We start from the raw sequence: 57,671 nt of genomic DNA on the forward strand, positions 1-57,671 counted from the left end.
GACGAATATTAAGCCTTATTACCTAATTACTGAAAAAATAGTCGCATAGACAAAAAAGAGGAACGACTATTTTATATTAAAAAAAGAAGGGGATGTGCCTTAGTTTTGACACAGCCCCTTTTTGTAGTTCAAGAATAGCATTTAAAGCTTGTTCTGCTTTCTCTTCAGGCACAAAAATATGGTCATGATAATACGCTGTCACAACATTTGTACTAATGTTTTTCTCAGCTAGTTTAGCTGAAAAGGCGGCTGTCAGACCAACTGCATCCAGACTGGAATGTACATTAAGTGTGATAAGCCTATAAACAGACTGGTAATGAATCTTCTTATTTACGGCATCTTGCTGTTCAAGAATGAAAGTTACCCCTTCTTTCTCGTGGAAAATCCCGATAGGGTTTAGTTCATACATTATCTTCCAATCAATTGTTGGAAAAGAACAAAAAACAAAATTACGTTCATCCAATACAGGTTCTATATTGGATAATAATATATCTAAATCTTTTATACCTGACATAAATTCAACCGATGATAATTACACAAATATATGTAATAAGTGAGGAATAATCACTATTTTTGTTTCGTTATATATATTCTGATTAACGAATCCTTTCCTATGTATACAATACTAATTATAGAAGATGAACCCAGAGTTGCAAGTTTACTGATGAACGGACTGGAAGAAAATGGTTATCAGACAATGGTAGCTTATGACGGATTAATGGGATTACGGCTTTTTCAGGCACATACATTCAATCTGGTTATATCTGATATTGTTTTGCCTAAGATGGATGGATTTGAACTGGCAAAAGAAATTCGTAAGTCCAATCCCAATATTCCTATATTAATGTTGACGGCATTAGGGTCAACGAACGATAAACTGGACGGTTTCGATGCCGGTGCAGATGACTATATGGTAAAACCGTTTGATTTCAGAGAGCTGAATGCCAGAATTAAAGTTTTATTGAAACGTGTTACAGGAAATGTACCGGAGTTACCACAGGAACTTGTTTATGCGGATCTGCGTATTGACCTTCAGCGGAAAGACGTAGAACGGAATGGCATATTCATTAAACTTTCTCCCAAAGAATATAACTTGCTGCTATATATGGTCGAAAATGCTGAAAGGGTATTGAGCCGCGTTGAAATAGCAGAGAAAGTATGGAATACCCATTTTGATACGGGAACAAACTTCATAGATGTATATATCAACTATCTCCGTAAAAAAATAGATCGGGATTTCGAACCAAAACTTATTCATACCAAAGCCGGAATGGGCTTCATACTGACTGACAAATTATGAAAATCAAGACAACACTGACTCTACAATATGCAGGACTGACAGCCGCGGTATTCTTCGTATTTGTTATAGCTGTCTATTACGTAAGTGAGCATTCACGCAGTAATGCTTTCTTTCGTAACTTACAAAGTGAAGCTATAACCAAAGCTCATTTATTCCTTAACAATCAAGTAGATGCAAAGACTATGCAGTCTATTTACCTGAACAATCAGAAGTTTATAAATGAGGTAGAGGTAGCTGTCTATACAACAGATTTTAAAATACTATATCACGATGCTCTTCAAAACGATATAATCAAGGAAACACCGGAAATGGTGGAACGTATTCTGAAACGAAAAAACATCAGTTTTTATGTTGACGAATATCAGGCAATAGGACTTGTGTATCCGTTTGAAGGAAAAGATTACATTGTCACTGCCGCAGCTTATGATGGCTATGGATACGCCAACCGGGATGCACTGAGAAATATGCTCATTCTATTATTTATCGGCGGATTGACAGTGTTGGCAATTGTCGGTTATATTCTTTCCCGAAGTACTTTGAAGCCAATACGAAATATAGTAAAAGAAGCGGAGAAGATTACCGCATCCCATATTGACAAAAGGTTACCTGTAAAAAATGAACAGGATGAGCTGGGAGAGTTAAGCATTACATTCAATGATTTGCTGGAACGTTTGGAGAAGTCTTTCAACTCACAAAAGATGTTTGTCAGCAATGTATCCCACGAATTACGTACTCCTATGGCTGCTCTCACAGCCGAACTGGATTTAGCCTTGTTGAAAGAGCGAACCTCCGAACAATATCAGGCAGCCATTGGCAATGCATTACAAGATTCACGACGAATTATAAACCTGATAGACGGATTGCTGAATCTTGCAAAAGCCGATTATCAGTCGGAACAGATAACAATGGAGGAGGTCCGTCTGGACGAATTATTGCTGGATGCCAGAGAGCTAGTATTAAAAGCTCATCCGGATTATCATATTGAACTAGTATTTGAGCAGGAAGCTGAAGAAGATAATGTGCTGACTGTAATCGGAAACAGTTATCTGTTGACTACTGCTTTTGTAAATCTGGTTGAGAACAACTGCAAGTATTCTTCCAATCGGACTTCATCAGTCCTGATAGCTTATTGGGAGCAATGGGCGATCATCCGCTTATCCGATAATGGTGTAGGAATGTCCGATGTAGATAAAGAAAACCTATTCAAACTATTTTATCGTGGAGAAAACAAGAATATAGCTCCCGGAAATGGAATAGGTATGGCTTTGACGCAGAAAATCATTCACCTTCACAAAGGAGAATTGACCGTATCCTCTCATAAGGATGAAGGCACTACCTTTGTGGTAAAACTCCCGCATATTTAAGAAATTCTAATTGTTTTCTAATACCACTCTAATCATTCTCTAACAGCTTCCTTGTGAAGTCCTCCTTACTTTTGCGTTGAATTAATAAATGCAGTTAGTAACTTAAAAAAAAAGAGAATATGGTATGGAAGAAAAGACTGCGCTCATCACAGTACACATTCAATTCAGAGAAAGTATTTTTGGTTGCCACACAACCCAGTAAGTCAATCTATTCCTACTTGCAGACCACAAAGCTTGGACTAACACAGGGAGAAGTTCAGGAGCGACAGTCCATTTATGGAAGAAACGAAGTTATTCATGAACAGAAAAAGAATCCGTTTATCCTGTTTATCAGAACGTTCATCAATCCCTTTATAGGCGTTCTGACCGGACTTGCCATCATATCCCTGTTATTGGATGTACTGATGGCTGAACCGGGAGAACAAGAATGGACAGGAGTAATCATTATATCATCAATGGTTTTATTTAGTGCTGTCCTGCGTTTCTGGCAGGAATGGAAAGCAAATGAAGCTACGGATTCTTTAATGAAGATGGTAAAAAACACTTGTCTTGCGAAACGCGCGGGAGAACGGGAAGAAGAAATTGATATTACAGAACTTGTTCCGGGAGATATTGTGTATCTGGCAGCCGGTGATATGATCCCCGCCGATATACGGATTATTGATTCAAAAGACTTGTTTATTAGTCAGGCTTCACTGACAGGAGAGTCCGAACCGATAGAAAAGTTTCCGGAAGTACAGGGACAGCAATTCAGGAAAGGAAGTGTCATTGAGTTGGATAATATCTGTTATATGGGGTCTAATGTGATTAGTGGGGCAGCAAAAGGAATTGTTTTTGAAACGGGAAACAAAACCTATTTGGGTACGATTGCTAAAAGTCTGGTCGGGCATCGTGCTACTACAGCTTTTGATAAAGGCATTAGTAAGGTTAGCTTTCTATTGATTCGTTTTATGTTGGTTATGGTCCCATTTGTGTTTTTTGTAAATGGTTTTACGAAAGGAGACTGGTTCGAAGCTTTCATTTTTGCTATATCTGTTGCGGTCGGTCTTACTCCCGAAATGTTGCCTATGATAGTAACTGCCAACCTTTCTAAGGGAGCGATTACTATGTCAAAGAAGAAAACAATTGTAAAGAACCTCAATGCTATCCAGAATTTTGGAGCGATGGATATACTCTGCACCGATAAGACCGGTACGCTGACCTGTGACAAAATTGTGTTGGAGAAGTATATCAACGCAGATGGGAGCGATGATAACAGTAAACGTATTCTTCGTCATGCGTACTTTAACAGCTATTTTCAGACTGGTCTGAGAAACCTGATGGATAAAGCAATCCTTTCCCATGTGAGAGAACTGAATCTGGAACATTTGAAGGACGACTATACCAAAGTGGATGAAATACCTTTCGACTTTACACGCAGAAGAATGTCTGTTGTAATAGAAGACAGGCAAGGGAAACGGCAGATCATTACTAAAGGAGCGGTAGAAGAAATTCTCGATGTCTGTTCGTATGCTGAGTTCAACGGGCAGATACATCCTCTGACTGATGCCTTGAAAACTAAAGCGCAAAAGATAAGTGAAGAAATGAACCGGCAAGGAATGAGAGTATTGGCGGTTTCCCAGAAAAGTTTCATCGAAAAGGATTGCAATTTTGCTATCGAGGATGAAAAAGAAATGGTGTTGATCGGCTATCTCGCTTTTCTTGATCCCCCGAAACCTTCTGTCGCTGAAGCTATCGAGCAATTATATGCACATGGAGTGGTAGTTAAGATTTTGTCGGGGGACAATGATATCGTGGTGAAGGCCATTGCCCGTCAAGTAGGGATTGACACTAGTCACTCCCTTAGCGGGTTAGAAGTGGAGGAAATGGATGATACTGCATTGAAAGAAGCAGTAAAGAACACCACTTTATTTTCCAAACTCACTCCATTTCAGAAGACATATATTATCTCTCTGTTGCAGGAGCAAGGTAACACGGTAGGCTTTCTGGGAGATGGAATCAACGATGCAGGTGCTCTACGCCAATCGGATATTGGCATATCGGTCGATTCGGCAGTAGATATAGCCAAAGAAAGTGCGGATATCATCCTGCTGGAAAAAGACCTGATGGTATTGGAAGATGGCGTACTAGAAGGGAGGAAGACGTTTGGCAATATCAATAAATACATAAAAATGACTGCCAGTTCCAATTTTGGTAATATGTTCAGTGTGATGTTCGCCAGTGCGTTTCTGCCATTCCTGCCTATGATGCCTATACACTTATTGATTCAGAATCTACTTTATGACATATCGCAGACAACCATTCCATTCGACCGGATGGACCCGGAGTTTCTGAAGAAACCGCGTAAATGGGATGCGTCCGACCTGAGCCGTTTTATGATTTATATAGGGCCTATCAGTTCCATTTTCGATATAATTACTTATTTGGTTATGTGGTATGTGTTCAGCTGTAACACTCCCGAGCATCAAACGCTATTTCAGACCGGATGGTTTGTAGAAGGTTTATTATCACAGACATTGATTGTCCATATGATACGAACAAGAAAGATCCCGTTTATACAAAGCCGGGCAACTTGGCCCGTTATGGGATTAACACTATTAGTTATGGCGATAGGAATTATAATACCTTTCACTTCTTTCGGGAGGTCTATCGGACTGACGGCTCTCCCTTTGGGCTATTTCCTTTGGCTGCCAGGCATTTTGCTTTCCTATTGTATCTTGACACAACTGGTAAAAAGCTGGTATATCAGGAAGTTTGCACGCTGGCTATAGTGTTCGGGTTGTTTATCCCACAAATTAATTATATATAATGTGAAATATCTAAAATTGAGATAGATAACCAATCAAAAGTTCTTGCCTCTAAAAATAATTCCATACATTTAGAGGCAAGAACTTTTGATTTATTAGATTGACGAACATTTTAATATTCAAACACAATGAAACCCAGCTTATCCTTTCTGATAATAATTACCTTGGTTCTTGTCGGATGCCGACAAAAAGCCCGGAGTAATTTCCAGTCCGAATCTTCTGCACAAACAGAAGCCATCGATCCCTCATTGAAAAAATATGCTGAAGAAGCAGTCATCACAGGAAAAGTACTGAATCGGGATTTCTATCCCCAAGAGAAGGAACTGACCCTCATTATCCCATTTTTCAGAGATATGGAAAATCAGTATCGTTCGCCCATACAAGAAGATGGTTCATTCTCTTTTCGTTTTCCGGTTTATGCAAAATTAAGGGAAGTTTCTATTCGCAATTATGCAGAACATCTTTATATCCATCCGGGAGATAGCATATATGTAGAAATTGACTTCAAAGACCTTTTTCATCCTAGAGTGACAGGTGATGCCGAAAAACTTAATCAGGAGATAGTAGCGTTCACAGAAAGTGCATATTACTATATGCAGAATTATAATATGAAACCAGAAGCAGACGTTAAGGAGTTTGAGGCTGAATTAAAGAAGGATTATAATTTTCGTTTGGAACGTAGGAATGAGTATTTAGTGAAGTACAAGCCCATGAAAGATGTTGTACTGTTTACCGAAGAATTGTTGAAACAGGATTATTATTATGCACTGTTATTCAATGGTATGTCATACCTGTTTGAAACGAGAGAAGAGATGGACCGTTATCATACACTTTTACCTGAAATCAATAAACTATATACTAAAGGCATACTTTCGGCACGCTTATACGATATTGCTGATGAAGCTGAAAGGTATATTGCTTATGGGATCGCTTTCAGAGATAAAAAAAGCCCTTCCATCGAAGAGATTATGAATGTAATGGGGGAGAGGGAGATGAATCAGTATTTATATACTAAGTTGGTAGCCGGTTCTTTGTGTACTAATGATACACTTGCTTTTCATGAAAAGCGTACACAGTTTGACTCAATCGTTAAGATGTCGCATCTACGTGCGCAGGTGATGCAGATATATAATCAGACTAAATCGTATCTAAAAAATCCACAGCCTGTTTCCGACAATTTATTATATGGTGAATTCCATGAAAACTCAAAGCATACAACACGTATGCCATATATGGAACCTGTCTATGATGTGCTCGAAAAGAATCATGGAAAAGTGATTTATTTCGATTTTTGGGCCAGATGGTGTCCTCCCTGTCTGACAGAAATGGAACCTTTAAAACAATTGCGTAGCAAATTCTCTACAAATGATTTGATTATATATTCCATTTGTGTGAGTGAGCCCAAAGAACAATGGGAGGAATGTCTGAATGAGTATTCATTGAAAAATCGTGGAATTGAATGTGTTCATGTGACTGATTATTTGGGAATAGATAACTACCAAAAAATTCGTAAGCAATGGAAGATAGACCGAATACCTTATTATATATTGATTAATAGAAAAGGGCAGATTATTGATTTCGGAGCTACAGCACGCCCTAGCAATCCACAATTAGTATCTCGGATAGAAGATGCAGTGAATAGTAAGTAACAGACCAACTCATTTTAGGAAGATGACAAAAGAACAAGGATAGTGAGTACAAAACAGTCCCTTTTTCGTCTTATTTATACGTAAAAATATAGATTAGAATGAAAAGCCGACTGAAACAACAAATATTTGCATTCTTTTTATTGGCATGTACTGCTATATCTCCTGCCAATGCTTTGCAAACACATTCACTTCGTGAACTATTTCAGAATCCATCGGATGAAGCAAAGCCTTGGACTTTTTGGTACTGGATGTTTGGTGCTGTATCCAAAGAAGGTATTACTGCTGATCTGGAAGCAATGAAGCACGCCGGATTGGGAGGAACTTATCTGATGCCAATCAAAGGCGTCAAAGAAGGACCGCAATACAAAGGTAAAGCGCAACAGTTAACTCCCGAATGGTGGGAAATGGTGCGTTTTAGCATGGAAGAAGCCGATCGTTTAGGGTTAAAGTTGGGGATGCATATTTGTGATGGTTTTGCATTGGCAGGCGGTCCCTGGATGACTCCGAAAGAATCGATGCAGAAAGTAGTCTGGAGTGATACAATCGTCGACGGTGGCAAAATCAAAGAATTGTATTTGCCACAACCGGAAGCTTATGAAGGATTTTATGAAGATATCTCTTTATTTGCCCTACCTGTAAAAGAGGAAGTGGCAGATGTCATGCCGGCTAAAATTACTTGTACCAATATCGCTAAAGGAAATCATATCGACGCCAAGAAAACCGTAAACATGGATGATGCCGGAGTAATCCGTTCATCTTATCCTTGCTATATTCAATATGAATACGAACAGCCTTTTACTTGCCGCAATATTGAAATTATTCTAAGTGGTAATAATTATCAGGCACACCGTCTGAAAGTAATGGCAAGTGATGATGGAACGAACTATCGTCTGGTGAAGCAACTCGTTCCTGCACGTCAGGGATGGCAGAATACAGATGAAAATTCCACCCATACAATACCTGCCACAACCGCCCGCTATTTCCGCTTTTACTGGACACCTGAAGGTAGCGAATCGGGAAGCGAGGATATGGATGCAGCCAAATGGAAGCCAAACTTGAAAATCAAGGAACTGCGCCTTCATCAGGAAGCCCGGTTGGACCAATGGGAAGGTAAAGCCGGACTGGTATGGCGTGTCGCTTCTTCGACAAAGGAAGAAGAAGTAGGAGGGAAGGACTGCTATACCCTTTCACAGATTCTTAATCTGACGGACCAATTTAAAAACAATTCGAAGAGCTATTTTAAAGAAAGAACATTAACCGCAACTCTTCCTAAAGGTAAGTGGAAAATACTCCGCATGGGACATACCGCCACCGGACATACCAACGCCACCGGCGGAGGGGGAAAGGGGCTGGAATGCGACAAGTTTAATCCTGTGACAGTCCGTAAGCAGTTCGACAACTGGTTTGCACAAGCTTTCGTAAAGACAAATCCGGAGGTTGCACGCCGTGTATTAAAATACATGCATGTGGATAGCTGGGAATGCGGGAGCCAGAACTGGAGTGAGACTTTTGCAGCCGAGTTCAAAAAACGCCGTGGATATGATTTAATGCCTTACTTGCCACTACTGGCAGGCATCCCGATGGAAAGTGCCGAACGAAGTGAGAAGATTCTACATGATGTCCGCACAACGATAGCGGAACTTGTTGTGGATGTTTTCTATCAGGTATTGGCCGATTGCGCCAAAGAATATGATTGCCAGTTTTCTGCCGAATGTGTAGCACCTACCATGGTCAGTGACGGCTTGCTGCATTACCAGAAAGTAGACCTTCCTATGGGAGAATTTTGGCTGAACAGTCCTACTCATGATAAGCCGAACGATATGCTGGATGCCATTAGCGGAGCGCATATCTATGGCAAGAATATTATTCAGGCGGAAGGTTTCACGGAAGTACGCGGAACTTGGGACGAACATCCAGCAATGTTGAAAGCATTACTGGACCGTAACTATGCTTTAGGCATCAACCGCCTTTTCTTCCATGTATATGTTCATAATCCTTGGTTAGACCGCAAACCGGGTATGACTCTGGATGGCATCGGCCTTTTCTTCCAACGTGACCAGACATGGTGGAACAAGGGAGCAAAAGCATTCTGTGACTACATAACCCGTTGCCAATCATTATTGCAATACGGACATCCAGTAATCGACATAGCTGTCTTTACGGGTGAAGAAATTCCAAGACGTTCAGTATTGCCGGAACGTTTAGTTCCGTCTCTTCCGGGAATTTATGGTGCCGAACGGGTGGAAAGCGAACGTATTCGTTTGGCGAACGAAGGACAACCCTTACGTGTGCGCCCGGTAGGCGTAACACACTCTGCAAATATGGCCGACCCTGAAAAGTGGGTAAATCCACTTTGTGGATATGCTTATGATAGCTTTAATAAAGATGCGTTACTCCGTTTGGCAAAAGCAGAAAACGGTAGAATGACGCTGCCCGGTGGAGCCAGTTATAAAGTTTTGGTATTACCTCTTCCCCGCCCAATGAATCCGGAACCTGTATTATCTCCGGAAGTACAGAAAAAGATCAATGAATCTAAAGAGGCAGGTGTGTTGATCCCTTCTCTTCCTTATATGGAGGATGATTTCTCTGCATATGGATTAGAACGTGATATGATTGTACCGAAAGATATTGCATGGACACATCGACGCGGTGAACTCGGCGACATTTATTTCATTGCCAATCAGCAGGAAGAAACACGTACATTTACTGCAAGCATGCGCATCGACAGAAAACCGGAATGTTGGAATCCGGTAACGGGTGAAATGAATATCCACCCTGTTTATCAGATAAAAGGTAATCGGACGGAAGTTACCCTTACATTGGCCCCTAATGAATCTGTATTCATAGTATATCCCATAGAGAAAGCTAATGAAAGCAAAGGAAAGGAAGATATTCTGCAAAAAGTACAAAAGAGTAAAAATAGCCCGGCAAAAGAGTTGCTGGATATAAGTTTGGATGCAGAAGAATACACCGTAACATTTGTCGCTAACGGTCAAACAGTTACCCGAAAAGCCCTTTTCGATTGGAGTAAAGAAGATAACGAGCGGATTCGTTATTATTCCGGAACCGCTATCTATAAAACCACTTTCCCTTGGAAGTACAAAGAGCAGAAAGACCGACAGGTGTATTTGCATTTGGGAACAGTTTACAATCTGGCTACAGTTCGTGTGAATGGAATAGACTGCGGTACGGTCTGGACAGCTCCCTACCGGGCTGACATTACAGCAGCCTTGAAAAAGGGAACAAATGAGCTTGAAATCGAAGTAACAAACACATGGGCAAATGCACTGAAAGGGACAGATGAAGGGAAAGCACCCTTTGAAGGCATCTGGACAAATGCGAAATACCGGAAACAGGAGAATACATTACTTCCGGGCGGATTGCTTGGTCCACTATATTTGGAACAGAGTAATTAATATAACAACATAATAATGAGAAGTTCAAGATTCAAAATAAGCATTCTATTGACCGGTTTTCTGCTGGCTATATGCTTATCAACACGTGCAGAAGTAAAGTTGCCTGCTATTTTCTCTGACGGTATGGTAATGCAACAAAAGACAAACGCTAACCTTTGGGGAACAGCCACTCCCAACAAGAATGTAACAATAACTACCAGCTGGGACGGAAAGCAATATGTAGCAACAGCAGACAAGAACGGAGCATGGAAGCTGGCAGTCCCCACTCCCGAGGCAGGGGGCCCTTATACTGTAACCTTTGACGATGGAAGTCTCAAAACACTAAATAATATTCTGATAGGCGAATTATGGCTATGCTCCGGTCAGAGCAATATGGAAATGCCGATGAAAGGTTTTAAAAACCAACCTGTAGAGAATGCCAACATGGATATTCTTCACAGCAAAAATAGTAATATCCGCCTGTTTACAGTAAAACGTACTTCCACCATGATTCCTCAAAATGATGTAGTCGGTTCATGGAAAGAAGCAACTCCTGTCAGTGTCCGTGATTTTAGTGCGACAGCCTATTATTTCGGAAGATTAATCAATGAAATTTTAGAAGTCCCGGTAGGGCTGGTAGTAGCAGCTTGGGGTGGTTCTGCCTGCGAAGCATGGATGACTGCCGATTGGTTGAAAGCGTTCCCGGATGCAAAGATACCTCAATCGGAAGCAGATATAAAATCCAAAAACCGTACTCCGACTGTGTTATATAATGGCATGTTGCATCCACTGATCGGTATGACAATGAAAGGAGTGGTCTGGTATCAGGGAGAAGATAACTGGAATCGTGCCCATACCTATTCGGATATGTTTACTACATTGATTAACGGTTGGCGTGCCGAATGGAAACAAGGCGATTTTCCTTTCTACTACTGTCAGATAGCTCCATATGACTATAGTATCATCACGGAAAAAGGCAAAGAAGTGATAAATTCAGCCTATCTGCGTGAAGCGCAGGCGCAAGTGGAACATCGTGTATCTAACAGCGGCATGGCTGTACTGCTGGATGCAGGAATGGAGAAAGGGATTCATCCCGCAAAGAAACAGATTGCCGGAGAACGTCTGGCACTTCTTGCACTGACAAAGACATATGGTGTGGAAGGGGTGAACGGAGAAAGTCCTTATTATAAAAGTATTGAAATCAAAAACGATACCATAGTCGTTAGTTTCGAACGTGCAAATATGTGGATCAGTGGCAAGAACTGCTTTGAATCGAAAAACTTCCGGATAGCAGGCGAAGATAAAATATTCTATCCGGCTAAAGCATGGATTGAACGCAGCAAGATACTTGTAAAAAGTGATAAAGTCCCGCATCCGGTAGCTGTCCGTTATGGATTCGAGAATTATGTGGAAGGAGATGTATATTGTGACGGTCTGCCGTTAGGGTCTTTTCGTTCAGACGATTGGTACATTCCCGAATATAAAAAAGATTAGCTATGAGCTGAATTTGACGAATAGAATATGAATCGATTTTATCTGATTATAATAATGGTATTTGTTGGCGTGTCGGCTTTTTGTAGCCAGCATGCCAATGTCGTTTGGAACACTCCTAGTCGAAATTCCTCCGAATCTATGCCTTGCGGTGGCGGTGATATCGGCATGAATATATGGGTGGAAGAAGGTGATCTGCTGTTTTATGTAAGCCGTAGCGGTACATTCGACGAAAACAACTGCCAACTGAAACAAGGACGTTTTCGGATTCGTCTATCTCCCAATCCTTTGAAAGATGCAAAAGATTTCCGTCAGGAGCTAAAACTAAAAGATGGGTACGTAGAAGTATCAGCAGGAGGTACACGGATACAGTTGTGGGCAGATATTTTTCATCCGGTAGTTCATGTGGAAATAACCAATGCACAACCTTTGCAAACAAAACTCTCTTATGAGAACTGGCGATATAAGGAACGAATGATCAGAAAAGGAGAGGGGCAACAATGCTCTTACAAATGGGCACCTCCGAAAGGAACTGTTACCAACGCCGACTTTGTTTCTTTATCTTCCAAAAAGGAATTACCCGGAATGACGGAAGAGAGAAACTTGCTTCTATTCTATCACCGGAATCCCGAACAAACCGTTTTTGACATTGCTGTGGCCCAACAAGGAATGGAAAATGTGGAATCTCAAATGATGAATCCTTTAAAGGACCTAACTTTCGGTGGTTATCTTTTTGGAAATAATTTGGAATTTACGGATACAACAGACAGTATCTATGCCGGTACAGATTACCGTGCTTGGAACTTCCACTCTTCAAAGGCTTCTCGGAAAGAACAATTTTGCATCGTTCTGCACACAGACCAGACGGAAACGGTCGATCAATGGGAACAAGGCTTAAAAACTACTTTGCAAAGGATTGCCCCACAGGGAAAGATATCATCAAAAATTGTATCACAAGACAAAAAGCAGACCCGCGCATGGTGGAACTCCTTCTGGCAACGCAGCTTTATTGAAGCAATCGGAGAAGCAGAAAATAAGGATGGCAACGATGTAGAAGGAATCACCCGAAACTACACTCTTTTCCGCTATATGCTGGGCTGCAATGCCTACGGCAGTGTCCCTACCAAGTTCAACGGTGGATTATTCACCTTCGATCCTTGCCATATAGACGATAAACAGGCATTCACCCCTGATTACCGGAAATGGGGAGGAGGTACGATGACAGCACAGAATCAGCGACTTGTATACTGGCCGATGTTAAAAAGCGGAGACTTCGATATGATGCCCTCCCAATTCAATTTTTACAACCGGATACTAAAAAATGCAGAACTTCGTAGCCAAGTGTATTGGCAGCATGACGGAGCATGTTTCTGCGAACAAATAGAAAACTTTGGCTTGCCCAATCCTGCGGAGTATGGCTTCAAACGTCCGGAATGGTTTGACAAGGGATTGGAATATAATGCTTGGTTAGAGTATGAGTGGGATACCATACTTGAATTTTGCCAAATGATACTGGAAACCAAAAATTATGCAAATGCAGACATTACCCCGTATTTACCCTTAATTGAAAGTTCGCTGACATTTTTCGATGAACATTATCGGCAGCTTGCTTCCCGTCGAGGACGGAAAGCGTTGGACGGCAACGGACATCTGATCCTGTTTCCGGGTTCTGCCTGCGAAACGTATAAGATGACCAACAATGCCAGCAGTACAATCGCCGCTTTGCGGACCGTACTGGAAAACTATGGAAAGAAAAATGAAATGCTGAAAACAATTCCTCCAATTCCATTGCGATACATAGAGGTCAAGGATTCCTTGAATCCCACAGCACCTCCCGAACTGAAACAAACGATTTCTCCTGCTGTAAGCTGGGAACGAATCAACAACATAGAGACTCCGCAACTGTATCCCGTATTTCCCTGGCGCATTTATGGAGTAGGAAAAGAGAATCTGGAATTAGCCCGCAATACTTATTTCTATGATCCGGAGGCTATTAACTTTCGCTCTCATATCGGATGGAAACAAGATAATATTTGGGCAGCCTGTCTGGGATTGACCGAAGAAGCCAAAAGGCTATCTCTCGCCAAACTCTCAAACGGGCCACATCGCTTTCCTGCCTTTTGGGGACCGGGATATGACTGGACACCCGATCACAACTGGGGAGGTAGCGGTATGATAGGACTTCAAGAAATGCTATTACAGACTAACGGTAATCAAATACTCCTTTTCCCCGCATGGCCCAAAGAATGGGATATACATTTCAAACTTTATGCACCGGGTGAAACGACAGTAGAAGCAACCTTAAAGGATGGAAAAGTGACAGAACTGAAAGTATCACCGGAAAGTAGAAAGAAAGATATCATTATAATGATTGAGAAATAGAAAAAACAGGGCTGCGATTTCCAGAATATGATTACGCGAAGTAAAACCGTGAAATCTGTGCCTTTAAACATAGATAAACAATTAAATTATGAATAAAAAACTGTTTCCAATTTTATCAGCTTTTCTGTTGCTATTCTCACTGATAGAGAAAGGACAGGCAACAGAAACCTACCGTCCCGAAACATCGGTTGCCGGATTCATCCAGCTTCCCGGTAGCGGGCGACAAGTGTATAATTTCAATCCGGGATGGAGATTTTTCAAAGGAGACATTCATGGCGCGGAATCCGTCGACTTTGACGACCGTTCGTGGACGATTGTTTCCACTCCTCATACGGTAGAGTTGATGCCTGCCGAAGCTAGCGGATGCCGCAATTATCAAGGCCCCGCCTGGTATCGCAAACATTTCGTACTCCCTGCAGAAACCAAAGGTAAACGGGTACTGATCCATTTTGAGGCAGCTATGGGAAAACAAGTTCTTTACCTGAATGGAAAGCGTATTCAAGAGCATGTTGGTGGTTATCTCCCTTTTACTTTGGATCTGACAACCAATGGTATACAAGCAGGAGATTCTTGTCTGCTTGCCATTTTCGTCGACAATAGCAATGACAAATCCTTTCCTCCCGGTAAACCCCAATACACCTTGGATTTCGCCTATCATGGCGGCATCTACCGTGATGTGTGGATGATAGCCAAATCGCCAGTATCCATTACCGATCCACTTGACTCCCAAACCGTTGCAGGAGGCGGAGTATTTGTTCATTTCGACAAGATCAGCGAAAAGAGTGCACAAGTCTACGTAAATACAGAATTGCAAAATGATAATCAACATACCGAAACCGTTACTGTAGAAACAACCCTGACAGATGCTGATGGAAAGGTAATTAAACGAACTTCCGGCAAACTTTCTCTGAAATCGGGAGAAAAGAAAATAATCCGGCAACAGATAGAGGTAAAAAGCCCTAAGCTTTGGTCACCGGATGCACCTTATTTATATAAAGTCCAGTCGCGCATTAAAAAGGGCAATCAGTCTATTGATGGAGGCATTACACGTATCGGTATCCGTTTGGCGGAATTTCGTGGCAAAGATGGTTTTTGGCTGAACGGAAAACCTTTCGTTCAGCTGGTAGGAGCCAACCGCCATCAGGACTTCGCTTATGTAGGCAATGCTCTGCCTAATTCTCAGCAATGGCGGGATGCTAAACGTCTGCGAGATGCCGGTTGCACTATTATTCGGGTGGCACACTACCCCCAAGATCCTTCCTTTATGGATGCCTGCGATGAGCTCGGAATGTTCGTTATCGTAGCTACTCCGGGATGGCAATACTGGAACAAGGATGTGAAATTCGGAGAATTGGTTCATCAAAATACCCGCGAAATGATCCGTCGTGACCGTAATCACCCGTCTGTCTTGATGTGGGAACCTATTCTGAATGAAACCCGCTATCCACTCGATTTTGCCTTGAAAGCGCTCGAAATAACCAAAGAAGAATTTCCTTATCCGGGACGTCCCGTGGCTGCTGCCGATGTACATTCAGCTGGTGTGAAGGAGCATTACGATGTCGTTTACGGTTGGACGGGAGACGATGAAAAGGCAGATAAACCGGAACAATGTATCTTTACCCGTGAATTTGGAGAAAATGTGGACGATTGGTACGCCCATAACAACAATAACCGTGCAAGCCGTAGTTGGGGCGAACGTCCGCTGCTGATACAGGCACTTTCCCTAGCTAAAAGTTATGATGAGATGTACCGTACTACCGGCCAGTTTATCGGTGGTACACAATGGCATCCGTTCGATCATCAGCGTGGCTATCATCCTGATCCTTATTGGGGAGGGATATACGATGCCTTCCGCCAAAAGAAATATGCTTACGAAATGTTCCGTAGCCAATCACCCGCCAGCCTTCGGCATCCGTTGGCAGAATGTGGTCCAATGGTATTCATCGCTCACGAAATGTCACAGTTTTCTGACAAAGATGTAGTGATATTCAGCAACTGCGACTCGATCCGTCTTTCTATTTATGACGGAACAAAATCATGGACCCAACCTGTAGTACATGCCAAAGGGCATATGCCGAATGCTCCTGTTGTCTTTGAAAATGTATGGGATTTCTGGGAAGCACGCGGATATAGCTATACACAAAAGAACTGGCAGAAAGTTAATATGGTTGCCGAAGGTATCATTAACGGTAAAGTAGTATGCACACAAAAGAAAATGCCTTCCCGCCGGTCTACCAAACTTCGCCTCTATGCGGATACTCAAAAAGTTAATCTAGTAGCAGACGGTTCGGATTTCATTGTGATAGTTGCCGAAGTAACGGATGATAGTGGCAACGTACGTCGTCTGGCAAAAGAAAATATCGTATTCACGGTAGAAGGTGAAGGGCAAATCATTGGCGACGCTACGATTGGTGCCAATCCCCGTGCCATAGAATTTGGTTCAGCTCCTCTGTTGGTTCGCTCTACACGAAAAGCCGGGAAGATTAAAGTAAAAGCTCATGTACAATTTGAAGGAACACAGGCTCCGACTGCTGCTGAACTGGAATTTGAAAGCGTTCCTGCAGAACTTCCTTTTTGCTACGATGAAAAATACTGTACCAGTCAGGAAACATCTTCATCAACTCCGAAAACCGGTTTATCCAAAGATACAACCAAAGGTAAGGTACAACTGACAGAGGAAGAACGGCAGAGAGTGCTGGATGAAGTGGAGCGGCAACAGACTGAATTTGGAATAGAAAAATAAGTCTGTTCAAGAACCTCCGGTCGTCTTGAATGACAGAGATTAGCTATTAACCAAGTTAGATTAGTTAATAGCTAATCTAGTTTATTACCTGCTTATTTGAATTTTATTCGAAAAATAGTATCTTTGATGCAAGATCCATTTCCACTAATACGATATACAATGAAGAGACACTTCTTTTTGATATTTCTTTTTCTCTTGATTACGAGAATCTGTGCTTCTGCCTACCCTAACATGATTGTAGAACATTATACAGCCGAACGAGGCTTACCCAATAATATCGTCAATTGTACATTAAAAGGGCAAGATGGATTTGTATGGTTCGGCACTTGGTACGGATTATGCAGTTTCGATGGTACCAAATTCCGTTCCTATGATAATCATGACGGATTCTATTCCGCAGATATTCCTCCCCGTAAAATTCAACGTATTGTAGAAGACAGGAATGGATTCTTGTGGATCAAGACTATTGACCGCAAACTCTATTTGTTTGATAAGAAACATGAGAGTTTTCATGCAGTGTATGATGACGTAAAAGAATATTCTGAAAACATCCAGATTATCAAAATTCAGACAACAGAAGACGGAGACGTGTTGCTGCTGACCAAAGATAAGAGCCTGTTGCGTGCAAATACAGATTCAAACGGTAAAATCACCATGAAGCAACTGCACGATTCGCGTCCCAATGTCAACGTCTACGATTTACGTCTAAAGCATAATGTATTTTGCGAAACAGCCGAGTTTATCAATTGGATCGGTATGGATTATCAGATTCTTTCACTGCGGAAAGGCGAAGCTCTGAAAGATAAACCTGTCGACTTTATTCAAAAAAAAGTATCTGCCAACCCGGATCAGTTCACTTGTGCTTCGTACAATTCCAAATTTCTGTGGCTGGGAGATAAGAACGGGCATATTTATAGTGTCGATCCACAAAATGGAGTCGTCAACCGCTACGAAATACCGGATATCAAACAGTCGATTTCCAATATATTGGTCACAGAATCGGGATTAATGTATATTACTACTGTAGACGGTGCATACGAGTACAACATCGGTTACAAACAGTTGACGAAACTTCCATTCTCCATTGCAGGAAAAAAAGTAGGGATGATATTCAATGACAAGTATGATAAAATATGGTTTCAGGAAGGCAATCAGGCTTTGACATATTATGATCCTTTGAACAAAAGTAATCACCGTTTTGCTTTCCCTAACCAGAATGCTATCGGTAACTTTGAAAAACAGGATGCCGGTGAACAAGGTATGTTCTTCCTCACTCCCGGAGGAGAAATCCTGCTCTTTGACAGAGAGAAACTAGAAATGATCCGCATTAATCAATTGAAACCTTTTTCCGACGATCTTCCCGATCAGCTTTTCTTCCATCTATTGTTGGATAAGGATGGGATTCTTTGGTTAGCTTCTACAAGTAGCGGAGTGTATAAAGTCAATTTTCCCAAAAAGCAATTCCAGTTACTGACAGAAGTTTCTCCTGTTCCCGTTGGCACAGAAAAAGCGACTTCATGGAATCAGGGAATACGTGCGCTTTATCAGGCTAAGAATGGGGATATCTGGGTGGGTACTCGTTGGCAGGCACTGTACCGCTTGGATAGCAATGGACAGATAAAACAGGTTTTTACTGATAAGAACTATCTGGTAGGTGCCGTGTATCATATTATGGAGGATAAAGGAGGGAACCTGTGGTTTTCTACCAAAGGAAACGGGCTTGTCAAAGCCGAACCGGATATGAACTCGCCGCACGGTCTGCGCTTTACCCGCTATAAAAATGATCCTAAGAATCCGAATTCTATCAGTAACAATGATGTGTATTTCACTTATCAGGATAGTCAGGAACGTATCTGGGTCGGTTTGTTGGGCGGAGGTCTGAATCTGATTTCCAAAGAAAACGGAGCGATTGTTTTCAAGCATAAATACAATGGACTGAAACAATATCCCGCTTATGGTCTGTACATGGAAGTCCGCACGATGACGGAAGGTGAAGACGGGCGTATTTGGGTAGGAACGATGGATGGTCTGATGTCCTTTGACGGACACTTTACAACTCCCGAAGAAATTCAGTTTGAAACCTTTCGGCAAGTTAGCGACCGTTCCAATGTAGCTGACAATGATATTTATGTATTATACAAAGACTCTGACTCACAAATTTGGGTGAGCGTGTTCGGAGGCGGTTTGAATAAGCTGGTCCGTTATGATAAAGAGAAACATGAGCCGATCTTCAAATCTTATGGCATGCGTGAAGGGATGAATAATGACGTAGTCAAATCCATCGTTGAAGATAAAAACGGGAATTTATGGTTTACTACCGAGATCGGTTTGTCTTGCTTTAATAAAGCAACAGAGCAGTTCCGTAACTACGACAAATACGACGGTTTCCTGAATGTTGAGTTAGAAGAAGGCAGTGCGTTGCGTGCATTGAATGGAGATTTGTGGCTTGGTTCACGACAGGGAATTTTGACATTCTCTCCTGATAAACTGGAAACACAACATACCAACTATGATACGCGTATTGTAGACTTTAAAGTATCCAACCGCGATCTGCGTAGTTTGAATGACTGCCCGATTCAAGAATCTATCACATACACCGATGCGCTTCAATTGAAGTACAATCAGTCTATGTTCACGATAGAATTTGCCGCATTAAATTTCTATAACCAAAATCGGGTATCTTATCGCTACATACTCGAAGGATACGAGAAAGAATGGCATTATAACGGCAAAAACCGCATTGCCTCTTATACAAATGTACCTCCCGGAGATTATGTGTTCCGTGTTGAAACGATGGATGAAGCAAATCCTGAACTCGTTTCTACGTGCACGCTGGCAATCACCATTCTCCCACCATGGTGGCTGAGTTGGTGGGCAACTCTTATCTATGTCATTTTGGGTATTGCCGCACTCTATTTCGGTTTGCGACTGGCTTTCTTCATGATTAAGATGAAGAATGACATTTATATTGAGCAGAGAGTCTCGGAAGTGAAAATTAAGTTCTTTACTAATATCTCTCACGAGCTTCGTACTCCTTTGACACTGATAAAAGGCCCGATACAAGAATTGAAGGAGCGGGAAGAATTGTCTCCGAAAGGTCTGCAATATGTGGAACTGATGGAAAAGAATACGAATCAGATGCTACAACTAGTCAATCAGATTCTTGATTTCCGTAAGATTCAGAATGGCAAGATGCGCTTGCATGTATCATTGATCGACTTCAATGAAATGATAGCTTCTTTCCAGAAAGAATTCCGAGTACTTTCGGAGGAAAATGAAATCAGCTTCACTTTCCAGTTACCGGACGAACCGATCATGGTATGGGCGGATAAAGACAAACTGAGCATTGTTATCCGTAATGTCATATCGAACGCGTTCAAATTTACTCCTTCCGGTGGAAGTATTTATGTAACTACCGGATTGACAGATGACGGGAAATCATGTTATGTAAGGGTAGAAGATAATGGCATCGGCATTCCACAAAGTAAACTGACTGAGATTTTCGAACGCTTTTCGCAAGGAGAAAATGCAAAGAATCCTTATTATCAGGGTACAGGCATTGGGTTGGCACTTTCCAAGGAAATAGTAAACCTGCATCACGGCTTAATCCATGCCGAAAGTCCGGAAGGGCAGGGGGCTGTGTTTACAGTAGAATTATTGTTGGACAAGGATCATTATCGTCCATCTGAAGTAGACTTTTACGTCGGTGATACACAAAGTACTCCTGCTGCCACAGGCAAGGATATGGAAATTGTCCAGGAAAAGGAACCGGAAGAAGAATTGGAAATTGATACTTCACTACCGACTCTTCTGCTGGTAGAAGATAATAAAGACCTTTGCCAACTGATAAAACTGCAATTAGAAGATAAATTCAATATCTACATAGCCAATAATGGAGTGGAAGGCTTGAAGAAAGTACATCTGTATCATCCGGACATCGTTGTGACTGATCAGATGATGCCGGAAATGGACGGACTGGAAATGTTACAATCCATCCGGAAAGATTTCCAGATCAGTCATATTCCTGTTATTATTCTGACTGCCAAAAACGATGAAGGAGCCAAGACCAAAGCTATTACTTTGGGGGCGAATGCCTATATAACCAAACCATTCAGCAAAGAATATCTGCTGGCACGGATCGAACAGTTGCTCGGCGAACGGAAACTGTTCCGCGAACGTATCCGTCAGCAGATGGAAAACCAGACGACAACGGAAGAAGACAGCTACGAACAATATTTGGTAAAAAAAGATGTGCAGTTCCTTGAAAAGATACATCAGGTAATTGAAGAAAACATGGACGACAGTGATTTCAATATTGATACGATTGCTTCCGGCATTGGTTTGAGCCGTTCGGCATTCTTTAAAAAACTGAAAAGCCTTACCGGACTGGCACCTGTCGACCTGGTAAAGGAGATTCGGTTAAATAAGTCTGTCGAACTGATTAAAAATACGGATTTGAGTGTTTCGGAAGTGGCGTTTGCTGTCGGGTTCAAAGATTCGGGCTACTATAGCAAGTGTTTCCGTAAGAAATATAATCAGACTCCCCGTGAATATATGAACGAATGGCGGAAAGGATAGAAATACCGATTACAAAATTCTTTCTTAATCGTCTTTTTTAAAAACCTATTAAGATTCGAAAGAATGAACAAGATTAAGAAAGTATTATCAGCATGGATGTTGGTTGCCTGCGTACTACCTGTGGCAGCTCAATATCCAGTAATCCCCGACTCGGCAAAAGAAAGAGGAGCAAAACAAGAAGCGGAGTTCGAACAAAAATCAAACGCGGCATGGGAAAAAGCCTTGCCGACAGTTTTAGAAGAAGCACAAAAAGGACGTCCTTACAAACCTTGGGCTTCCAAACCGGAAGATTTGATAAAAAGTAATATTCCGGCTTTCCCCGGTGCCGAAGGTGGTGGGATGTATACTCCCGGCGGTCGTGGAGGCAAGGTAATTGTGGTTACTTCTTTGGAAGATTCCGGTCCCGGTACCTTCCGCGAAGCCTGTGAAACCGGCGGTGCCCGGACCATTGTCTTTAATGTATCAGGCATCATTCACTTGAAGAGTCCGATCAGTGTACGTGCTCCTTATGTAACGATTGCCGGTCAAACTGCCCCGGGAGATGGTATTTGTATTACCGGGAATTCTTTTCTAATCGATACACATGATGTAGTGATTCGTCATATGCGTTTCCGCCGTGGTGCACAGGATGTTGCTTTCCGTGACGATGCAGTAGGAGGAAATGCAGTCGGCAACATTATAGTAGACCATTGCTCGGCAAGTTGGGGATTAGATGAAAATATGTCTATTTACCGCCATGTCTACAACCGGGATGAGAGTGGGCACGGACTGAAATTACCTACTGTAAATATTACCATTCAGAATTCAGTATTCTCAGAGGCATTGGATACGTATAATCATGCTTTTGGTGCTACTATCGGAGGGCACAATAGTATGTTTTGCCGTAACCTTTTCGCTTCCAACATCAGCCGTAACAGTTCGGTAGGTATGGACGGTGACTTCAATTTCGTTAATAATGTTGTTTTCAACTGGTGGAATCGCTCGGTAGATGGAGGTGATCATAATAGTTTATATAATATGATCAATAATTACTTTAAGCCCGGGCCGATTACTCCACTGGGAAAACCTATTTCTTATCGTATTTTGAAACCGGAAGCAGGGCGTGACAAGAGCAGACCTCTCTCTTTCGGAAAAGCTTATGTTAACGGAAACATTATTCATGGCAATGCCCAAGTGACGAAAGATAACTGGGATGGCGGAGTTCAGCTTGCCAATGAAGTTGATGCTGAAAAGTTCTTACCGCAAATCAGGGTGGACGAACCCTTCAAAATGTCACCTGTAACGATCATGGATACCCAAAAGGCCTACAACTTTGTATTGGATAATGTAGGTGCTACTTTCCCGAAACGGGATGCAGTAGATACACGTGTCATCAAGACTGTACGGACAGGAAAAGCTATTTATGTGAAAGATGCTCCGGAGCTTGTTTCTCCTTATGTGAAAAGACGTTTGCCGGCAGACTCTTACAAGCAAGGTATTATCACCGACATCCGTCAAGTAGGCGGACTTCCTGAATATAAAGGAGAAGCCTACCTTGATTCGGATGGTGACGGTATGCCGGATGCGTGGGAAATTGCCAACGGATTGAACCCGAATGATCCGACTGATGCTGTGAAGGACTGTAATGGAGACGGCTATACCAATATCGAAAAATATATCAACGGTATAGATACGAAGAAGAAAGTGGACTGGACAGATCTGAAGAACAACTACGATACATTATCCAAACGGAAAAGTTTGTTTTAACCGTATAGGTAAATGATCTTTCAGGATTGAATAAATAGAAAACAAAGTTTATTGTAATGAATATGCAATTAAGAACTATCCTTTTAGGATTACTGAGTCTAGGGTTTGTGCAGGGATATGCGCAAACCTTTGCTTTGCAGGTTAAGGATGACCGGATCACATACCTGGATGATGAACAGGGAAACCGGATTCTTGATTTCTCATACTGCGGTTACAAGAGTTCCGAACAGGATATTCCAGATGTTCGCAATACCGTGTTTGTATCTTGGACAGCGGGAGATAATACAGCACGTATTCAACGTGCTATTGACTATGTCGCCTCATTGGTTCCTGATGCTTCCGGTTTCAGAGGAGCCGTTTTATTGGATCAGGGAGAATTTTCATTATCCGAAAGTCTTCGTATAGCTGCCTCCGGCATCGTATTGCGAGGAGTGAATAAAGAGAAAACGATACTGCTTAAAAAGGGGGTGGACAGAGGTGTCCTAATCTATATGGAAGGGACAGATGATCTGAATACACTGGATACATTACAGGTTCTCTCGAAATATGTTCCCGTAAATGCAAGAACATTGGAAGTCGCTTCGGGTACTTCTTTGAGAAAGGGAGATCGGGTAATGGTGAACCGTCCCTCCGAAAAAGATTGGATTGCTTCATTAGGATGCGATATTTTCGGAGGAGGGATCGGTGCTTTGGGATGGAAAGAAGGGGATATGGATCTCTCTTGGGACAGAACTGTGACAGAAGTAAACGGTAATCAGATAACACTGGATGCTCCGCTAACAGTAGCGTTAAATGCTACATATGGTACTTCTACTGTCACCGTTTATCAATGGAACGGACGTATCCGGAATTGTGGTGTAGAGAACATGACCTTGATTTCCGACTACGATAAACGTTATCCAAAGGATGAGGATCACTGCTGGACAGGAATTTCAATTGAAGATGCAGAAGACTGCTGGGTACGCAGAGTAAATTTCAAGCATTTCGCAGGAAGTGCCGTCATCGTTCAACGTACCGGCTCCCAAATCACGGTTGAGGATTGTATCTCACGGGAACCTGTTTCTGAAATTGGAGGAATGCGCCGCTGCACTTTCTATACTTTGGGGCAGCAGACGCTCTTTCAGCGTTGCTATTCTGAACATGGTATTCATGACTTCGCTGCCGGATATTGTGCTGCCGGACCTAATGCTTTTGTGCAATGTGACTCGTATGAATCATTAAACTTCAGTGGCTCAATTGACGCATGGGCATGTGGCTTGTTGTTTGATGTGGTCAATATAGACGGCCATAATCTGAGTTTCAAGAATCTGGGACAGGATAAGAACGGAGCTGGATGGAATACGGCCAATAGTCTGTTCTGGCAATGTACTGCTGCTGAAATAGAGTGTTACACTCCGGCAAAAGATGCAATGAACCGTGCATACGGTTGCTGGGCACAATTCTCCGGCGACGGTGAATGGGCTCAATCGAATAATCATGTGCAGCCCCGTAGTATTTTCTATGCTCAGTTAGAGGAGCGTTTGCAAAAGAAATGTGCAGAACGTGCCCGTTTCCTGCCTCGAAATACAAGTGCAACAAGTAGCCCGACTGTTGAAGTTGCTATGGAATTGGCTAAAGAGGCTTATAATCCCCGTCTGACACTGGAGCAGTGGATTGAACAAGGAGCATTTGCTTCTTCGACAGCTACGACCGGACTGAAATCAATCGATGATATCAAAGAGAAGAAAATAATTTCGAATAAGAAGACATCGGTACAGTCCGGAGTGACTATTGTAGACGGACGTATCCAGATGGACGGTGCTTTGCTGGTAGGAGGTAGCCACACTACCCCTTGGTGGAATGGAAAACTTAAAACCAATTTTCTGAAAAAGGCAAGTCCTGCCATCACCCGCTTCGTTCCGGGACGTGAAGGGTTAGGACTGACAGACCGCATTGATTCCGTAATCGACTTTATGAAGCAAAAGAATATATTGGTATTTGATCAGAACTATGGACTTTGGTATGACCGTCGCCGGGATGATCACGAACGTGTCCGCCGCCGTGACGGAGATGTATGGGGACCTTTCTACGAACAGCCTTTCGGACGTAGTGGTCAAGGTACAGCTTGGGAAGGATTGAGCAAATATGATCTGAATCGTCCTAATGCATGGTATTGGTCACGCCTGAAAGAGTTTGCAGAAAAAGGAAACAAAGAAGGACTGCTGCTATTCTATGAAAACTATTTCCAGCACAATATTCTGGAAGCAGGTGCACACTGGGTAGATTGCCCGTGGAGGAGTAGTAACAATATTAATCAGACCGGATTTCCGGAACCCGCTCCGTTTGCCGGAGACAAACGAATTTTTGTTGCAGATATGTTTTATGATATCACTCATCCGGTTCGCCGCGAGTTACACAGACAATATATCCGTCAGTGCCTGAATAATTTTGCGGATAATCCAAATGTCATTCAGTTGACAAGTGCCGAATTTACAGGTCCGCTGCACTTTGTACAGTTTTGGTTGGATGTGATTGCCGAATGGGAAGCTGAAAGCGGCAAGAAAGCCAAAGTAGCATTGAGCACAACGAAAGATGTACAGGATGCTATTCTTGCCGATCCGAAGCGTGCCGCTGTAGTAGATATTATTGATATCCGGTACTGGCATTATAAAACGGATGGCATCTTTGCACCGGAAGGAGGGAAGAATATGGCTCCCCGCCAACATATGCGTAAAATGAAAGTCGGAAAAATCACTTTCACTGAAGCCTACAAGGCTGTCTATGAATATCGTCAGAAATTTCCGGAGAAAGCTGTTACCTTTTATGCACAGAATTATCCGGCGATGGGGTGGGCTGTACTCATGGCCGGCGGTTCATGTCCTGTAATTCCGTGCACAGATAAAGCTTTCCTGAAAGATGCAGCAATCATGGAAGTGGAAGAAACCAATACTGATGATTATAAGAGAATAGTAAAATCTGATATTGGAAGTATCATTTATTCCAAGTCCGGAACAGAAATTCCTGTTCAATTATCGTCCGGAAAGTATAGTCTAAAGTATATTCACCCCAGTTCCGGGAAGGTAACTACGATTGATAAATTACTTAAAATCAACGATGTATACACATTAAAAGTACCAGATAAGAAAGAAGGAATTTATTGGTTCCATAAACTTTAAAACAAAAAATCCCGTTGATGACTGATCAACGGGATTTTTCTATTTTATAGGTAATTTCTAACAAAAGAGTGTTATAAAACATGATACTTATTTTTTCAACCTACAAACCAGATTTTACCTGTAGTTGAGGTCAAGACTGCTTAGCTTTGCAACATCAAATCAATCGAATTAATGCTATGATGGAACAGACTAATAATTCAACCGAAACTTTACTCGCTTCTTTCCAAGCGGGAAATATGGCAGCTTTTTCGCAGCTATATGATTTGCACATCAACATTCTTTTTAATTACGGATTGAAGTTGACCATTGATAAGGAGTTGCTGAAAGATTGCATTCACGATATTTTCGTAAAGCTCTACACCAAAAAGGATGAATTAGGAACTATTGATAACTTGAAGTCTTATTTATTTATTTCATTAAAAAACAAGTTATGCGATGAACTTCGCAAACGTATGTATATGTCTGATACAACTGCAGAAGAAGTGAATGCAATAGCACCCACAGATGTAGAAGATGATTATATGGAAGAAGAACAACGCCAAAATGAGTTTTCGTTGGTGAAGCGTTTACTAGACCAACTTTCTCCTCGTCAGCGTGAAGCACTTACGTTATATTATATAGAAGAGAAGAAATACGAAGATATTTGCGAGATTATGAATATGAATTATCAGTCTGTACGCAACCTGATGTATCGCGGATTGACAAAGCTGCGTAGTCTGGCAAGTTAATTTTAGTAAAAAGGATAATTAGTTGAGTACATGTACAGGGTAACAGCGTCCTATTTATGTAAACGCTTAAAAAGGATGCAATATGTGCTCTAAGGTAAAGGATTTTTTGACGGATGATGATTTCATCAATTATGCGCTGGGTGTAACACCGGAAGCAGTTTCCCAATGGGAAACTTATTTCATGGAGCATCCGGAACAAATAGCAGATGCAGAAGAAGCCAAAGCAGTATTGCTGGCTCCGGCAGATGTTGCCTGCGATTTTTCACTGGTCGATAACCAGAATTTAAAGGATAGAATTGCTAGTAGTATAAAAGATTTTTCGAACATTTTGTAGTTAGATTAGATAGAAGTTAGGTTAGTTAAGGTTAGTAAAAGGATTGACGCAGTCTTTCACAATGGCTTGAGTGATCAAGTATTGTGAGAGACTGCGTTTTTATATTTATCTTATCATATGTATTCTTTTCGAATATCGAAGCCCTTACTAAAACTCACAATCAACACAATGCAACCACCCAATACACCAATTATCATATAGGCTATACGAATATCAAAAGCTTGTGTTATTGCACCGATAAGCAACGGTGCAATCAGTGAGCCTATAAAACTGATGCTCGACAGAATAGTAAGTGCAATGCTAACAGGCGTTTTTGATTTAGCTCCCACAAAGCTGTATAAAGTAGGTACGATACACGAAATTCCCAATCCGACAAGCATAAAGCCTAATGAATTGATAATGACTTTCATGACCATTGAATCAAAAGTATTGCCCAGTAAAGCGGAAATAAAGAAGCCGATACAAATAAGGCTGCCTGCCAATTGCAATACCTTCTTCTTTCCCCAAAGCTGATATGCGTAATTGGTCAGGAAGCGTCCTGCCGCCATCATTACCATAAATACCAGAAAGCCGATCTGCAATGATTTAGGGACATTGACTACCGATTCAAAATATACGGCACTCCAGTCGAACATAGCGCTTTCTACTATCAATGCGAATAATCCTACCAGCCCTAGTTGGAGAAGGAGTATTTCCGGCTTCCGAAATAGCAGACGGAACACATTGGGCGTTTCCACTTCGACCTGAGAAGCTGTTCCGGAGTTTGGAAGTGACTCCTCATCCTCTCGCAAGGTTGCTTCCTGTAGATATTTTCGCCCCGCCAATACAATAAGAAGAATGATAGCAGATATCAGCATATAATGCCAGACGGGAGCAACTCCCAACCATATCATAACAAAACCGATCAATGCGCCGGTACAGGCTCCCAAGCTCCATCCTCCGTGAAAAGTAGCCATAATTGTTTTGCCATACAAACGTTCCACTTCAATGCCTTGCGTATTGAATGATATATCGCATAAATTCCAGAAGACACCGAAACCAAATAGCAGGAAACCCAGCAAATAAACCTCATGAGCCAGTCCCACACAAAGCAAAGAAATAGCATAACCAAGAATGCTGACTTGTACCATCGTACGGCTACCTAGCCTGGAGACGAGATATCCTGCCAAAGGAATGGCCACGAACTTCCCTACAGGAATCATAAATAGAATCAGTCCCCAATAAAAAGCGTAATTGGCTGCAAAAACATCCTTAAAGTCAGGAATACGGCTTGCCCAACTTGCCATGCATAGTCCCTGAGCAAAGAAAAAGGTCAATATGGCAAAACGTATTTTCTCTTTCGGATATGTAAATTGGTTGTTCATGAGTTTCTTATTTTTATGTTCGCAAAGGTATTTAAATTTCGTATTCTGTCTTCTTTACCGATGAAGAAAATCAGCGATTAAGTATTTTCTTTCTGAAAATATGCAGGATTTAGGTGCTTGCTACTACTCTTTTTTGTACTTTTGCAGCCGATTTAAAAAATTCACATACATGAAGACAAGCGAATCTTTATTATCTATAGGTAAATTCATAGCAGAATATTCAGCTCATCTAATGGGAGCGGGAGTGCATACATCACGCGTTGTACGCAACTCCAAGCGTCTGGGAGAAGCCTTTGGCTTAGATGTTAAACTGGGAGTATTTCATAAGAATATTATTCTTACAATCATCGACAAGGAAACGAACGAAGCTTGCAATGAAGTAATAGATATCCCTGCACATCCTATCAGTTTCGAACATAATTCAGAATTAAGCGCCCTCAGCTGGGAAGCAGTGGATCATCATTTGTCGCTGGAAGAACTGAAAGAGAAATACAAAAAGATTATTTCCGCTCCGATGATGCATCCTCTTTTTGTCCTGATATTGGTCGGTTTTGCCAATGCATCATTCTGTAAACTGTTTGGAGGAGACCTGATTTCAATGGGAATTGTTTTTTCTGCCACTCTTACGGGATTATACCTGAAACAACAGATGCAAAAGAAGAAAATGAATCATTATATTATATTCATTGTCTCAGCTTTCGTCGCATCCTTATGTGCTTCTACCGCTTTGATTTTTGATACAACTTCCGAAATAGCTCTGGCAACCAGTGTACTATATCTCGTACCCGGTGTTCCTTTGATCAATGGAGTCATTGATGTCGTCGAGGGATATGTTCTGACAGGATTTGCCCGTTTGACAGAAGCTTCTTTGCTTATTGTCAGTATAGCTATCGGCCTTTCCTTTACATTATTAATGGTAAAAAACAGTTTAATTTAATATGGTAGCACTTGATATTCTTTCTGACGGTTTCTTTGCTGCAATAGCAGGTATCGGATTCGGCGCAATCTCCGATCCTCCTTTGCGTGCTTTCAAGATGATTGCGATATTGGCAGCATTAGGCCATGCGTGTCGTTTCTGCCTGATGACTTACCTAGGCGTAGACATTGCTACAGCTTCTTTATTTGGTGGTTTGGTAATAGGTTTCGGCAGCTTATGGCTGGGAAAGAAAGTCTATTGTCCGATGACAGTACTTTATATTCCGGCATTGCTTCCGATGATTCCCGGAAAGTTTGCCTACAATATGGTTTTCTCGCTTATCATGTGTCTGCAGACAGTGAATAAGCCGGAAATGCATGACAAGTATATAGAAATGCAGGAAATGTTCTTCTCCAATTCTTTGGTAGCAAGTACAGTCATTTTTATGCTGGCAGTAGGAGCAACATTCCCAATGTTTATTTTCCCACGCAGAGCCTTTTCGTTAACAAGACATTAATAAACTACTTTTATGGAGATTTTTTGGAGAACAATAGCATATTATAATTCGGCTACCTGGATTTTACAAATAGTTGTCATTCTGATAGGTATCGTGCTGACTGCATTACTCATCAAGAAACCACGTCCGTGGGTGAAGATGGGAATGAAGCTCTATATGATAGGACTTTATTCATGGATTTCTATTGTATATTACTATATATATTGCGAAGAACGTAGCTATAACGGAGTAATGGCGATGTTTTGGGGAGTAATGGCCATCATTTGGGTATGGGATGCCATTACGGGATATACCACCTTCGAACGTACGCACAAATATGACGTATTGTCCTACGTCTTGTTGGCAATGCCTTTCATATATCCTATGGTATCGTTAGCACGCGGACTTTCTTTCCCGGAAATGACTTCTCCGGTGATGCCTTGTTCCGTAGTTGTATTTACGATTGGTTTATTATTGCTCTTTGCTTACAAAGTAAATATGTTCCTGGTACTTTTCCTCTGTCACTGGTCATTGATAGGGTTGTCCAAAACTTATTTCTTCCAGATTCCCGAAGATTTTCTTTTGGCTAGTGCCACCATTCCGGGTCTGTACCTTTTCTTCAGAGAGTATTTTCTGAACAACCTTCATGCAGACACCAAACCGAAAGCCAAATATATAAACTGGCTTCTGATTACGGTTTGTGTCGGACTGGCTGTATTACTGACAACCACAATGTTTCTGGAACTGGTACCGAAAAACTGATTCGGAACAAAAATATATAAATACATAAAAGGTCGATAGTAACTGAAGTTGCTATCGACCTTTTATGTATTTCTGAATGATCTATTTAATGGCATAGAATAATCGTAAAGCATATTGCATCACCCTGTCCGGTAACCAGCTTTTACTCATCGCGAACAGAACCTGTACTACAGGGCCGACTTTAGTCCGGAACGGAGGATTCTTGCGAGCCACTATTTTACAAATGCTGGAGCCTAGTTTCCGAGGGTGACATCCATTGCGCTCTTCCTTCTCGATTATCTTTAATGAATTCAAAAAGCTCTCCCCATAATCCGAATCCTGTCGGGTCAATTCGGAGATATTACGATTGTCAGTGAATCCGGTATTGAAATCTCCCGGTTCTACCAGACAAACTTTGACATTGAAAGGGTGAACTTCTAATGCCAATGCTTCGCTGTAACCTTCTACTGCAAATTTAGATGCCGAATAAAATCCCTGATAGGGGATACCCATTACTCCACCGATAGAACTGATGTTGATTATTTTACCTTTACGCGCCTTGCGCATATAAGGAAGTACTGCTTTACACATATTGACCACACCAAAGAAGTTAGTGCTCATTTGTATGTCAACTTCCCGTTCGGTAGCTAATTCCAAAGCTCCGCCAATACCCATTCCTGCATTATTTATCAGCACATCAATCCGCCCCTGCTCGGAAATAATCTGTCCAATAGCTTGTTGGATAGATGAAGTATTGGTTACATCTACCACAAGCATTTTTACTTTGCCCATGTTTTCGGATGTTTTACGGCTCGTTCCATAAACGATATGTCCTTGTTCAGACAACATTTGTGAGGTAATCTTTCCGAACCCGGAGGATGCTCCGGTGATAAGTATGATTTGTGATTGCATATTCCTTTCTATTTGCTGCAAAGATAAAGAGAATATCTGAAAGTTTGATTTTTAGAAATCCGTATTCTAGAAAGATGCTTAGAAAGGATCAGTTTACAAAATTTGATTTTCTGAAAAAGATATTCTATCTTCGGAAAAAATAAAAATATGAGAAAGATACTTATGATCAATGTTTTATGCCTGGTTTCATTAACTACATTGCTAGGACAAACAGTAGAAAACAGAATAGCTCCTCCTGTAAACTACATTCGTGAGACATGTGACGAACATTCTTTTACCTCATATCTACGCCAACTGCCTTTACTTCCCAAAGGTAGCAAAGTACTACTTTACAACGGACAGGAAAAAAGAAATCAAGCTGCCGCATATGCCGTAATAGATATGGAAATAGGTAATCGTGATCTGCAACAATGTGCAGATGCGATTATGCGCTTGCGAGCAGAATATTTGTGGGCACAAAAAAGATATGGAGAAATTAAGTTTAACTTTACCAACGGCTTTCCCGCAGAATACAAGAAATGGGCAGAAGGAAACCGGATTAAAGTAAATGGAAATAACGTGCAGTGGTATACAGCGGGGGGAAAAGATTATTCTTATAAGACTTTCCGCAATTACTTGAATATGGTATTTACGTATGCCGGTACTGCTTCTCTTTCCAAGGAATTGCTGACCATTCCATATATGTCATTGCAACCGGGAGATGTATTTATTAAAGGAGGCTCACCGGGACATGCCGTAATCGTTGTAGATGTGGCAATTCATCCGAAAACAAAAAAGAAAGTTTTTTTATTGGCTCAAAGTTATATGCCTGCCCAACAGATTCACATTTTGGTTAACCCGGCAAACCACAACCTGTCTCCATGGTATGAATTGACTGAAACGGATAGCGGTTACCTTTACACACCTGAATGGACTTTTGAGAAGAAAGAGCTAAAAAGATTCAAATAAAAGATAATCTTACTATGATATCCGATTCGTTCCACCTAGGTAGAACTAAAGGGAGACCTAGGTGGAACGAACTATTTTCTGCATAGCAATCCATCATTAATAATAAGCAAAGTACAATAAGATCAAACAACTATAACCACTTTATCGTTAGCTGATTTTCGAATAAAGTGGTTATAGTCTTAAATAAATATCTATTTCTTCAATATTGTAGTCAACTCTTCCCGCCAGTCAGCCCCATTCTCCGGTTGAAAAGTTTCAAATCCGAGTTCTTTACCTATATGGATATTTGAACTTCCATCATCGACAAACATGGTTTCGGAAGGAATAATATTACAGTCTTTAATCATTAAGTCGAATATCTCCGGTGCCGGTTTAGTGTGTCCTAATTGGTAAGATAAATATAATTTGTCGCAATAATCATTCAAAGGTTTTCTCCTTGACGAAAATTCAGGACTACAGGCCCATGACATAACGAAAGGATTCGTATTACTAAGAAGATATACATGATAGGACTTCCGAAGTTCCAATATATAATCAAGTTTACGCAAATCCACTTCCTTGAAGAAGCCTAGCCATGCCTGCTTGGTTTCTTCCATAGTCAGTTCGCGTCCGCATAGGTCTCCAAGCTGTCTACGAAATTCATCGGCACTCAACTTTCCTTCTTCCAATTCCTGAAATATTCCAGTCTGGTGATATTTGTCTAAACGGGTATCGGCATCCGCCAATCCTATCTTGATAAATGCCTGAACTGCTTTATCGCGATCAATGTCTACAATTACTCCACCAAAATCAAATACAATGTTCTTAATCATGATATACAATTTTAATTTGCTACAAAGATACAGCTTATCTTCTTAATAAACAGCTGGTCACTTCCTTGATCTTTGTCAAAAAAAGCATGAGAACAGGTTGATTGGACTAATGAAATATGATGGTGACACTATCCCGTCGTGATGGTGTCACTATACTCATAGGATAGTGACACTATGAGAGTGGGATGGTGACACTATTTTTGTTGGACTTATGGAAGTACAAATACCAATTTATTTTTTATATTTGCAACTCCAACCATTTGTATGCAAAAATAAAAATAGAGTTATGAATAATCTTCGAATTTTATTATATGTAATTGCACTCTCTTTGGCCGCATGTCATCCAGAAGGAACCAATGTGAATCAAGGATTGGATAAAGCCGCCCAACTGATAGAACAAGACCCGGACACCGCTTCCTTCATTCTCGAGAATATTCGGGCGAATCAAATGAACGAGGCTCAACTGGCAGAGTACAATCTGTTATGTACCCAATTCAATGAAGACAAGAATATTCCTCATTCTTCGGATGAGCAAATCCGTCAGGCCGTTTCTTATTTCGTGCAGAACGGAGATGAATATCAGCAATCAAAAGCATACTATTATCTGGCTTGTGTAGAAAGTGACCTGGAAAGGAAAAAGGAAGCAGAAATTCATTTTAAGGAAGCGATCAAGTTGGCTGCTCTCACAGAGAAGTATGATTATATGGCTAAGATATGCAGACGTTGCAGCCTGTATTATCAGAAATACGGCAACTTCGACGAAGCACTGGAAATGGAAAGAAAAGCCTATGCCAGTCAATTAATGCTCAACGATACCAGCGGTAATTCAAGAACCATCCTTTCGTCTGCATTAGGAGTCTTCGGTGTTATGTCTTTGTTGCTCGGACTATTGTGGAGAAAAAACAAGAATGTCTACGCGCAATTAAATTCATTCAAAGATGAAATGCTGCGCAAAGATGTGGAATCGGATAAGTTAGCACTGCAATGTAACTATCTGGAAGAAAAATATCAGTCACTCCAACAACACATATACGAAAGTTCTCCTATTGTATCAAAAGTCCGGCAGTTGAAAGAACGGTCCGTTTTATCTTCTAAAGCCCTTTCATTCTCAGAAAAAGAATGGGGTGAATTATTACGGCTTCAAGAAGGAGTATATGGACTTGTATCCAAACTGAAGGAAATAAATCCCAGACTGACGGAAGAAGATTTGAGAGTATGTGCATTTCTGCGTGAGGGCATTCAACCTGCCTGCTTTGCAGATATCATGAAGTTGACGGTGGAAACTCTTACTAGAAGAATATCGAGGATAAAAACAGAGAAACTAATGCTTGTAAGCACGAAAGAATCGTTAGAAGATTTCGTAAAATCATTGTAGTCCGTATTTGTCCGGAGATATCTTAAAAACATTACTGTATATCAAATAATTAAAGATATCTATCGTCCGTATCCGTCCGGTTAAAAACACCAAAATAAACCTCTTGTTCTATAACTTTGCAAACAAAAAGTTACAGAACAATGAATTACTTATTATTTAAAAGATGGAATGATTTCAGTGGTTGGATGGTTTTTCTGATAGCAGCTTTTGTTTACGGAATGACCATCGAACCGACTGCCAGTTTTTGGGATTGTCCCGAGTTTATTTCGTGCGCAGAGAAGTTACAGGTGGGACATCCGCCCGGCGCACCTTTTTACATGTTAGTGGGAAATCTGTTCACTCAATTCGCTTCCGATGCTACTCAGGTATCACGCATGGTCAACTTTCTGAACGCATTGCTCAGTGCAGGCTGCATCCTTTTTCTTTTCTGGAGTATTACCCGTCTGGTCAGATACCTCTTAAAAGAAGAAAAAGGTGAGTTGTCTATAACAGATGTTATTATCATTTTGGGGTCAGGACTTGTCGGAGCTTTGGCCTATACATTCAGTGACACATTTTGGTTCAGTGCAGTAGAAGGGGAGGTATATGCCTTTTCTTCATTTCTCACAGCTTTGGTATTCTGGATGATTCTCCGATGGCAAGACGAATCGGATTCTGTCTGTGGAGACCGGTGGATTATCCTGATAGCCTATATTATCGGATTGTCTATCGGAGTACATTTGCTTAATTTGCTTTGTATTCCGGCCATCGTACTGGTCTTCTATTATCAGAAGTATCAAACGATATCACTCAAAGGAGTGATAGGTGCAATTACTTTGTCCGGGTTACTTATTGTACTGATTCTATTCGTCTACATTCCCGGTGTGGCTGATATGGGAGGGTGGTTCGAACTGCTTCTTGTCAATGTGCTGGGCTTTCCTTTCCAGTCCGGGCTGATTATCTTTCTGGCTTTGGTGGTTTTCTTGCTGATTGTAGCTATTTATCGTTTCAGGAAACGTATAATACATACTACTTTATGGTGCATGCTTGCATTAACAATGGGCTACACTACATATGCAGTAATATTGATCCGCGCCAGTGCCAATACTCCTCTGAATGAAAATGCTCCGGATAATATCTTCACGTTAAAGAGTTATCTGAACCGCGAGCAGTATGAAAGCGCACCTTTACTTTACGGGAGAACATACTCCTCCGAACCGGAGTATGTGCCCGAGGGTGACTATTATAAAGTAAAAACGAAAAAAGGGGGTGCTGTGTATCGTCAGGATAAGGAAGAAGGGAAGTATAAAATCATACGGCATAAAGAAGATATATGTTATACGCAAAATATGCTGTTCCCCAGAATGTGGAATGACCGGCTGGCTTCGTCCTACCAAAGCTGGTCGGGAGGAACCGATAAAGTTCCGACACAGAAAGAGAACCTGACTTATTTCATTACCTATCAGCTTAACTATATGTATTGGCGCTATTTCTTATGGAACTTTGTCGGACGGCAAAATGATATGCAGGGACATGGCGGACCGGAATATGGAAACTGGATCACAGGAATCTCCTGGCTCGATAATGTAAGACTTGGCGATCAGAAACTCCTCCCTGAATCTCTGCGCCAGAATAAAGGTCATAATGTATTTTATGGTTTGCCACTGATTCTGGGCTTAATCGGCATATACTGGCAATTAGTACGCGGAAAGAGAGGCAAACAGCAGTTTAGCATCGTGTTTTTCCTCTTCTTTATGACGGGACTTGCCATTGTGCTCTATCTGAACCAGACTCCCGGTCAGCCACGTGAACGGGATTATGCGTATGCCGGTTCGTTTTATGCCTTTGCTATATGGATAGGGATGGGAGCTGCCGGACTGTGTGATACGCTTCGCAAAAAGAAAAATTCAGTGCTTCCCATCAGTGTATCCATGTTGCTTTGCCTGCTGATTCCTGTGCAGATGGCTAGCCAGACTTGGGACGACCATGACCGAAGCAACCGATATACTTGTCGTGACTTTGGAGCCAATTATCTGATGACGCTTCCCGATAAAGGCCATCCGATTATATTCTGCAACGGTGACAACGATACTTTCCCTTTATGGTATAATCAAGACACGGAGGGAATACGCAGAGATGCACGTATCTGCAACTTGAGTTATGCGCAAACAGACTGGTATATCTATCAGCAGCAGTGCCCTCTCTATGATGCTCCCGGACTACCGATAAGCTGGAAAAAGGATCAATATCAGGAAGGTAAGAACGAGTACGTATCTGTCCGCCCGGAACTTAAAAAGCAAATAGAGGAATTGTATCAGAAACATCCGGAAGAAGCACGGGATAGCTTTGGGAACGATCCGTTTGAAGCAAAAAACATTTTGAAACATTGGGCACTCTCGGAAAAACAAGATTTCCACGTGATTCCCACCGATACCATAAGTATCGATATTGATAAAGAAGCAGTGCTTCGTTCGGGAGTCATGCTTCCAAAGTCTATCCGCCATCTGAAAGGAGAGGAGTTAAGAAACGCGATACCGGATAAAATCTATATCTCCTTAAAAGACATACGTGTGCTGACTAAAATGGATTTGCTCTTGCTGGAGATACTTGCCAACTGTAATTGGGAGCGTCCGCTGTATATTGCCATTTCCGTAGGCGAGGTCAGTAAATTGAAATTTAATGATTACTTTGTTCAGGAAGGACTGGCATTTCGTTTCACTCCTTTCAATTATCGTGTATGGGGAGATGCGGAAGGAGACAACGGATATGCAGTAGATATAGAGAAACTCTACGACAATGTCATGAATAGATATAAATATGGCGGACTGGATACTCCCGGGCTTTATCTGGATGAAACAACTTTGCGTACCTGCTATTACCATCGCCGTCTGTTTGCCCAGCTAGCCAAAGAACTGATAAAGCAGGGTGACCATGTACGTGCCCGAAAGGTTCTCACTTATGCAGAGCAGGCTGTTCCGGCTTATAATGTCCCCGAGATATACGAAAGCGGTTCATTTGATATAGCAACCGCTTATGCCGCACTAGGAGAAAAGACAAAAGCCGTCACCTTATTCAATCATCTGATAGCCGAATCGGAAGATTATATAAACTGGGCATTTTCATTGGGAAATGGCCGAACAGGAATGATGCAGAATGACTGTTTATACAAATTCTGGCAATGGAATGCGTACAACGAACGTATGAAAGAGATAGATAAAGAATCTTATGAAGCAAGCAACCGGCGATTTGAAGAAAAGTATGCACTATTCACTCAAATAATAAATAATAGAAATTAAAAACATGGAACCGAAAATAATGAGACAAAAAGAAATGAAAACAGTATTTGGCAAAAGAAACTATGTTATTTTATCCATAGGTTCGATACTGGTTATTATAGGATATATATTAATGAGCGGCAAAGGGAGTACCCTTGCCGCATACAATCCTGATATCTTTAGCGACCTGCGTATACGCGTTGCACCCGTCATATGCTTAATCGGATATCTTCTGAATGGCTTTGGCATTATTTACCATCCTAAGCAAGATCATTCCAAACTGAGTCAATGATCATCAGTCTTTCAACAGAGGTAGCTGATCAAGCATATTTCTAAGCTTGATCGCTACCCGTGGCATAAGCTCGGCAACCGTAAGATTGGAGGCAGAAGAAAAAGGTTCATAAAGAAAGGTTGAAAAAAGAATAATTCGTTTGGATACATCTTAATAATTCAAAAAGAGTATCTTTACAAAATAAATAATTACTTCTTTTGTCCTCACAAAATACGAAAGCTTGGATAATATGAATAATAGTATTGACATAAAGACACTGGAAGCCTTTCAGAATGGTAATCATAAGGCTTTCGAGACCGTTTTTATAGCCTATTACAACAATACCAAAGCTTTCATCGACGGATATATAAAATCAGAATCGGATGCAGAAGAACTAACGGAAGACTTGTTTGTCAATCTTTGGATCAACCATAGCTCTATCGATGCTTCCAGATCTTTTAACGCTTATCTGCATACCATTGCAAGAAATGCAGCGATAAACTATTTGAAGCATAAATACGTACATGATACTTATCTGAATAATAATCAGGAAATAGAATATAGTTCCACTTCGGAAGAAGACTTTATTGCAAAAGAACTCGGCCTCCTGATAGATGAGCTAGTTGAAAAGATGCCGGAACAGCGGAGAATGATTTATACATTGAGCCGTAACGAAGGATTGAGCAATGCTGAAATAGCAGAACGTCTGGATACGACCAAAAGAAATGTTGAAAGCCAGCTAAGTCTGGCTTTGAAGGAGATACGGAAAGTGATTTCATGTTTCCTGATGTCTTTGTTATAATTCTGAGACCACATTATTATCACTTTTCGGAAAAAATATCAATTTTCTTATTGAGCTTTTTACTGTCAGGCTGTATATATAGTAAAGTACAGCTAAATGGAAAAAAGTAATATCAACAGAATTATCAGAAAGTTTCTTTCCGCCCGTTTTTCTCCCGAGACAGAGGAAAAAGTACAGAAGTGGATTATTGAAGATAAAGACATAGAGGCAAAAGAAAAAGCCTCACTGGAGTATTGGAATGAACTGGATGTAAAATCCGATCCGGGCACCTATTCCGCATTGGAACGGGTAAATCTAAGAACCGGATATAATAAGGAACATCTTGAGAACATTGTTTCATATCAAAAATTCACCCGTATTGCCGCGCTTATCATTCCCGCTCTGATGCTTGCGGGGGGGATACTCTATTACATGCCTTTTAAGAATGAAATGATGGAGATATCCACCGCATATGGAGAACAAAAGCGGGTGGTTCTGCCGGACAGTTCCGAAATATGGCTCAACGCAGGAAGTACAGTTACTTTTCCGGAAGTTTTTGCAAACGACAAACGACTTGTAACTCTCGACGGTGAAGCCTACTTTACAGTAAAGAAAGATACTACCAAGCCTTTCGTAGTAGAAACTTCGCAGCTTTCAGTTAAAGTTCTCGGTACAAAATTCAATGTAAAAGCCTACTCCAATGAGGCAAAAGTCACGACCACCCTGACAAGCGGCAAGGTAGAAGTCAATGCTCCATCCCGGCATCCGCATATACTTCAGCCGAATGAACAACTGACATACGATAAAGAGACTTCAGACATCCGGATTACAGAAGTAAACACGAGTGAAACAAACAGCTGGATGACAGGAAAACTCATATTTATCAATGCTACAGCCCAAGAAATATTCAGCACCTTGGAAAGACGCTATGATATTGCAATTGAGAGCCATTCGATGCATATTCCCGCATCCAAACGATATACCGTCAAATTTCTGAAAGGTGAAAGTAAGGATGAAATGCTGAATCTATTAGCAGACATCATTGGATTTACTTATCAGCAGAATGGAAATAAAATAGTATTAACCCAACAATAAAAAAACAGCCTATGAAGAAAAAGAACTGGGAAGCAGCTTGAGACCCTCTACCCAGTTCTGAAATGTCTATCCTCATTAAACAGCGAAGTAAAATGAAGTATCAACATACAAATATATAATAATGGATCGAATAAATGCTAATAAAAAGCTAGATAAGATGATCATTCTTTTGTTTTTTTCTTTTCTGTCGTTAACGGCTATTCCGCAAAATGCAGAAAAGAAAATCACAATCCAAAATAAAAACATATCCCTAAAGGAAGCTTTCGAACAAATAGAATTACAGACCGGATACAGCATTGCTTATGAACAATCCGATCTGGACCTGAGCAAGAAACAATCTCTGTCGTTAAAATCCGCAAGCATTGATAAAGCAATGGAGCAAGTATTGAAAGGGACCGGATATACATATAAGATCAAAGGATATCATATCATTATCTCCTTATCGGAAAAGAAACCTAAAATGACCAATGAAAAGACACAAAAACTAACGCAAACCATAAGAGGAATCGTTGTGGATTCCAAAACCAACACTCCAATAGAATACGCTTCTGTCTGCATAGAGGAAGATCCTTCCTACGGTAGTTCTACCGATAGTCTGGGATACTTCCGAATTCGTGATGTTCCGGTAGGACGTTATAATATACTGGCATCTTTTACTGGCTACAATACCCGTATTATCAGCGAGGTATCGGTGAGCTCGTCCAAAGAAGTGTATGTAGAAATTCCCATTGACGAGAATATTCAATATCTGGCAGAAGTCCTCGTAAAACCGGAAATAAAGAAAGACCGGACGATCAATCCGATAGCTATCACAGGCGGACGCATGATCAGTATGGAAGAGGCGGGACGATTTGCTAATGGATTTGACGATCCGGCACGACTCAGTGCAGCTTTTGCAGGAGTAGCAGGAGACATCGGTACCAATGCAATTGCCATCAGAGGAAACTCCCCGCAATTCACACAATGGAGGCTGGAGGGCATTGAGATTCCTAATCCTACACATTTTGCCGATTTAGCAGGTTTGGGAGGAGGGTTCTTATCAGCTTTGAGCACACAAATGATTGGAAACTCCGACTTTTACAACGGAGCTTTCCCTGCCGAGTACAACAATGCGCTATCCGGCGTTTTCGATATGCACCTGCGCAATGGAAATAATCAGAAGTATGAACACGCTTTTCAAGTCGGGCTGATGGGAATTGATTTAGCCTCAGAGGGGCCTATCAATAAAAAGAGAGGTAGTTCTTACCTTGTCAATTACCGGTTCTCGACTACATCGCTGGCTTCCGCCGATGACTTGAATCTCAAATATCAGGATTTAGCCTTTAAACTGAATTTTCCTACTTCCCGGGCCGGTACCTTTTCTATCTGGGGATTAGGCTTGATTGATAGAAATAAAGAGAAGCCACAAGATCGCTCGGAATGGGAAACGATGGCAGACCGACAGTCGGGAAAAGATGAACTTGAAAAAATGTCGGGGGGACTGGTACACAAATATTCTGTTAATGAAGACACGTATATTCGTTCTTCTTTATCTGCCACCTATTCCAGAGATCACACAGTGGTCGATCAACAAACGGATGACAAGCAAGTTCCGGTGGCAGATATCCGAAACAGCAGGTGGGATCTTATTTTTAATTCATATCTGAATATGAAATTCAGTCCGAGGCATATCAATAGAACAGGAGTTACCATCACGCAGCTTAACTATGATCTCGATTATCAGGTCAGTCGTTATTTTGGTTTGAACAGACCTATGGAACAAATTTCAAAAGGTAATGGAAAAAGTACCGCCATCTCGGCATATAGCAGTTCGGTTATCAACTTGAATAATAATCTGACAACCAGCTTAGGAGTTACAGCTCAGTATTTTACTTTAAACAATAACTTTTCAATAGAACCACGGGTGGCTTTGAAGTGGAAAATAAATCCGAAACAATCTTTAGCATTAGCTTATGGTCTGCATAGCCGTAGGGAAAAGCTGGATTATTATTACGTGGAAAAGGTTGTCAATGGTAAGAAGCTGTCAAACCGATATATGGATCTCTCCAGAGCACATCATTTCGGACTTACTTATGACTGGAACATAAATCAAAACCTGCATTTGAAGGTAGAACCTTATTTCCAGTATCTATTTCACGTGCCGGTAGAGGAAAAATCCTCTTTCTCAGTCATTAACTATGAGGAATTTTACTTAGACAGGATATTGGTAAACACCGGGAAAGGCAGAAATTACGGAATAGACATAACACTGGAACAGTATATGAAGAATGGATTCTACTATATGATTACAGGTTCTTTATTTAAATCGAAATATAGGGGAGGAGATAACGTTTGGCGAAATACAAGGCTGGATAAAGGTTATTTGCTGAATTTACTTGCCGGTAAAGAATGGATGGTCGGCAAACTTAAACAAAATGTATTAAGCCTTAACGGACGATTATATTTTCAAGGCGGAGGACGATATACGCCTGTAAATAAAGAAAGAAGTCAGGCCGAACACGACATTGTTTTTGATGAAACTCAAGCATACAGCGAAAGATTCAGTCCGTCTATTAATGGAGATGTTTCCTTTAGTTTCAGAATAAATAAAAAGGTAGTATCCCATGAATTCTCTGTAAAAGTCTTAAATGTAGGTATGCGTACCGGAATGCACTTCTACCAATATAATGAGAAAACCAATGAAATAGAAAAGAAGGACGGACTCGGCATGATACCTAATATAAGCTATAAGATTTATTTCTAGGCAATAGGATATCTTATCTCTGGATTCAGTTGAAGGCTTATCCTTCATGAGATGACTCTCATGAAGGATAAGCCTTCAACCTTTTTCGGTAATTGTGGTATAACAATCTGTAATATACCATCATCTTGTCTAAATACCTGTATATTTGCTACGTAAATAAAATTAGTCATTCATTATATGCGTATCATCAAGAAATTTAGAATCCGTATGATCATAGGAAGTATATTAGGTATAGCACTATTGCTGGTGGTGACAATCTTTGTCTTTATCAACCAGCCCAGTTTTGGCAGAACTCCCCGCGGCGAACGTCTGGAAAGAATAAAACAATCTCCCAACTATAGAAACGGGGAGTTCCAGAACCTTCATGAAACAACTTTAATGACCTCGGACAGAGGGCGGTTTGCAGGTATTTTAGAATTTCTTTTCCGAAAGATAGAAGGTCTGCGCCCCGACCAACCTGTAAATGCAATAAAAACAGACCTCCGACAAGTCGGACGGGACAAAGAAATGCTGGTATGGTTCGGGCATTCATCTTACCTGATTCAGACAGGAGGAAAACGAATACTAGTAGATCCGGTATTTTGCATGGCTTCCCCTGTTTCTTTCGTCAACAAACCTTTTAAAGGCACCGACATTTACAAACCGGAAGGCATGCCGGACATTGATTATCTGATCATTAGCCATGACCATTGGGATCATCTGGATTATAACACTGTAAAAAAACTGAGAGACAGAATCGGAACTGTCATTTGCCCTTTAGGTGTAGGCGAACATTTTGAATATTGGGGATTCGACAAAAAACAGATTGTGGAACTTGATTGGGACGAAGATTCAAGTCTCGAAGCTGGTTTCAAGGTCTACTGTTTGCCCGCCCGTCACTTTTCCGGGCGCGGTCTTTCTTCCAATCAGTCGTTATGGGCTTCTTTTTTACTGCAAGCTCCTTCACAGAATATTTATATCGGTGGAGATGGAGGATATGATACTCATTATGCGGAAATAGGTGAACGCTTCCCCAACATCGATCTTGCAATTCTTGAAAACGGCCAATATAATGAAGAATGGAAATTAATCCATATGATGCCGGAACAAATGTCACAAGCAGCTAAAGACCTAAATGCGAAGAAGATCCTTACGGTACATCATTCAAAATACGCATTAGCCAGACATCCTTGGGATGAATCTTTGCAAAACGCAGAGAATATGCGAAACCATGATTCACTGAATGTACTGATTCCGGAAATAGGAGAAATTGTCAAATTAGAATAGAAATATCAGTCAGAACTGCAATTATCTGATTCTGAAAATTTCATAATCTGTAATATTGGTATAACTTTCTGTAATTTATATAGTGTGATAACAAATCACTCTGCTTAAATTTGCATCGATAAAAAGACTAAAATTCGATTCGGATATTGAAAATAATATTGGGATATAACTACTATAAATTGATAATTTAATAAATTTATGCTGCGTACTATCAGACTTACAGCCGCAATCGTGTGTTTTGCACTTATTACCTTACTGTTCCTTGATTTTACGGGAACGCTTCACACATGGTTCGGATGGCTGGCGAAAATTCAGTTTCTGCCGGCAGTATTAGCCTTGAATATAGGTGTTGTACTACTCCTTATTGTACTTACGTTATTGTTCGGGCGTATTTACTGCTCGGTCATTTGCCCGTTAGGAGTATTTCAAGATGCGGTTTCGTGGATTTCCGGCAAACGGAAAAAGAATCGTTTTCGTTATTCTCCGGCTTTAAGATGGCTTCGATATGGAGTGCTGACCGTGTTTGTCATTGCCTTAGTTGCCGGATGGAACACTTTTGTAATCCTATTGGCTCCTTATAGTGCTTATGGGCGTATGGCTTCCAGCCTGTTGGCACCATTCTGGCAATGGGGTAATAATCTTATGGCATATTTTGCCGAACGGGCAGAAAGTTATGCTTTCTACGAAGTGGATATGTGGATGAAAAGTCTTTCAACACTGATCATTGCCATCATTACTCTCGTCGTTCTTTTTATCCTGGCATGGCGGAACGGACGTACTTATTGTAATACGATTTGTCCTGTCGGCACAATATTGGGATTTATCTCACGATATTCAATCTTCAAACCCGTAATTGATACGTCTAAATGTAACGGTTGCGGGCTGTGTGCACGTAATTGTAAAGCATCCTGCATCAATACAAAAGCTCACGAAATTGATTATAGCCGTTGTGTAGCTTGCATGGATTGTTTAGGGAAATGCAAACAAGGGGCTATCAGATACACAAGACGAATTCCGAAAAAAGAATCGGCTACAACAGAAACAGTTCAGGTTAAATCAGTCACCGCAGAACAAGTGAACAATGCCCGCCGTAGTTTCCTTTCCGCATCTGCTGTCGTTGCGACTACTGCCGTACTGAAAGCACAGGAAAAGAAAGTAGACGGAGGTCTGGCAGCCATCGAAGACAAGAAGATTCCCAATCGGGAAAATCCGATTTATCCTCCAGGTTCATTGAATGCACGTAATTTTACCCAGCATTGTACTGCATGTCAGTTATGTGTTTCCGTCTGCCCCAATCAGGTATTGCGGCCCTCCGGTAATCTGGTTACTTTAATGCAGCCGGAAATGTCCTACGAACGTGGTTATTGCCGTCCGGAATGTGCAAAATGTGCGGAAGTATGTCCTACGGATGCTATCCATCTGACCAGCCTCGCTGAAAAATCCGCTATTCAGATCGGACATGCAGTATGGATTAAAGAAAACTGTATACCGCTGACAGACGGAATGGAGTGCGGCAACTGTGCCCGTCATTGTCCGGTTGGTGCTATCCAAATGGTAGCTTCCGATCCTGATAATGAGGATTCATTGAAAATTCCGGTAGTAAACGTCGAACGGTGTATCGGTTGCGGAGCTTGTGAGAATCTTTGTCCGTCCCGGCCTTTCAGCGCCATTTATGTGACCGGGCACCAGATGCACAGAATTGTATAATCTAAATCAGAACAAGATTATGGAAGAAAAAAATAAAAAAGACATAAACAGAAGAGATTTCATAAAAATCGTGGGTATCAGCGCAGCTACATCAACAGCCATATTATACGGATGTTCTCCCCGAAAAACGTCTTCTTCAAGTAGTGTTACAGCGGAAGGAGAGGTACCCACCGATAAAATGACATATCGCACCTCTCCAACTACAGGCGACCGTGTTTCACTTTTAGGATACGGCTGTATGCGATGGCCACTCAAACCGTCTCCCGATGGTAATGGTGAAGTCATCGACCAGGATGCCGTGAACGGACTGATAGATTATGCTATCGCTCACGGAGTAAATTACTTCGATACATCTCCGGCATATGTGCAAGGTTTTTCGGAGAAATCAACGGGCATTGCATTAAGCCGTCACCCACGCGACAAATACTTCATAGCTACCAAACTGTCCAATTTCTCTCCGGATACATGGTCGCGCGAAGCTTCACTTAAAATGTATCATAAATCATTTGCAGACCTTCAGGTTGACTACATTGACTATATGCTGCTTCACGGCATCGGCATGGGTGGAATGGATGCTCTCAAAGGACGGTATCTGGACAACGGAATGCTTGACTTTCTGATCAAAGAGCGAGAGGCTGGTCGTATCCGGAATCTTGGCTTCTCCTATCATGGTGATATTGAAGTATATGATTATCTGCTTTCCCGGCATGATGAAATAAAATGGGATTTTGTGCAGATACAGCTTAATTATGTAGACTGGAAGCATGCGAAAGAAACAAATGCCCGAAATACCGATGCCGAATATCTGTACGGAGAGTTACACAAAAGAGGTATCCCGTCTATTATCATGGAGCCGCTTTTGGGAGGTCGCTTATCTAAGTTGAATGACAACCTGGTAGCACGACTCAAACAACGGAGACCTGAAAGTAGCGTAGCTTCATGGGCCTTTCGTTTTGCCGGGTCGTTCCCCGATATACTGACTGTATTAAGCGGTATGACTTATATGGAACATCTGCAAGATAATCTCCGTACCTATTCTCCGTTGGAACCGCTTACTGATGAAGAAATGGATTTTCTGGAAGATACGGCGCAGTTAATGCTGAAATACCCCACTATTCCCTGTAATGACTGCAAATATTGCATGCCATGCCCGTATGGACTGGATATCCCGGCAACACTGTTACATTATAACCGTTGTGTCAACGAAGGTAATGTGCCTAAAAACAGGCAGGATGAGAATTATGTCAAAGCCCGTCGTGCCTTCCTCATCGGATATGACCGTAGTGTACCTAAACTCCGGCAGGCAAGTCATTGTATCGGATGCAATCAATGTGTACCGCATTGTCCGCAAAATATCGATATACCCAAAGAACTGCATCGGATAGATCAATTTGTAGAACAACTGAAACAAGGAACTTTATGATAGAAGAATTAATAGACTTATTACACTCGGGAGGATATTCCTGCGCGATTGCCAACAGAGATATCATACGCACTTTTACTCAACGTGGAGTGGCTGATTTGTATGATTTGCTGACACAGGAACCGGATTTCCTGAAAGGAGCGTTGATTGCTGATAAAGTGGTAGGAAAGGGAGCTGCCGCCCTGATGATTTTGGGTGGCATAAAGGAACTCCATACAGATATAATCAGTTCAAAGGCTTTGGAACTGTTTCAGGATTCAGATATAAAGGTCAGTTTCATACAGGAAGTACCTTTTATCTGGAATCGGGACCATACAGGCTGGTGTCCGGTAGAAACAATGTGCAGTGAAGAAAAATCTGCAGAAGCTATATTACCTTTGATTCATAACTTTCTCAAAAGAATAAGAAGTGGCAGGAAATAACAGAAGAAATAAAAATACGGAATAGAATATGAAAAGAATTGCAACATGTCTGTTTTTGTTTAGTAGCCTGCTATCTACTTCCGGAATGGCTCAGAGCGGAAAAGACACTACACAACTCAGAAGAAACTATATCATTGATGAAGTCGTAGTCACCGGAACACGTAATGAGACAGATATACGTCACCTTCCGATGACCATTTCAGTAGTTGGCAGACAACAAATAGAGAAAAGATATGAACCTTCACTTTTGCCATTATTGACAGAGCAAGTCCCCGGATTCTTTACTACCAGCCGCGGTATCATGGGATATGGTGTATCTACAGGTGCGGCAGGTGGTATGAGCCTGCGTGGTATCGGCGGTAGCCCGACGGCAGGTTTATTGGTCCTGATTGACGGGCATCCTCAATATATGGGATTGATGGGACATCCGATAGCGGACGCCTATCAATCTATGATGACAGAGAAGGTGGAAATATTACGAGGACCTGCCTCGGTACTTTATGGTTCGAATGCGATGGGCGGAGTCATTAATATCGTCACTCGCAAACAACAGCAAGAGGGAGTGAACACAAATATGCAAGTTGGGTATGAATCATACAATACGTTACAAACAGAGTTTTCCAACCGAGTAAAAAAAGAACGCTTCAGCAGCATCGTTACCGGCTCTTACAACCGTACCGACGGTCATCGTCCCGATATGGAGTTCGAACAATATGGAGGATATGCCAAGTTAGGCTATGACTTCAGCAACTCCTGGAAACTGTGGGGGGATGTGAATGTAACTCATTTCAATGCTTCCAATCCGGGGACGGTACAAGTTCCGCTTATCGACAATGACTCACGTATCACTCGTGGTATGACTTCATTTGCGTTGGAGAACAATTACGAAAAAACGGCAGGTGCCTTAAGCTTTTTCTATAATTGGGGACGACATAAGATAAACGATGGATATAAGACAGGAGAACAACCACAGGCATCGCACTTCAATTCTAAAGATAAAATGTTCGGCATCTCTTGGTATCAGAGTGCAACTTTCTTCACAGGCAATCGCCTGACAGCAGGCTTTGACTATCAGCACTTCGGTGGCGAATCATGGAACAAGGTAGTTGCTACCGGAGAACGGAAACCGGGCGTAGACAAGCAAATGGACGAGTTTGCGGGATACGTTGACTTCCGTCAGGATATAAATAGCTGGCTGTCGCTGGATGCGGGCATTCGTGTAGACCATCATTCACATGTAGGTACGGAATGGATACCCCAAGGAGGGCTGGCCTTTCATCTTCCGGAGAATGCGGAACTGAAAGCAATGGTAAGCAAAGGATATCGCAATCCGACTATCCGGGAAATGTATATGTTTGCTCCTGCAAACCCGGAACTGAAACCGGAAAAACTGGTGAACTATGAACTTTCCTATTCTCAACGATTATTGGAAGGAGCGTTATTCTATGGAATGAACCTGTACTATATCAATGGTGATAACGTAATTATGAGCAATGGCCTGACACCTCCACTAAATGTCAATTCCGGAGAAATAGAGAATTGGGGTGTTGAAGCAAACATCGGATATCGGTTAAGCTCCCACTGGAACGTGAATGCCAACTACAGTTGGCTGCATATGGAAAATCCGGTTCTTGCCGCTCCGGAACATAAATTATATGCAGGTGCAGATTATGTCAAAGGACGTTGGACCGTATCAACCAGTATACAATATATAAAGGGACTTTATACATCTGTCATCATTAATAATAAAGGTGTTGAGCAACAGGATAGTTTTGTTCTGTGGAATCTGCGGGGAAGTTACCGAATCTGTCGTTTTGCCGACATCTTCGTGAAAGGTGAAAATCTGTTGGCGCAACGTTACGAGATAAATGCAGGTTATCCTATGCCCAAAACAACATTTATGGGTGGTATTAATTTGAACTTTTAATTTTTATCAGATAACAGGAACAGTGGGAGAATGGATCTATATAGGAAGCTTCTACAGTGCCATTCAGGATTTCCGTATTGGAATTCCCGGAATGTGCCTGCAAGTATTCGGAGGTTATCTGTTCATTAAATGCTTGATATGCAGCTAACATTCCGAATCTTCCTGAGATGCATCATCTTCAATGATACTGGAAGAAACACCATTTACCTTGGCATATTGGCTCGGACTCATCTTATATTCTTTCTTGAATACTTGCCGGAAATATTTACTTTCTGAGAAACCGCACATTTCTGAGATTTCAGTAATATTATGCACGCCTTCTTTCAATAACTGCGTAGCACGCTTCAAACGGATATTCTTAATAAACTCCTGAGGAGGAAGCCCTGTTAGCGCTTTCAGTTTGTTATAGAAACGGGTACGACTCATATTGTGCAAATCCTTAAGCACATCAACGGAAAAGGCGGGGTTATCAATATTGTCTTCGATGCTTTTCTTCACATCCGACAAAAATTGCCAGTCGAGACTATTTGTACATTTTGCCAACGGTGTTTTTTCTTCTATATCAATTTCAAGATTAGCATATTTGCTACGCAATAATGCCCGGTTCGCCAATAAATTAGCAATACTGGCTTTTAAGATTCTCACACTGAATGGTTTTACAATATATTCATCGGCACCAATATGAAGACCATCGAGAACATTCTGTTCTTCTCCCAAAGCTGTGAGTAACAAAACAGGAATATGTGATGTTTCAATATCATTCTTGATAGTGGTACACAATTCATCCCCCCGCATTTCCGGCATCATAATATCAGAAAGAATCAACTCCGGCTGGTATTCTTTTACAATGACCAACGCTTCCTTACCATTGCTGCAAGCCTGTACGTTGTACATAGGCGATAGTGAATTGACCAGATAAGCACGTAATTCATCATTATCCTCGACAATAAGAATACGCTGCAGATCTTCGTCGTTTGCCATGACAGGCGTTTCGGAAATCACCGGAGCATCCAATTCAGCTTCCTGTCTGCGGGGTTTCTCCGGTTCTATCAGATTCGAATGATGGAAATGTTTATTCCCCTTCGGGAAGACAACAGTAATAGTAGTACCCTGCTGTTCGACACTCTCAATATTTATCTTGCCACTATGGAGGTGAACTAATTTCCCCACCAACTTTAATCCGATTCCACTACCGGTTATCTTTGCATTAATAGCATTCGTACCCCGGAAGTGCATCTTGAATAATTTGCTCTGTTCATTCGACGGAATACCGATGCCGGTATCTCTGACCTCCAGCTTCCAAGAATCTTTAGTCTCAGAAACATATACACTGACCGTTCCATTCTCAGGAGTATATTTCAACGCATTGGATATCAGATTCTTTAAGATGGAGTCCATCTTATCTTTATCAAACCATACATTCAGATAATTAAAGTCACTCTTGTAAGTAAAATCAATATGCTTGATATTGGCATACGAACGAAAACTTTTATAGATTTCATTCATATACGTATTAAGCTCATATTCAGAGATATGTAGCTCGGAAGAATAGACATCCGCCCGTTCGAAGTTGATTAAATTAGTACTCAACCGTAAAAGAGCGTTTACATTTCTCAAGGCTGTATTTATACGCTGTGAACCGATCTCTGTCAATGTCTCTTCTTCAACAAATTCTTCCAGAGGAGCCTTTATTAAAGTAAGCGGAGTACGGATATCATGGGCAGTATTTATAAAGAAATGCGTCTTTTCATCTGATATCTTTTTCTGCTTTTTCAGAATCATTACCCGGAAGGCAATACTGAATATAAACACAATCAAAAGTATATAAGCAAATATAGCCCATCCGCTCAACCACAAAGGATGCGCCACTATCACTTCAAGCTGGCGTTCTTCGAAAACAATACTAGGCTCTTCTTTAGATATGGCGCGCACATAAAGTTTATATTTACCGGGACTCAAATTAGTGAAACGGATCAGACTATTGTCATTCAACTGCACCCATTCATTATAGGAAGAACCCTCCAGTCTCCAATAATATATGGAATGAGAAGGAAAATCATAATTGATGGAAGAAACACGAAATGAGAAAGTATTCTGACCATATTTTAAAGTCAGTACGTCTGTCTTATCAATATCCTTTTCCAAAGGGGAATCTTTATCTCCGGGATAAATAGGCTGATAAGAAATATGAAAATCGCTGAATATCATTTTTGAATACTCATAATCCGGTAACTTTATACCTGCGGGAAATTCCACAGCACCATCAACGCTTCCAAAAACAAAACTCTTGTTTTTTCGCAACACACCGGAAGTTGCATTGAAACAGGCAGACATCATTCCCTGCTCCCGACTCCAGTTATGGAATGATCTCTTCTCCACAGAAAAACTGGTGATTCCGTTTTCCGTACTCATCATTATCTGTCCGTCCATTTCCGGCAGAATGGTATAGATGCTATTTGAAACAAGTGCCGAATTTTCTGCAAAATAATGTTCGAAAGTTCTGTTCTTCGGGTTATATATAAGTACTCCCGAACCGTTTGTTCCAATATACAGTAATCCGTCATTCGCCTGATAAAGCGTGTTGATATAAGTCGATTCCACAGGCATTAATATATACTCATACTCACCGGAATTCCGGTCGAGCAGAAAAAGCCCCGTAGCTGTACCTACCCAAATAAAATGAGTATCTTTTTCCTCAATAGCGGTAACAGTGCTCACTCCGGGATACAGACGAACAGAATTCTTTATCGGATCGATACATTTAAGATTATAATATCCTCCCGACCATATATATCCTTTTGAATCTTTGATCATATCCCGGATGTATTTGTCCGGACGTATGTTGGCAGAACTTAACAGAAAAGGAGAGAAGTACTCTACAGACAGTGCCTTCTTGTTAATCTTATAGATCCCGGACGTAAAGCCTCCTGCCCAGATAATGCCCGGAGAAACTTCGCATAAAGTAATGAAAATATGGTTCTTATCTTTCAACTGCTTGTCGAAAGAACTTAAAAAAGAATGCCACTGACCGGTTCGGGAATTATAGAAACTTATTCCATTACTGGTACCAAACCATAAATCACCTTCACTGTCCTCAATGACTGCATGCACCTGATCGTTGACGATAGACTGCTTATTACCGATAGAATGTTTTATCCAATGATAATTCTTATAACGAGGATCGACTACCGTAACCCCTGCCGGATAATTAGCAAGCCAGATTCGTTTTTCTTCATCAATATAAATATCCGTGATGTTATTTCCGTTCATTTCATTATAGCTTTCGTAGTTGGCTACAATATATGGAGACGTTTTACAAGTATTTACATCAATTTTATGTACCCCCATTCCTTCTGTCGCAACCAATAATTCCTTTGGATTCAACGGTCGGATATGAGTGATACTCACATCACCCAAAGCTGTATCTGATTTTATAATCTTTTGAGTAGACATATCATAAGCAAAGGTACCGTCACTAAAAGTACCAATAAAAAGTCTTTGAAGTTGTCGGTGGAAATAGAGCCCGTTGATTTGTGTATAGACATTATCAAGTGTTTCTAAAGGAATAATATGCAGAGTTCCTTTATCAAGCTGGGTGTATCGGACTCCCATTTCTGTTGCTATAAAGAAATGAGTATCATCTGTTTGTTCCACTACTGTGATGTCATCATCCAATACATTGGGAAACTGTGTCGTTTGGGTAGTTTCCGTATTATACAACAAAATAGAATCTTTACTACATAACCAGATAGTACTGTTATGATCCATATAGCCATAATTGATAACGTCTGTGGCTTCCGGCAATTTATAAACCATTTTGAAATGATCATATTTCTCTTCATACCGGAAGATACGTCCTTTTTTCCCAACTACCCATATTCCACCTTTTTTATCTGCATACAACCATCCGAGATTTACCTCCGAATTTAATTCTCTGTTTGCCTCAATTAATTTATAGTGCCTTATATCATGACCATTATATCGGTCCATACCTTCGCTAGTGAGAAACCACATATATCCCTGACGATCTTTCTGGATATTGTATATTCTCCGATTACTCAAACCATCCTCTACTCCAATATATTTGTATGTCTGTCCATACGCCATCAACGGCAGTAAAAATAAAAATAATATAATATTCCTCATATAGATATTTGTATTTAAAGTAGTGCTATAGACCACCTCCAAATAATAGTTAACAAAATAAATAAAAAAGGACGAGATAATCAAGTAAAATGTTCAACAAAATTCACTTTATTTCCATAGTTAATTATTTGTTGGCTGAAATATTATAGTTTTGAGAAATAATTGTTTAGAATCTGCAACTAAAAGTATAGCTGTCAACCGAGTTTCCTTTTATAAACCCAGATGCTTAGCAGGAAAAAAACAATCACCTGAATCCATAAAGTAATGTATTCAGGTCGGATATCCGCCATATTTGCCCCCATTGAGTTCAGTTGCACAAAGGCAAGTGTGGCAGGTGCTGCCGGAAAAATATAATGGGCAGCTTTCCAGTACCAAGGCATCAGCTCCATCGGATAGGAAACACCGGAAAGAAAAATCAGTCCTACCGAGAAAAAGGCAATCATAAGCAATGGTGCTTCCGAATCAGTGAAATATCGGGAGGCTGCCAGCCCCAGAAAAGAAGTCGCCAGCAAGTAAGGGATCATCATCAATACAATATACAATCCGTTTCCAATATTGGGAATGCTAAAGAAATGAGGAAGCAACCCTAACAGGAAAAAGGAAAAAACAGCATACAGACTACAATACACAAACGTTTTCCCTGCCACAATACGTATCGCAACTGCCCAACTTTTTCCGAAAGGAGTATAGGCAAGAATCCCTCTGGTCATATACTCTTCTCCGGTCACCATACCAATAACCATCAACAATGTCTGAAAAATGATAATTACCATAACAGCCGGAATCAGATAAGACCCATATCCTTCCGTATAATTATAGAGTGCAGTTCCTTCCACATTCACCGGTTGTGCCATAGCTACCGCCAATAATCCCTGAGGAGGTAGAAAAACCGCTCCGTCCGAACGATATTTATCATTGACAGCTAGCATTACGCGCGAAGAAGCCCCCTGCAAGGCTTCAAAATACAGGAAAGCATCGGTCGTGGCATACAAAGAAAAAACAGCTTCATCTCCACGAAAAACCCGTTCCTCAAAATCATGCGGAAGATACAAAATACCTTGTACTTTCCCTTTTCTCATCCATTCTTTCGCTTCATGATAATCCATAGCCTGAGCATAAATCTCCGTTTGCGGGGTAGCATCCAGCCAGCGGATAAAATTACGGCTCAACTCACTATGGGAATTATCGACTACAGCAACCGGAACATCTGTCACGATATTGGGAGCATACATATAATTATATAGTAATCCGTACACGAAGATTCCCCCCATCAGTACCAATAAAACAGCATAGCTGGTACTGATAGCCAGATATTCACGCCGGATGATGAAGGATAACTGTTGTAACTTACTTAATTTTTTCATATTTATGACTTTCTATGGCTCGTTTCAAATGGGGAAGTAGCGCAAAAGCCAGCAACGGAAAGATACATAGTATCACAGCCGATGGCCAAAGATGAATGAAACCACTACCTCCGTAGAGTATGTTTTGTATTATTTCCGTAAAATGCCGGACAGGAAAAAGATAAGAAGCATCTCGTACCAAAGGATACATATTAGGAACCGGAAAAGTAACACCGGATAAAGTAGCTCCCAGCGAACCGACCATGGAAACAATACTTATGATCAGAGAGATAGCCGGAAATAGCGAAAACAGGAATAATCCCAGTGCCTGCGTTGCCACGACAAAGAGTGCTGTCAGCATACTCATCAATCCCCAACTCCCTTGAAACGGAATATGCAGAATACCGAACATGACATAATTTGCCAGCCACCCTATCAGGATATAAATAATCGTATAAGGAAGTAGTTTCCCTAAAACAGCTGTCACCATATTTCCTTTGGCGACAGATAACCATTCGTCGGCTGTACGAAATTTAATTTCAATGCCCACTGCATATACAGTAGTCAGCAAAATCAAGATTTGGAACAAAACGAAAAAAAATGGCTGGCTTAGGTAAACCGAATAATCCAGACTCGGATTATATATAGGGTGGTTGCTAGCTTGTACCGGCAACAGGAATGTAGTAATCTGGTTCTGGTCCACTCCAAGAGCAACGGCTTTCATCACAATGGGAGATAGCGACACAGGAGCCAGCGAGGTTTCGAAAGCAGCCATCAATTCGCCACCGACCGAAAGCAACGCATAATGATAATAATAGGAGAGAGTCGCATTCTTTCCCGATATGGCATCCTGCTCGAATCTGGGAGGGATAGAGAGATAACCATAAATTTCCTTTCTCTGCACGGCCTTCCGGGCAGCTTCTTCATTTACAAAGTGCTTTGTCACTTTAAATGTAGGCACAGCAGATATGTTTCGGACGATTGCCCGCGAAGAAGCAGTGTTATCCTGATCGACAATGCCGACAGGAATATTTTCCATCTGTCCGTTACCAAAGATGGTTGCCATGAAAAAAAGGGTAAATAACGGCAAAATGATACACACGCCGAAATAAAGCCGTCGTGAAGTCATCCGCCGCCACTCTCTGAGCAGCACGGCATGAAAAGGAGAATATGTTTGTGATGAACTCATTCTATCATTCATTTAGCGTCAGTAATACAGACATACCGGGACGCAAATCATCTACTTTTTGCGTAGGACGGGCGTGAATCTCGAAGGTGCGTAAGTCATAACTTCCGGTCTGTTTTGTTGATTTCCAGGTAGCAAAGCTTCCTAATGGGCTGATATAATAGATTTTAAACTCAAGACCTTTTTTACCGATTGCAGGTACATCTGCAACAAAGGTCCCGTCCATCTTAAACTGTGGCATCAAGTCTTCACGTACATTGAGTACTACATGAATATCATCCATAATAACCAGATTCATAATCGGTGTTCCCGGTGCAACTAATTCTCCGCGTTTGGGGAAGATGGTAGCTATCTGACCGTTTTCCGGTGCTGTCAACCGGGCATCGACCAATAGTGCCGAGACTTCATCAACCGTACTTCTCGCAGCATTCACCATACTGGCTGCTGATTCTTTATCTTCTTTTTGTGCACCGTCAACTGCCATCTGATATTGCTCATAAGCTGCACGTTCGGCTGCAACGGCTGCTTTATACATAGCTTCCACTTCATCTTTCCGTTGGGAAGTGACCACACTATCTTTATATAAGGTAAGGATACGGTTATAAGTGGTTTGGGCAAGTGCCAGGTCGCTTTTAGTTTTGTTCCATAATTGCAGTGCGGTAGCTACAATCTGGCGGCGGGTACCAGCATCTATTTTCTTATTCTGCTGTACGGCTACCTGTTCCAATGCATTCACTTGCTGATACTTGGCATGTATTTCGGGGCTATTGATCACTACGAGAGTATCTCCCTGACGCACCCAGTCACCTTCCTGCACTAAAAAGGTATCAATACGTCCGGGAAGTTTCCCGCTAATACGGATTTCTGTCGC

General features: G+C 41.3%; 35 protein-coding genes and 3 pseudogenes (1 of these 38 running past the window's edge). 30 read left to right on the top strand and 8 right to left on the bottom strand.

Going from position 1 to position 57,671, the window contains the following annotated elements; all coding sequences use genetic code 11:
- Positions 1-76: 76 nt before the first annotated feature.
- Positions 77-514 carry an ACT domain-containing protein gene (locus tag BLW31_RS10865; RefSeq protein WP_010537939.1) on the bottom strand — a complete coding sequence of 146 codons (438 nt, stop codon included), beginning with the start codon at positions 512-514 and terminating at the stop codon, positions 77-79.
- Positions 515-613: 99 nt separating this feature from the next.
- On the opposite strand from BLW31_RS10865, the gene BLW31_RS10870 reads away from it, so the two are divergent.
- From BLW31_RS10870 to BLW31_RS10930, 14 genes and pseudogenes are all read left to right on the top strand, one after another.
- Complete coding sequence (locus BLW31_RS10870) at positions 614-1,300, top strand: response regulator transcription factor (protein ID WP_010537940.1); 687 nt, start codon at positions 614-616, stop codon at positions 1,298-1,300.
- Positions 1,297-2,664 carry a sensor histidine kinase gene (locus tag BLW31_RS10875; protein ID WP_010537941.1) on the top strand — a complete coding sequence of 456 codons (1,368 nt, stop codon included), beginning with the start codon at positions 1,297-1,299 and terminating at the stop codon, positions 2,662-2,664. The genes BLW31_RS10870 and BLW31_RS10875 overlap by 4 nt, the downstream gene beginning before the upstream one ends.
- A gap of 119 nt (positions 2,665-2,783) precedes the next feature.
- Positions 2,784-5,435, top strand: coding sequence for a magnesium-translocating P-type ATPase (gene mgtA, locus BLW31_RS10880; RefSeq protein WP_010537942.1), 2,652 nt, complete (start codon positions 2,784-2,786; stop codon positions 5,433-5,435).
- 164 nt (positions 5,436-5,599) lie between these two features.
- Entirely contained in the window at positions 5,600-7,120 is a 1,521-nt protein-coding gene (locus BLW31_RS10885; protein WP_010537943.1) for a TlpA family protein disulfide reductase, read from the top strand.
- Positions 7,121-7,218: 98 nt separating this feature from the next.
- A pseudogene (locus tag BLW31_RS10890) lies at positions 7,219-9,982 on the top strand (glycosyl hydrolase); the annotation flags it as partial.
- A gap of 89 nt (positions 9,983-10,071) precedes the next feature.
- Positions 10,072-10,536 (top strand): annotated as a pseudogene (locus tag BLW31_RS25155) (glycosylhydrolase-like jelly roll fold domain-containing protein); the annotation flags it as partial.
- A 15-nt stretch (positions 10,537-10,551) separates the two neighbouring features.
- Complete coding sequence (locus BLW31_RS10895; RefSeq protein ID WP_022300939.1) at positions 10,552-12,009, top strand: sialate O-acetylesterase; 1,458 nt, start codon at positions 10,552-10,554, stop codon at positions 12,007-12,009.
- A gap of 27 nt (positions 12,010-12,036) precedes the next feature.
- Positions 12,037-14,388 carry a DUF5703 domain-containing protein gene (locus BLW31_RS10900; protein ID WP_029425542.1) on the top strand — a complete coding sequence of 784 codons (2,352 nt, stop codon included), beginning with the start codon at positions 12,037-12,039 and terminating at the stop codon, positions 14,386-14,388.
- 88 nt (positions 14,389-14,476) lie between these two features.
- A complete protein-coding gene (locus tag BLW31_RS10905) occupies positions 14,477-17,131 on the top strand; it encodes a glycoside hydrolase family 2 protein (RefSeq protein ID WP_010537947.1) in 2,655 nt (884 codons plus the stop codon).
- Between the two features lie 159 nt (positions 17,132-17,290).
- Positions 17,291-21,709, top strand: coding sequence for a hybrid sensor histidine kinase/response regulator transcription factor (locus BLW31_RS10910; protein ID WP_032837037.1), 4,419 nt, complete (start codon positions 17,291-17,293; stop codon positions 21,707-21,709).
- A gap of 63 nt (positions 21,710-21,772) precedes the next feature.
- Complete coding sequence (locus tag BLW31_RS10915) at positions 21,773-23,455, top strand: polysaccharide lyase (RefSeq protein ID WP_010537949.1); 1,683 nt, start codon at positions 21,773-21,775, stop codon at positions 23,453-23,455.
- A gap of 56 nt (positions 23,456-23,511) precedes the next feature.
- Positions 23,512-26,610 (top strand): DUF6298 domain-containing protein, encoded by a 3,099-nt coding sequence (locus BLW31_RS10920; protein ID WP_010537950.1) that lies wholly within the window; start codon positions 23,512-23,514, stop codon positions 26,608-26,610.
- A gap of 176 nt (positions 26,611-26,786) precedes the next feature.
- Positions 26,787-27,338, top strand: coding sequence for an RNA polymerase sigma factor (locus BLW31_RS10925; RefSeq protein ID WP_010537951.1), 552 nt, complete (start codon positions 26,787-26,789; stop codon positions 27,336-27,338).
- Positions 27,339-27,420: 82 nt separating this feature from the next.
- On the top strand, positions 27,421-27,672 hold the full coding sequence (locus BLW31_RS10930) for a hypothetical protein (RefSeq protein WP_010537952.1): 252 nt from the start codon (positions 27,421-27,423) through the stop codon (positions 27,670-27,672).
- A gap of 113 nt (positions 27,673-27,785) precedes the next feature.
- Here BLW31_RS10930 and BLW31_RS10935 read toward each other — a convergent pair whose 3' ends face one another.
- Positions 27,786-29,036, bottom strand: coding sequence for an MFS transporter (locus BLW31_RS10935; RefSeq protein ID WP_010537953.1), 1,251 nt, complete (start codon positions 29,034-29,036; stop codon positions 27,786-27,788).
- A 169-nt stretch (positions 29,037-29,205) separates the two neighbouring features.
- Here BLW31_RS10935 and BLW31_RS10940 point away from each other — a divergent pair, with 169 nt between their 5' ends.
- From BLW31_RS10940 to BLW31_RS10950, 3 genes are read left to right on the top strand one after another with little or no spacing between them, the layout of a single operon-like run.
- Entirely contained in the window at positions 29,206-29,973 is a 768-nt protein-coding gene (locus BLW31_RS10940) for a threonine/serine exporter family protein (RefSeq protein ID WP_010537954.1), read from the top strand.
- 1 nt (position 29,974) lies between these two features.
- Positions 29,975-30,469: a threonine/serine exporter family protein gene (locus BLW31_RS10945; protein ID WP_010537955.1), complete on the top strand. Its 495-nt coding sequence runs from the start codon at positions 29,975-29,977 to the stop codon at positions 30,467-30,469.
- A 12-nt stretch (positions 30,470-30,481) separates the two neighbouring features.
- A complete protein-coding gene (locus tag BLW31_RS10950) occupies positions 30,482-31,210 on the top strand; it encodes a DUF6064 family protein (protein ID WP_010537956.1) in 729 nt (242 codons plus the stop codon).
- An 81-nt stretch (positions 31,211-31,291) separates the two neighbouring features.
- Here BLW31_RS10950 and kdsR read toward each other — a convergent pair whose 3' ends face one another.
- Positions 31,292-32,101, bottom strand: a complete 810-nt coding sequence (kdsR, locus tag BLW31_RS10955) for a 3-ketodihydrosphingosine reductase (protein WP_010537957.1) — start codon at positions 32,099-32,101, stop codon at positions 31,292-31,294.
- A gap of 162 nt (positions 32,102-32,263) precedes the next feature.
- Between kdsR and BLW31_RS10960 the strand changes: the two genes are divergently transcribed.
- On the top strand, positions 32,264-33,049 hold the full coding sequence (locus BLW31_RS10960; protein ID WP_372450255.1) for a DUF4846 domain-containing protein: 786 nt from the start codon (positions 32,264-32,266) through the stop codon (positions 33,047-33,049).
- Positions 33,050-33,240: 191 nt separating this feature from the next.
- On the opposite strand, the gene BLW31_RS10965 is transcribed toward BLW31_RS10960, so the two are convergent.
- On the bottom strand, positions 33,241-33,861 hold the full coding sequence (locus tag BLW31_RS10965) for an HAD family hydrolase (RefSeq protein ID WP_010537959.1): 621 nt from the start codon (positions 33,859-33,861) through the stop codon (positions 33,241-33,243).
- Positions 33,862-34,147: 286 nt separating this feature from the next.
- Between BLW31_RS10965 and BLW31_RS10970 the strand changes: the two genes are divergently transcribed.
- The 12 genes and pseudogenes from BLW31_RS10970 to BLW31_RS24760 form a co-directional block, all read left to right on the top strand.
- A complete protein-coding gene (locus BLW31_RS10970; protein ID WP_010537960.1) occupies positions 34,148-35,236 on the top strand; it encodes a hypothetical protein in 1,089 nt (362 codons plus the stop codon).
- A gap of 140 nt (positions 35,237-35,376) precedes the next feature.
- Positions 35,377-38,511, top strand: coding sequence for a glycosyltransferase family 117 protein (locus BLW31_RS10975; RefSeq protein WP_010537961.1), 3,135 nt, complete (start codon positions 35,377-35,379; stop codon positions 38,509-38,511).
- Positions 38,512-38,515: 4 nt separating this feature from the next.
- A complete protein-coding gene (locus tag BLW31_RS10980) occupies positions 38,516-38,782 on the top strand; it encodes a DUF3098 domain-containing protein (protein WP_010537962.1) in 267 nt (88 codons plus the stop codon).
- A 229-nt stretch (positions 38,783-39,011) separates the two neighbouring features.
- Complete coding sequence (locus BLW31_RS10985; RefSeq protein WP_010537963.1) at positions 39,012-39,563, top strand: RNA polymerase sigma-70 factor; 552 nt, start codon at positions 39,012-39,014, stop codon at positions 39,561-39,563.
- A gap of 96 nt (positions 39,564-39,659) precedes the next feature.
- Positions 39,660-40,637: a FecR family protein gene (locus BLW31_RS10990; RefSeq protein WP_010537964.1), complete on the top strand. Its 978-nt coding sequence runs from the start codon at positions 39,660-39,662 to the stop codon at positions 40,635-40,637.
- A 121-nt stretch (positions 40,638-40,758) separates the two neighbouring features.
- Positions 40,759-43,380, top strand: coding sequence for a carboxypeptidase regulatory-like domain-containing protein (locus BLW31_RS10995; protein WP_029425544.1), 2,622 nt, complete (start codon positions 40,759-40,761; stop codon positions 43,378-43,380).
- A 168-nt stretch (positions 43,381-43,548) separates the two neighbouring features.
- Positions 43,549-44,646: an MBL fold metallo-hydrolase gene (locus BLW31_RS11000; protein ID WP_081477597.1), complete on the top strand. Its 1,098-nt coding sequence runs from the start codon at positions 43,549-43,551 to the stop codon at positions 44,644-44,646.
- Between the two features lie 198 nt (positions 44,647-44,844).
- Positions 44,845-46,353 carry a 4Fe-4S binding protein gene (locus tag BLW31_RS11005; RefSeq protein ID WP_010537967.1) on the top strand — a complete coding sequence of 503 codons (1,509 nt, stop codon included), beginning with the start codon at positions 44,845-44,847 and terminating at the stop codon, positions 46,351-46,353.
- 19 nt (positions 46,354-46,372) lie between these two features.
- Positions 46,373-47,776 carry an aldo/keto reductase gene (locus tag BLW31_RS11010; protein ID WP_010537968.1) on the top strand — a complete coding sequence of 468 codons (1,404 nt, stop codon included), beginning with the start codon at positions 46,373-46,375 and terminating at the stop codon, positions 47,774-47,776.
- On the top strand, positions 47,776-48,198 hold the full coding sequence (locus BLW31_RS11015; RefSeq protein WP_029425546.1) for a DUF1893 domain-containing protein: 423 nt from the start codon (positions 47,776-47,778) through the stop codon (positions 48,196-48,198). The genes BLW31_RS11010 and BLW31_RS11015 overlap by 1 nt, the downstream gene beginning before the upstream one ends.
- Positions 48,199-48,226: 28 nt before the next feature.
- Entirely contained in the window at positions 48,227-50,125 is a 1,899-nt protein-coding gene (locus tag BLW31_RS11020; RefSeq protein ID WP_010537970.1) for a TonB-dependent receptor plug domain-containing protein, read from the top strand.
- 4 nt (positions 50,126-50,129) lie between these two features.
- Positions 50,130-50,273, top strand: a pseudogene (locus BLW31_RS24760) (ECF transporter S component); the annotation flags it as partial.
- Here the strand turns inward: BLW31_RS24760 and BLW31_RS11030 are convergent.
- The 4 genes from BLW31_RS11030 to BLW31_RS11045 form a co-directional block, all read right to left on the bottom strand.
- Complete coding sequence (locus BLW31_RS11030) at positions 50,270-54,271, bottom strand: hybrid sensor histidine kinase/response regulator transcription factor (protein ID WP_010537971.1); 4,002 nt, start codon at positions 54,269-54,271, stop codon at positions 50,270-50,272. The pseudogene BLW31_RS24760 and the gene BLW31_RS11030 sit on opposite strands and share 4 nt — an antisense overlap.
- A 194-nt stretch (positions 54,272-54,465) precedes the next feature.
- A complete protein-coding gene (locus BLW31_RS11035) occupies positions 54,466-55,635 on the bottom strand; it encodes an ABC transporter permease (RefSeq protein WP_010537972.1) in 1,170 nt (389 codons plus the stop codon).
- Complete coding sequence (locus BLW31_RS11040) at positions 55,619-56,803, bottom strand: ABC transporter permease (RefSeq protein WP_010537973.1); 1,185 nt, start codon at positions 56,801-56,803, stop codon at positions 55,619-55,621. The genes BLW31_RS11035 and BLW31_RS11040 overlap by 17 nt, the downstream gene beginning before the upstream one ends.
- A gap of 4 nt (positions 56,804-56,807) precedes the next feature.
- Positions 56,808-57,671, bottom strand: the 3' portion of a protein-coding gene (locus BLW31_RS11045) for an HlyD family secretion protein (protein WP_022300956.1). Its footprint extends 126 nt past the window's final position; the window shows 864 of its 990 coding nt (coding positions 127-990); its start codon lies off the right edge, out of view — the gene reads right to left on this strand; the stop codon is at positions 56,808-56,810.

This window comes from Bacteroides faecis MAJ27, from assembly GCF_900106755.1.
GTDB classification, from domain to species: domain Bacteria; phylum Bacteroidota; class Bacteroidia; order Bacteroidales; family Bacteroidaceae; genus Bacteroides; species Bacteroides faecis.

What these genes read in the sequence shown, in the direction of transcription:
- BLW31_RS10995 (WP_029425544.1), top strand. Translation starts at nt 40,759, where the DNA reads ATGGATCGAATAAATGCTAATAAAAAGCTAGATAAGATGATCATTCTT.
- BLW31_RS10895 (WP_022300939.1), top strand. Translation starts at nt 10,552, where the DNA reads ATGAGAAGTTCAAGATTCAAAATAAGCATTCTATTGACCGGTTTTCTG.
- BLW31_RS10990 (WP_010537964.1), top strand. Translation starts at nt 39,660, where the DNA reads ATGGAAAAAAGTAATATCAACAGAATTATCAGAAAGTTTCTTTCCGCC.
- BLW31_RS10935 (WP_010537953.1), bottom strand. Translation starts at nt 29,036, where the DNA reads ATGAACAACCAATTTACATATCCGAAAGAGAAAATACGTTTTGCCATA.
- BLW31_RS10915 (WP_010537949.1), top strand. Translation starts at nt 21,773, where the DNA reads ATGAACAAGATTAAGAAAGTATTATCAGCATGGATGTTGGTTGCCTGC.
- BLW31_RS10960 (WP_372450255.1), top strand. Translation starts at nt 32,264, where the DNA reads ATGATCAATGTTTTATGCCTGGTTTCATTAACTACATTGCTAGGACAA.
- BLW31_RS10980 (WP_010537962.1), top strand. Translation starts at nt 38,516, where the DNA reads ATGGAACCGAAAATAATGAGACAAAAAGAAATGAAAACAGTATTTGGC.
- BLW31_RS10930 (WP_010537952.1), top strand. Translation starts at nt 27,421, where the DNA reads ATGTGCTCTAAGGTAAAGGATTTTTTGACGGATGATGATTTCATCAAT.
- BLW31_RS10905 (WP_010537947.1), top strand. Translation starts at nt 14,477, where the DNA reads ATGAATAAAAAACTGTTTCCAATTTTATCAGCTTTTCTGTTGCTATTC.
- BLW31_RS10920 (WP_010537950.1), top strand. Translation starts at nt 23,512, where the DNA reads ATGAATATGCAATTAAGAACTATCCTTTTAGGATTACTGAGTCTAGGG.
- BLW31_RS10900 (WP_029425542.1), top strand. Translation starts at nt 12,037, where the DNA reads ATGAATCGATTTTATCTGATTATAATAATGGTATTTGTTGGCGTGTCG.
- BLW31_RS10970 (WP_010537960.1), top strand. Translation starts at nt 34,148, where the DNA reads ATGAATAATCTTCGAATTTTATTATATGTAATTGCACTCTCTTTGGCC.
- BLW31_RS10950 (WP_010537956.1), top strand. Translation starts at nt 30,482, where the DNA reads ATGGAGATTTTTTGGAGAACAATAGCATATTATAATTCGGCTACCTGG.
- BLW31_RS10870 (WP_010537940.1), top strand. Translation starts at nt 614, where the DNA reads ATGTATACAATACTAATTATAGAAGATGAACCCAGAGTTGCAAGTTTA.
- BLW31_RS10885 (WP_010537943.1), top strand. Translation starts at nt 5,600, where the DNA reads ATGAAACCCAGCTTATCCTTTCTGATAATAATTACCTTGGTTCTTGTC.
- BLW31_RS10985 (WP_010537963.1), top strand. Translation starts at nt 39,012, where the DNA reads ATGAATAATAGTATTGACATAAAGACACTGGAAGCCTTTCAGAATGGT.
- BLW31_RS11005 (WP_010537967.1), top strand. Translation starts at nt 44,845, where the DNA reads ATGCTGCGTACTATCAGACTTACAGCCGCAATCGTGTGTTTTGCACTT.
- BLW31_RS10925 (WP_010537951.1), top strand. Translation starts at nt 26,787, where the DNA reads ATGATGGAACAGACTAATAATTCAACCGAAACTTTACTCGCTTCTTTC.
- kdsR (WP_010537957.1), bottom strand. Translation starts at nt 32,101, where the DNA reads ATGCAATCACAAATCATACTTATCACCGGAGCATCCTCCGGGTTCGGA.
- BLW31_RS10965 (WP_010537959.1), bottom strand. Translation starts at nt 33,861, where the DNA reads ATGATTAAGAACATTGTATTTGATTTTGGTGGAGTAATTGTAGACATT.
- BLW31_RS10975 (WP_010537961.1), top strand. Translation starts at nt 35,377, where the DNA reads ATGAATTACTTATTATTTAAAAGATGGAATGATTTCAGTGGTTGGATG.
- BLW31_RS11020 (WP_010537970.1), top strand. Translation starts at nt 48,227, where the DNA reads ATGAAAAGAATTGCAACATGTCTGTTTTTGTTTAGTAGCCTGCTATCT.
- BLW31_RS11035 (WP_010537972.1), bottom strand. Translation starts at nt 55,635, where the DNA reads ATGAAAAAATTAAGTAAGTTACAACAGTTATCCTTCATCATCCGGCGT.
- BLW31_RS10910 (WP_032837037.1), top strand. Translation starts at nt 17,291, where the DNA reads ATGAAGAGACACTTCTTTTTGATATTTCTTTTTCTCTTGATTACGAGA.
- mgtA (WP_010537942.1), top strand. Translation starts at nt 2,784, where the DNA reads ATGGTATGGAAGAAAAGACTGCGCTCATCACAGTACACATTCAATTCA.
- BLW31_RS10945 (WP_010537955.1), top strand. Translation starts at nt 29,975, where the DNA reads ATGGTAGCACTTGATATTCTTTCTGACGGTTTCTTTGCTGCAATAGCA.
- BLW31_RS11030 (WP_010537971.1), bottom strand. Translation starts at nt 54,271, where the DNA reads ATGAGGAATATTATATTATTTTTATTTTTACTGCCGTTGATGGCGTAT.
- BLW31_RS10865 (WP_010537939.1), bottom strand. Translation starts at nt 514, where the DNA reads ATGTCAGGTATAAAAGATTTAGATATATTATTATCCAATATAGAACCT.
- BLW31_RS11040 (WP_010537973.1), bottom strand. Translation starts at nt 56,803, where the DNA reads ATGAGTTCATCACAAACATATTCTCCTTTTCATGCCGTGCTGCTCAGA.
- BLW31_RS10940 (WP_010537954.1), top strand. Translation starts at nt 29,206, where the DNA reads ATGAAGACAAGCGAATCTTTATTATCTATAGGTAAATTCATAGCAGAA.
- BLW31_RS11010 (WP_010537968.1), top strand. Translation starts at nt 46,373, where the DNA reads ATGGAAGAAAAAAATAAAAAAGACATAAACAGAAGAGATTTCATAAAA.
- BLW31_RS10875 (WP_010537941.1), top strand. Translation starts at nt 1,297, where the DNA reads ATGAAAATCAAGACAACACTGACTCTACAATATGCAGGACTGACAGCC.